The sequence below is a fragment of the Frankia tisae genome, from assembly GCF_025403405.1.
GTDB classification, from domain to species: domain Bacteria; phylum Actinomycetota; class Actinomycetes; order Frankiales; family Frankiaceae; genus Frankia; species Frankia tisai.
This window is the reverse complement of record NZ_JANEZT010000010.1, coordinates 1-40,726: the sequence shown is the minus strand read 5'-3', so window position 1 is coordinate 40,726 and position 40,726 is coordinate 1. Positions and strand designations below refer to the sequence as shown.

Genomic DNA, 40,726 nt, shown 5'->3' with positions numbered 1-40,726 from the left:
GCGCGGGCGTGCGCAACGAGGCGTCCGGTCGGACGGGTGGGCACCTCGTGCAGGCCCGGGACATCGGCGAGATCCACATCCACGGGGCGGCACCGCTCGTGCCGGTTGTGCCGGGGCAGCTGCCCGCCGTCAGAGAGGTGTTCGTCGACCGGACGGCCGAACGGGCTGCGTTCCACGACATCGTCAGCCGGATCGGGGACGTGCCCAGTCCCCGGGTCGTCCTGCTCAGCGGGCTGCGCGGGGTGGGCAAGTCCGCGGCGGCGGCTCGGTGGGCGCACGAGATCCGGGACAGGTTCGACGGCGGCCAGCTCTACCTCGATCTCGGCCGGCAGTCGGGGCGCGGCGCCGTCGCCGCCAGCGAGGTGCTCGAGCAGTTCATCGAGGCGCTCGGCGGTGACCCGCACGACCCACCCGGGCCACGGCGGCGGACGGACGAGGACGGGCCAGACGCGAGCGCGGGCTCCAGCGCGAGCGCGGGCTCCAGCGCGGGGGCGGGACAGGACGCGAGGGAGGCTGCCAGGCTGCGCCGGTTGCAGGCCACCTTTCTGCACCGCGCCGCCGGCCGCCGCCTGCTGATTCTGCTCGACGGCGTGGCGACGGCGTCGCAGGTGACGGCGGTCCTGCCCGCGTCGGCGGAGAGCGTGGTGGTCGTGACGAGTCACCTGCGGCTGGAGGGGCTGCTCGACGACGGTGCCGAGCTGGTGACGCTGGGGCCGCTGGACGCCCGCTACGGCGCGGAGCTGATCGGCGAGATGGTGGGCGTCGACCGGGCGCGCCGCGAACCCGAGGCGGTCGCCGAGGTGGTGCGGCTGTGCGGTGGGCTGCCGATCGCGCTGCGGGCGGTCTGCGGGCAGCTCAAGGGCCAGCCGCGGCGGCGCATCGCCACCGTGGCCGAGCGGCTGCGCGACGAGCGGCGGCGACTCGATCGTTTCTCCAGGGACGGGGATCGGGTGGTCGAAGCCGCCTTCGAGGTGGGGTACCTGGACCTCCCCGAGCGGGCCCAGGCGTTGTACCGGGTGCTGGGCGTGCATCCGGGGCTGGAGTTCGACGTCGCCGTCCCCGCGGCGGCCCTGGGGCAGCCGGCCGCCGAGGTGGCGGAGACGCTCGACCTGCTCGTGCTCGCCAACCTGGTCGACGTGGACGAGGCGGGCGGCCGCCTCCGCCTGCACGAGCTGGTCCGGGTGCATGCGCTGCGCCGCGCCGAGACCGACGATCCGGTCGAGGACCGTGACCGCCGGCTGCACCGGATGATCGAGGTGTATCTGCGCCGCGCGGTGCTCGCCGACCAGGCCGTGCTCGGGCCGCGGCTGCGGCTGGCGGACGAGATCTGGGCGCGCCAGGCGGCGGCCGAGTTCCCGCCGTTCGACTCCCCGGCGGACGCGCTGCGCTGGTTCGAGACCGAGCGGCTGAACCTGCTGGGCTGTGTGCGGGCGGCGTCGAGGCGCGGCTGGGACACGATGGTCTGGGTCCTGTGCGAGGCGTTGTGGGCCTTCTACTACAACCGCAAGCACTACGCGGACTGGCGTGAGACACACCAGCTGGCGGTCGAGGCCGCCCATCGCCTCGGCCACCCCGCCGCCGAGGCGAGGATGCGCAGCCAGCTCGGCCGGGCCCTCGTCGAGCTCGAACTCTACGACGCCGCGCATGCCGAGCTCGACGCCGCGCTGGCTCTGGCCCGCGCCGCGGCGGACCGCCGGCTGGCGGCGTCCGTCGTCGAGTTCGCGGGGCGGGCCCGGTTCGAGCAGGGTGAGTACCCCGCGGCGATTGCGGCGTTCGAGCAGTCCAGGGCGGTCAACGTCGAGATCGGTAACCCGCGCGGGGTCGCGTTGCAGACGCACCACCTGGGCCGTGCGCTCAGCCGGTCGGGCCGCCGGGACGAGGCGGTCGACGTCCTCGCTGACGCGGTCGCCGGATTCGTTGCCGTGGGCGACGAGCGCAACCGCGCGCGGGTGCTGATCAGTCTTGGTGAGACCTACCGCGACCTCGGGCGGTACCAGCAGGCCGAGCAGGTACTCACCGAGGCATCGTCGATCATGCGCCGGCGGGACATCCCCTTCCAGGTCGCTCTCGCGCTGGAGTTGCTCGCCGACGTCGCGCATCGCGCTGGCGACGAGGCTCGGTGGCGCGCGCACCTCGAGGCGGCTCTTGCGATCTTTACCGAGGCCGCGAGTCCGCGTGCGGAACAGGTGCGGCGGCTGCTGCAGGGAGAGCGACCCGCATCCTGACCTCTGGCCGTGCCACGGCCCGCGGCCATGGCGGGTCCGCGACCACGGCGGCCGGCCCCCGTCACCAGGGTGGCGCGGTGGCCCGGACCCGGGTGTGCCGGACGCCGAGGCGGACGTCCACTCCGCGGGCCAGGGCGGCGAGCGGTCGACCGCCGACGACCCAGGCGTAGATGACGGATGCGAGCACCTCCATCGCCACCGGGTCCTCCCGCCCGGACGGCCCGTCGTCCTGGTGGACCTCAATGGCCGGGCCGCCGCGTAGGCGCAGCACGCAGCGGCCCGCCGTGGTGACGTCAGCGGCGATGCGGCAGCCCGGATAGTCCGCCAGCGCGCTCGCCGTCCACTCACGTGCGGGGAATCCCACGGCCTGGCGGCACCTGAGCAGCACGTCGGCGCTTTCCAGCAGGCCGAGGTCGGAGTCGGCGACGTCGACGGCAAGGTGCACGTCCGCACCGGGTGGTTCGGCTGGCCACGGCCTGTCGGCGGCGGCCGGAAACCGGGCTATCTCGACGATCACATCGCCGCCGGCCGCCTGTGCCCGCACCTGCGTCGACACCAGCATGGCGGTCGGGGCGCGCCCCTCCGGTTCGGGTGGGTCGACACTGGCGACCCGAGCCGGTCCAGGCGGCTCGGGCAACCGCATCACCCCGTACAGCAGGGAACGCAGCGTCGTCAGGGATTCGCCTGGAAGAGCGAACGTCCCCGCGGCGAGTTCGGCGTAGCGGCCCGGGACGTGCCCACCAATCGCCTCGTCGATCTGACGCCGCAACGGGTAGGCAGGTTCGAGCGCGGGTGCGAGGCGAAGCAGCCGCGCCGTCGATCCGGCCGGGTCCAGCTCGGTGGGCTCCCCTGCCGCGAGCAGCACCGGCCGGTCGAGCGCCGCGCCGTACACGCCGACCGACCCGTGGTCGCCGACGACCAGGTCGGCGGCGATGAGCGCGGCGCGCCAGCCCTCCCGCGGCGGCAGCAGAAGCAGCCCGGCCTGGCTCGCCTCGGCGAGCCAGCGCCGCACCTCGAGCGCGCCATGATGGGCCCAGACGTTGGGATGGATCGCCGCGACCACCCGGTACTCGTCCATCGGCAGGTCGGCGACGAGGCGCGCCGGCAGCTCGAGCGCCCGCTCCAGCAGCGATCCCGGGCCCCAGGTGGACGTCAGGACGATCAGCTTCTGGTCGGGACGGACGCCCAGCGCGCCACGGTACTCACGCCGGCGGTGCCGGCTCGCCTGCATCCGGTCGTAGCAGGGATCGCCGGCGACGACCGCCGCGGGAAGGGCCTGCGGGCAGGCGCGACCGAGCCGGTCGAGCTGCTCGGCGTGGGAGAGCACGATCGCGGTCGGTACCACCCGCCCGTCATGGACAAGCTGATCGTAGGCGAACCCGTAAACCTGTTTCCTGTTTCCTGTTTCCTGTTTCCTGTTTCCTGTTTCCTGTTTCCTGTACTTATTGTATCCCGCGCCATGCGGAAAAACGACCAGTGGTGCGGAGAGCCGGTGCAGGCCGCCACTCCGACCCGCGGCCACCGCCAGGTCGAATCGGCTGGCCACCGCGCTCTCCCAGGGAATCGCCCGGGCCCCGATATCGTCGAGAAAATCCGCCGCGCCCGGACCGAACGGCGATCCGTCGATGACGGTGAACAGCAGCCGCACCCGCGTGTCGCCGGCAAAGGCCGGGAGAACGTCCAGCAGTCGGGTGAGCGCGGTGACGTTGTGCACGACGATCAGAACCGCGCGGGATGCGGTCCGCGTCGACCGGGAGATCACTTCCGGCCCGAGCAGGACTTGAAGCCACCGCTTATCGATGGAGATCACCTCTCGTCGTCCCGCATCCCGGCCGTCCCGGTCGCCGAACCGATTCCGCCCGAGTCCGTGCCCCCCAAGTCCGCGCCCCCTGAATCTATGCCGGCCGAATCGGGCGTGACGGATCGGTTCGGGCGCCCACGGACCCATCCGAGATCATCCCCACTTCACCCCTGTGTGCGTGAGCGTGGCGGATGGGATGCGTAGAGCATCGATCGTGGGGCGGGGCCCGGCGGGACATGGGCGCAGACCATACGGGCCGGACAGCGCGTCGGGTGGGGGCACGGATGGCGGACCTGTCCGGGAACGGCGTCGGCAGCGATCCGTCCGCGGAGCGCGGACGGATTCACAATGAGTTGACGGGGAGCGTCGCCGGGCCGGGCGGTATTCTTCGTCAACCGCCACCGCCTGATGACAGCGATTGATCCTTCGGTAAAACGAGCCGACGTTACCCTCGGTGGCCGAAGGTGATGGGCCCGGAGATGTCGCGGGCCTGGATGACGTCGCCCTCGATGACCGCGTCACCACCGATCTGGTTGGTCACGCTGTCGTTCCTTCCGGCCAGCGCGGTCGCCTGAACCGACCAGCGCCGCAACGCCGCCGCGAACGCGGGGTCGGAATCCGCCCGGTCGGCCAACGCCTGCGCCAGGAAAGCGACGTCGGTGGAATCAAGATCATCGCGAACGATCCGTTCCTGGAGCGGACCTGCACCGAACGAACGGCGGACCAGGCCGACGAGAGCACGCCAGGCCGCGCCGCCCGCCTCACTCGTCGTCCCCGCCAGCACTGCGGAGATCAGCGCAGCGATGGCAGGCACACTCACCGGATCGAAACCCATCGCCTGACCATATAGCCGGCGACTTGGCGTGGTGGAGTCATTGCGGGAATGCGCGGCCGTGGGCGGTGAGTACCTCGTCCATCACCCGTTCCTCGTGCACGATCGCCCGCGTGTCATCGAACGCCGCCGCGAGATCGGGATCCCAGGGGGTGTCCGGGGCCGGGGCCGGGTCGCGGGGAAGGTCCACGTCCGCGGCGAGGGCCGCGGCGAGGGCCGCGGTGTAGTCGGCGGCCGACATGTGGAACGGGGTGCAGCCGGCCGCCAGGGCCCGCGCCGTCATCGCCAGGCCGGCGGCGTCGAAGTCGCCGTGGTAGCGCAGCTCCGCGCCGCTCGCCCGCAGCCGGGCGATCGCCTCCGACGGGGCGGTCGCCGGGTTGCCGCCCGTGCACAGCACCGCCGCGGGCAGCCGGCGACGGGCCGCGGCCTCGACCAGCCGGGGGTTCTCGACGACGAGTACGGGCGTGCCCGCGACGACGGCGATCGGCGCCGCGCGCAGCGCCAGCAGGGTCAGGTGCACGGGCAGCCCGGCGGCGGTCATCGCCCGCGCGGCCGAGGCGGCGGCCGAGTCGCCGAGTAGCGGCAGTGCCCAGGTCAGGACCGGCGCGGAGACGAGGTCGAGCGGGATGCCGGCGCGTTCCCAGGCGGCCCGCTCGCCGGCTGGGCCATCTCGGGCCACCAGGGCCCGAGTGACCAGGGCGGCCAGCCGGGCGGAGCTGTCCAGCGCGTGGGCGTCGCCGCATTCCCTGGCGGCGATCTCCCCACGGCTCAGCCCCGAGCCGGTGTGCGCGAGCACCGCCGCCACCGTGCGGACCAGATGGGTGACCTCGTCCGGCACGCGGCCGGCGAACAGCCCGTCGGACCAGGCCGCGTCCCGCCAGTCGGCCGCCCAGCCAGCCGCTGAACCGGTCGTCTGGCCGGTCGTCCAGCCGGGATCCCGGTCCGGCCCCGGGATGGTCGCAAGATGGGTCTCGACCGCCGTGTCCAGGGCGGCCCGGCGTCGCCGGGACTCCTCGCGCCGCACCAGCGCCGCCTCGTGGCGCCCGCGCGGCGCGCATCCGAGGGCGGTGAGCGTCTCGACGAGCCCGGTCCCGGTCAGCCGTTCGACCGCGGCGGCCACGTCGGCGAGCGGCAGCGCCCGGCGCCCCGCGGGCACGGGCCGTTCCACCATGACCCCGAGGCGGCGGCGTCCCTCGGCCGGCAGGGCGGGCAGCGCGAGCCGGCCGCGCCAGTCCAGGCCGTTGCGGTCCAGCGCCGCCGCGACGGCCTGCCACAGCGGGCGCAGCGCCGGATCGGCCAGGAACGGGTGCGCCTCGGTGGGCTGGGCCTCGGTGGGCTGGGCGTCGGCCTCGGCATCGCTCGGAGCCGTCGGTGGCCTCACAGCAGCATTGTCTGCTCGGGCTCGCCTGCCGGCGGTTCGCTTCGAGGCTCGCTGACGGTGACGTGCGCGGCGAACCGCGCGGCGGCGGGACGGGGGCACAACCGGCCGTCGGGCTCCCACCGGACCAGCCCCATCGAGGCGAGCAGCGCCACGGCCTCGTCGCGCAGCCGCGCCGGGTCGGCCACGGCGTCCTTGCGCCAGTACCGGCCGTACCGGTCGAGTAGATCGTCGAGCTCGTCGTCGACGGCGTCCACGGTGGCGCCGCCGCGATGGCGGGCCACGAGCGCCTCGAGGAGCAGCAGCGCCGCGTGCGCCGTCGTCCCGCCCGCGGGGAACGCCACGTCGCTGCATCCCCCGTCGACGTCGATGGCGGCGACCCCTTCGGCGCGGGCCTCGACGAGCAGGCCGAACATCTCCTCGCAGTAGCGGGCCTCCTCGCCGAAGCGCCGGCGCAGCTCCGCCCAGTCCTCGGGCGCCACGTCGTCGGCGTACACCACCGGGTCCTCCACCAGCCGCCGGCGCAGCGCCGACCGGCCGCGCCCCTCGCCCCCGGCCCGTTCCAGCAGGTCCGCGGCCGAGCGTGCCCCCACCAGCGCGGGCGCGGGCAGCATCGCCAACCGGTCGTTGCGGATCTCCAGCAGGGCGTCCGCGCCCTCGTCCGTCTCGTAGCCGCTGACCGACCGGTCCAGTTCACGCACCACGCCGTGCTCGACGAGGAACCGTAACGCGGTGACGAGGGCCCGCCGTTCCCCCGCGGCACCGTCCAGGGCGATTTCCGCGTCGGCCGCCGCGGACCGCACCTGCAGCACGAGGTCGCGCAGGCTGATCCGGTCGGGGCCCGCCGCCGTCGCGGCCAGGACCAGGGCGAGCACGACATACTGGCCGGTGGTGAACGGATGGTCGGTGCGGGTGCGCAGCGGCCGGTCGGGCGGGACGTAGCCGGACTTGACCAGCCGGGCCGTGTCGGCGCCGACGACGAGCCGGTAGCCCAGCCGCTGGGTGAACCAGCGGTCGAGCACGTCGGCATGCCGGCGGATCAGGACGAACAGCGACCGGTCGGCCTCGGCCGGGCGCCAGGGCCGGGCGAGCAGCGCCCGTCCGGCGGCCGCCAGCTCGCCGGCCCGCTGCGGGTCGTCGCCCGCCATCACACCTCCCGGAGCGGGAGCAGGGTCAGGGCGAGGTCGTGCACCGTCAGAGTGCCCACCGGGGTGCGCAGCGTGGTCGGCTGCCCCGGGCGGCGTTCGACGACGCAGCGCAACCCATCGGCCTCGGCCTCGCCCTTCGACCGGCTCGGCCCCATCGCCGCGACGGCCGGCCCCAGCAGGCGTTGCAGGCGGGCCAGCGCCGCCTCGGACAGCGGGGTGCCGTCACCGAGCGCGCCGTCGGGGCCGGCGGCGGCCAGCAGCTCCTGGCGCGCCGCGGCCGCCCGCTCCTCCGCCGCCCGGCGCCGGGCCAGCAGGTGCGCCCGCTCCCGCGAACGGTCGAGCATCTGTCCGGAGCGGCCCCGGTTGGTGGTGTCGCCGCGCTGGCGCAGGCTGACGGGCACCTGCGCCACGGGTGCGTTCCACCACGACGTGGCGGATGGGACGGGGTCGGTCTCGTCGCCGGCCGCCGCGGCGAGGTGCCGGGCGCCGAACAGGCCGAAGGCGGCCGCCGCGAGCCGGTGCGACTCCTGCGGGTTGTCGCGGCCGGCCTGGGAGAACCAGGCGGCGAGGCGCAGGTAGTCGGCCCGCCGGGAGGTGCCGCCGACGCCGGAGCGGGACAGCCGGGTGAGGTTCTGGGTCAGGGTGCGCACCGCGTTCACCGCGTCGTGGCCGAGGGTCGCGACCCGGCTCGGGGTGCCCGGCCGCCCGAGGAACCAGGCGGTGAGATTCTCCCAGTCCGCCGCGCTGCTGCCGTGCTCGGCTCGGACCCGCACCCCGGCCAGGCCCGCCTCGGCGACCCGCGCGGCCAGGCCGTCGCGGGCCCGGGCCACCAGCACGCCCACGTTCGGGGCCAGCACGGCGAGCAGCGCGGCGATCGGTCGGGCCCGGCGTTCCAGCGCCTCCAGCCGCTCGCCGACGTAGCCGACGAGGACCTCGGAGAAGAACGCGAACTCGGTCTCGTCGAGGTCGAACCGCGACTGCCACTGGTTGATCGCGGCGAAGAACTGGGTGATCTCGGCGGAGAAGGCGCGGTGCGGATCGAAGACGGCCCGGACGTGGTCGGCGAGCACCGCCGGGTCGGCACGGTCGAGGTCGAGCCGCAGCAACGCCTCCAGCGCGGCGGCGAGCGCGTCGAGCCGGCCGAGGGAGACGTCGCGGACGTCGTCGACCTGGGCGAGTACGCCTTCGACGAGTTCGTGTACCTCCTGCCCGATCCGAGTGATGAGATAACGGTTTCGGCGCCGGTAGTAGTCGGCGACGGTGCTGACCGTGCCCACCGACGCCGACACGTCGAGGTTGCCCCACTCCCGCAGCTTCTCCAGCCGACCGGCGACCGTCTCGATCGGGAGGATCACGCCTGCCTCGGCGAGCCGGGCGGTGACGTCGTCCGGGGTGAGCTCGGCGAAGAAGGTTCCCGCAAAGATCCCAAGGATCACCCGGTAGTCCGGGCTCTCGGTGACGTAGGCGAACACCGAGGCGTGCACCTCGCCCCGGCCCACGCCGGTGGCACCACTCGACCCGGCGGATTCGGCGTCGCTCATCGGGACGCGACCGCCAGCTCGGTGCGCGCCCGGCCGTCCCAGTGGTAGTGGACCAGCGCGATCGTGCGCAGGTCCGGGTCGCGCAGCACCTCGATGATCGACAGTTCGGGCACGTCCGCGTGGGTGCCGAACAATCGCTCGCTCGTCACGACGAAGTCGAGATCCAGGCTCACCAGCAGGCCGAACAGCCGGGCGTGATTGTCCTCCGACACCTTCGCGAAGGCGTCGTCGAGCAGGATCAACCGGGGTGCGCCGACGCCGTGGGGATCGTGGGCGGCCGCCGAGGCGGAAGCCGCCGCCGCCATCGGCAGGTAGGTGACGAGCTTCTTCTCCCCCTCCGACAGCCGGGTCCGCCGGCCGAGCAGCTCGTCGGCGCGCCCCGGCCGGCACAGGTAGATCCGCAGCTCGTGCCAGCTCCGGTAGTCCAGCACGTCGCCGATGACATCCCGGTAGGACGCCTCGGGCCGACCGCGGCGCTCCTCGTCGACGAGGCCGGCGACCGCGGCGCGCACGGCGGCGTCCTCCTCGGCGGTGCGCGCGTCCGGGTCCTTGGCCAGCAGCCGCAGCGCGGTGGCGGTGGCCGGGTCGAGGTTGCCGCGGGTCCGCCAGTCGAGCCGGACGCCGATGCCCTGGCTGGTCGTCACCGCTGTGAGGACCGCGTTCATCCGCTCGATCAGCTCCCGGGCGTCGAACAGCGCGCGGGCGACCTCCTGGGCGACCCGGCCGTGCAGCAGGTTGCGCAGCGCCTGGTCCTGCTGGACGGTGAGCAGCCCCCGGGCGCGGCGCAGGTCGGCCGCGACCTGAATGGTGGCGTCGGGCAGCACGCGGCGGCCGTACGGGCCGGAGACCTCCACAGCCAGCGGCGCGCCGTCCGAGCCGCGGCGGGACTCGGCGTCCCAGCCGGCGCCCAGGCCGTCCCGGATGGCGCGCAGCGAGCGGTGCAGGGCGTCCTCGCTGACGTCGCGTTCAGGCTCCGGCACGCGTTCGCGCAGCCAGGAGACCAGCCGAGACGTCCCGTCGATGGTGTCCGGGGTCGCCGGAGGTTGTACCTGCCCGCTCTGGGCCGCCGGGCCTTCCTGCGCCGCCTGCCCGTCCTGGTTCTCGGCCTCGGTGCCGCTCGGACGTTGCCGGGCGGACGCCGTGAGCAGGCCGTCGACCGTGGCCACGGCGAGCAGCTCCGCCCGCTGGTCCCGGCAGGCCCGCTCGGCCCGCTCGGCGGCATCCGCGGCGCTGTCCGCCCTCTCCCGCGCCGACACCGACATGCCGAACGCCTCGGTGTGGGCACGGCGGGCGGCAGCCAGCTCGCCGTCGATCTGGGTCCGCCGGGCGTCAAGCTGGATGATCTGCTCGGCAACCCGGCGCGGTTCCTCACCGAGCGCCGCGCGGGCCGCGGCCAGCTCCTCAGTGGCCGTCTCGGCGGCCAGCCCCGTCTCGGCGGCCTCCTCGGCGGCCCTGGTCAGCGTGTCGGACTCCGCGACGAAGGCCGCGACGGCCGCCGCCCAGTCGTCGAGGGAACGCCGGGCGGCCTCCACGCGCCCCGGCATCCGGTCCAGCTCCGCCTGGGCGTCGGTGACCGCGGCCGCAGCGCCGGCCAGCGCGTCGCCGTCGAGGGGGAGCCGGGCGGCCGCGGCGCCGGTCTGGGCTCGTGCCCAGGTCTGCTCGGCGGCGCGTTCGGCGCGCACCGCCGCCTCGCGCGCTTCGGTGGCCCGGTCGGCGGTGCGCCGGGCGTCGCCGGTGGCGCCGAAGGCGGCCGCCGCCGCGTCGTCGACTGGCGCGGTGGACGGCACGGTGCGGGCGTGGGCGCGCAGCAGGTCGGCGTGCCGGCGCAGCGTGTCGTGCGTCTTCCGCTGGACGTCGCGGCCCCGTTCGGCGACGTCCAGCGCCGCGGCGAGCTCGGCGATCCGGCGCTGCCGGGCCGCGGCCCGCGCACCCGCGCCGACATGCTCGGCACCAGTCTTGACGTGCCTGCCGCGCAGCGGTCCCGCGGCGAAGGCGCCGTCGACGTCCACCCACAGCGCGGTTCCGGCCAGGGCGCCCAGCCCGACATGTTCCAGGACCCGTCGCACGGCGTCCGCGCCGACCGCCGCCCCGACCGGCAACGCCGGGACGAGCGCGGCGGCGAGATTCGGCGCCACCGCGGGTCCCGGGACGACGAGCAGCTCGCCGGTCGCCGCCAGCACGCTGCCGTCGTCGAGCACCCGTGCCGTCAGCAGCCCGACCGCCTCGCACGCCGCCTCCAGACCGGCGCGAGCGGCGTCGTCGAGACCGGGAGCGAAGTCGACGAGCGAGGCGAACAGGGCGGCGTCCGCCGGTTGCGCGGCGCGCCAACCACCTCGCGGCAGCGGAAGCTCGGCGGCGGCCCGCACCGTGGCCAGCTCGGCAGCCAGCCGGGTGGCCTCGGCGGTGGCCGCCTCGACGCGGACCCCCGCCGCTGCCACGGCCGCGGCCAGCGCCTCCGCGGCATCGGCCGCCTGGGTGGCCGCGGCGTCGACGCGGGCGCGTGCAACGGCCCGCAGCTCGTCACCGCCGGGGTCGGGCGCGGGTGGCACGGGCAGCCAACCCGCGGGGCCAGCCGGCTCGGCCGGCGGCACCGCCCGCAGCAGCTCGCCGAATCGCCCGGCCCAGTCCAGCACCGCGGCGCGGTGGCGCTCCCCGGCCGCCTCGGCCTCGGTACGGGCCTTCGCCGCGCTCTCGCGCGCCCGGTCGGCCTCGCCGCCGGTCGTCTCGGCGACACCGTTCGCCGTCGCGGCCGCGCTGTCGGCACTGTGCGCGCCCCGCAGCAGGTCGTCCACATCGCGCACCTCCTGGCGGCGCCGACGCAGTGCGTCCGCGGCGGGCCGCAGGGAGAGATCGGCCAGCGGGTCGACGCCCGGCCGCGGTCCCTCCACCCCGCCGGCGTGGGGCTCGACCAGCAGTACCGGTGGGTCCGGCAGGCGCAGTGGGACGGCCGCGGGCAGAGCCTGCCGGGTGAGCTCGGCCAAGCCGAGTCGGATCCGGTCCAGATCGCCGTCGACGCGGGCCCGCCGGGCGGTCACCGTCGTCGCGGCCACGCCGACCCGACGCTGGGCGTTCGTCCGCTGCGCCGCCATCCGCGTCGCCTGCGTCCGCAGGTCCGCCACATGCTGCTCGCGGGCGAGCAGAGCCTGGTGGTCGCGGTAGGCGGCGGAGTTGCGCAGCCCGGTCAGCCGCGCCTGCGCCGTGGACTGCTCCTTCGCCAGCGCGTCGACCTGGGCGTCGAGCCTGCGTTCGGTCTCGGCCGCAGTCTCGGCCGCGGTGCGTAACCGCCCCCGCTGCTGGGCCGCCGAGCGGGCCGTGCTGACCGCGGTCGCCGCCTGCGCCACCGTGGCCAGCAGCACCCGTCGACCGTAGTGCCGGTAGGTGTCGAACAGGCTGCCCAGGGCGCGGTCGGTCTGTTCCAGCGCGGTGACGTTGCGCCGGTGGTCTTCGAGATCCTCCAGCGGCTGGGCGGCATCGGCGATGGCGTCCTGGGGCACCGGCGGGAGCGCCTCCCGCAGGCGTTGTGGCAGGTCGGCGTCGATGCGGTCGCCGACCCGTGGGTTGCGAATCTGATGGAGCAGCGCGAGGTAGCCGGCCGGGTTCGCACCACCGAACAGCCGCCGGGACACCTCGTCCTGGTAGTCCGCGGCCCTGGCGAACACGGCGTCCGCGCCGAGTTCCGCGCGCAGCGCATCGATGGTGAGCGGGGTCCGGTCGGCGGTGAGGGAGAAGTCGATCCGGGCCCGTCGGGGGGTGGAGAACCACCAGGAGGTGACCCGATCGGTGCTGCGGTTCGCCCGGATGCCGCAGCCGAAGCAGTGGTAACGCACCCCGCCGGGGACCTCGTCGTCCGGCCGGGCGAACTCGATCCACAGGTAACCGGTGCGCTGCGTCTCCTCGGTGTCGGCGAGCATCCACGAACGCAGGACGCCGGTCTGCTCGCCGGCGGCATCGATCCGGCGGGTGTCGGCCTCCAGTAGGAACGGCAGCAGCATGTTCATCGCCGTCGACTTGCCCGACCCGTTGACCCCGCGCAGCAGCAGGCGGCCGCCGGCGAAGTGCAGCGTCTCATCGCCGTACTGGTAGACGTTGAGGATGCCCGCCCGCGACGGCCGCCACCGCGCGGCGACCGGTGCCTGAGCCGGGTCCGGGGCCAGGGTCAACAGGCTCCTCCCCCAAACGGGTCCGTGTCCGGCGTGTCCTACCTACCGATTGTTACACGTTGCGGACCGTGACCATCTTCCCTGGCCGAGCCGTCACCCGCTGCGCCGCCATTGTCCGCGGGCCGCCAGTGGTTCTTACCGATGCGGCCGGGGTGCCCAGGCGAAGGCGGGTCGGGGCGGCGGCCGACGCGGTGGCGGTGCTCTCAGTCGAGACAAAGGCGGCAATCTCCCCTCCTCTCCCCGCTGGACGTGCCGACCAGGGCCGTGACCACGAGGAACAGCTATCGGGCACGCATGGTCAACGTCGTGCCTCGCGGCACCAGGCATTCTCATGGCACCGATCTGGTCATGTTTCGAAGCTGTAATACTCCAGCGGGTGACCCAAGTCATAGCGATTACGGAATGTCATCGTTGGTGCGACGTTGATCCAGTCCTGCTCACTCTAGGTGTCGACGGTCCGTATATGCCTGCACTAGCTTCCATGGAGACTTGCGAAAAGTAGTCGGTGAGGCAGTCGGAGCCGCGTTGTGTCACAAAAAGTGACACTACACAAAGACAACGAAGTGGGCTGATGCTGTACCACAGCTGGTCGCTACTGCCATTCTCGGAGGCGTACGCGGCCGTCGTTCCTCTCGGTGGCCGCGCCCACAACGCGTGCGGACCCCTTCGTTCTACGCGTTGGCGGGCAGATTGCTCGAGAGCGGGCCGACGTTGGACCTGTCGTCGGTGCGGGTCGCCCTGTGCGGCGGGGAGCCTATCGATCCGGAGGCCATCGAGAGGTTTCTTGCCGCAGCGGCGCGGCATGGCCTGGACAGAGACGCGTTCCTGCCTGCCTATGGATTGGCGGAGGCGACTCTTGCCGTCACCATGCCCACGACGCGTGGACTGCGGATTGACGAGGCGGACGCCGGCATTCTTGCTGGCGAGCATATTGCCGTACCAGCTACGGACCGTGCCCGGGCGCGCGGGCTGGTCCGGCTTGGTCCGGCGGTCCCCGGGCTGGAAGTATGTGTCGCCGATCCGCCGACGGGCCGTGCGCTTTCGGAACGGTCCGTCGGCGAGGTGCGCGTCCGCGGTACCTCCGTCACCGCCGGATGCCTTGACAGAGGCGATGAAGAATCGGGCGGGGTGAGGCTTACCGCGGACGGTTGGTTGGCAACCGGGGATCTAGGCTGACAGATCATAATTCGACACGCGGACTAGGCTGGGTGGCCCCAGCCGTCGTGGTAGGTGATCTCCTCGACCGGGGGCCAGTCGGCGGGGTGGAAGGTGTCGGTGGTCGTGTAGGCGACGGCCAGCATCGAGATCTGGGTGACGTCGTCGGGGATGTCGAGAATGTCGGCGACTTCCCGCTCGCGGCCGATCAGGTGGTAGCCGACCATGGTGCTGCCGAGGCCGCGGGCGCGCAGGGCGAGCTGGAAGCTCCAGATCGCCGGGTAGGCCGAGCCGTAGAAGGCGGACAGCTCCCCGTTGCCGCCGGCGGGGCGGCCCTGCATGCACGGCACGACCAGCACCGGGACGCGGTGCAGCGCGTCGAGCAGGTACTTCCCCGAGGCGAGTGTCCGGGCGTCGACCAGGTGCCCGTATGTCGCCTGGGACTCGCGGCCCACCTCGCGGATCGGCGCCGCGATCTTCTCCCGCAGGGCCTGGTCGCGCACCACGATCCAGCGCAGGTTCGAGCGCAGCATGCCGGCGGCCGGGGCCTGCTGGGCGATGCGCAGGCAGTCCGTCAGGACCTCGGGTTCCACCGGCCGGTCCAGATCGAGCTTGCGGCGGACCGAACGGGTGGTGGTGAGCAGGGTTTCGGCGTCCACGGAATCCTCCACTGATACCTGTACTTATCCCGTAAGCTTACAAGGTAAGTAAGGTAATATCACGCCCGCCGACCAATGCCACCCACTGGCCAGTGCCAGCCGCCGATCCCAGGCTCCGCTCACCTCGTCTCGGAGGGATCCGTGCCGCGTCAGACGCTGAGCCGGCGGACGGTTCTCGACGCCGCGCTACGGCTTGCCGACGAGCGCGGCCTGGCCGATCTGACGATGCGCCGGCTCGCGGCCGAGCTCGGGGTGGAGGCGATGTCGCTGTACAACCACGTCGCGAACAAGCGTGACCTGCTCGACGGCCTCGCGGCGCGCATCTACGAGTCCGTCCCGTTGCCCGATCCCGCGCTCGCCTGGGACGAGCGGCTGCGGTTGCTGGGTAATGGCATGTTCGCGGCGTTCGCGGCCCATCCGGTCGTGGCCCGGGCGGTGGTCGCCAACCAGGCCGACCCGCGCTCGGTCCTGGCGCTGCGTGTCTTCGACGCGTTCTTCGGCGCGCTTCTCGACGCCGGGCTCGACGAGCCGACCGCCGTGCGCCGTTTCCGGTCGCTGACCGGGCTGCTGTTCGGCGCCGTCCTGGTCCAGACGGCGAGCCCGGCCGGCGCGCAGACGCACCAGGCCGACCTGATCGACGACTGGTTGCGCATCGCGGCGCGCAGCGAGGAACTACCGCACCTGCGGGTCATCCTGCCCGTCATGGCCGCCGACGAGTGCCGGCCGGACTTCGGCCCCGAGCTCGACCTGTTCATCGACAGCCTGCGCCCGGCACGCCCGGTCGCCTCCGCCCCCGACTCCCCCTCCGCGCTCTGAGACGGCGTGCCGCCGTCGATCGATCCCCTGGACGCCGTCTAGCGTAAGGCTTACGCTAAGCGCCTCCACTCCCCGGACGACGATGGGATGACGCCATGGACGGATCGGTAACGACGGGGGCCGCGGGCTGTTGGCCGCCCCGCGATCGGGTCGCGGCATGACGGGCCTGGTGCAGGGCGTGCGACACGCCTCGGTTGCGAGGACCGTCGCCGAGCTCGCCGCGCTGCTGGGCAGCGAGGGCGGCACGCTCGCGCTCAGCGCGGTCGACGAGCGCACCGGCACGGTGGACCTGTCGTTCAGCCTCGACGACGCGGACTGCGGGGACAACTGCGCCCTGCCGCCCGACCAGTTACGGCAGGTGGTCGAGACCCGGCTGCGCAGCGCCCTGCCCGGCCTCACGGCGGTGCGCATCGACGACTCCCGCCAGCCGGTCCCTGCCGGTGACGGTGGCGCCGCCGGTGACGGTGGCGCCGCGCCCGCCGGTCCGGCGCCTTCGTCGATCACCGTGCTGGACCCCACCGGCGGCGTCGTTCCCGGTGACCCCGACCCGGGGCCGGATCTCGGCCCGCTGCGGGGCCGGCGTGTCGGGGTGCGGGTCGACGTGCTGTGGCAGGCGTGGGACCAGACCGTCGACGAGTGGATCGCCGAGCTGGAGCGGGCCGGTGCGATCGTCACGACGTGGCGGCGGGCCCAGGGGCTCAAGGGCGCCGAGGGCGAGCGCAGGCAGGCGGAGTACGACGCCTTCGTCGGCGGGGTCGACGCCGTCATCTCGGGCCTGGCGAACTGCGGCTCGTGCACCTCGTGGAGTGTCAAGGACGGCCTGAACGCCCTCAACCGCGGGCTGCCCACCGTCGTCGCGGCCACCGAGCACTTCGTCGGCCTCGCGCGCACCCTCGCCGCCGACAACGGCCGGCCGGGCCTGCGCCTGGTCGAGCTGCCTTCGTCGCTGAACACCCTGCCCGAGGAGCAGGTGCGCGAGTACGCCCGCTCCTCGTTCCCGGCGCTGCTCGACGCCATCGGGGCGGTCGTCCGATGACCACGGCGACCACGGCGACCGTGGGCACCCCGAGGTCCGCGCCCCCGGCGCTGTCGAGCGTGGTCCACGAGGTGCCCGCCGACCAGGAGGCCTTCGACGCCCTCGCGCGCGAGCGCGGCTGGAGCGACGGGCTGCCGCTGGTGCCGCCCACGCCCGAGCGGGTGGCGCGTTACCTCGCCGAGTGGGGGACGCCGCCGGACGAGGTGATCGGCGTGCTGCCGCCGTCCCAGGCTGCCGTCACCGCGGAGAAGCTCGCCGTCAACGCGGTGATGGCCGGCGCGCCGCCCGCCGCGCTGCCGTTGCTGCGCGCCGCGGTGGAGGCCGTCGCCGATCCCGGCTACGAGCTGCACGCCCTGAACGCCACGACCGGGTCGGTGACCACCGCCCTGATCGTCAACGGTGCGCAGCGGCACGCGCTGGGCATCCCGTTCGGCGCCGGTTGCCTCGGTGGGGCGGACGGGCGGGCGGCGTCGATCGGGCGCGCGCTGCAGCTGGTCATGCGCAACGTCGCCGGCCAGCGGGTCGGCGTCACCTCGCAGAGCACGTTCGGCCAGCCCGGCCGGGTCAGCGGCATCGTCTTCGGGGAATGGGAGGAACGCTCGCCGTGGGCGCCGCTCGCCGAGCGCCGCGGCGCGGCGGGCGACGCGGTGACGGCGTTCGGCACGATGGGGACGGCCAACATCTGCGAGGTGGTGGCCACCGACGCCGACGTGCTGCTCGAGTTCGTCGGGCGCGCGCTGGCCCATCCCGGGGCCAACGGCTACCTTGTCCAGCTTTCGTTCGCCGAGGTCGTCATCGCGCTCAACCCGGTCTGGGCCGCGCTCGTCGGCAGGGCGTACCCGGACGTCGACGACGTGCGCCGCATCCTGTGGGAGCACGCCTCCATCCCGCTGTCGGAGTTCCCCCGCCAGCATCAGCGCCAGTATGAGGACATCGGGTGGGTGGACGCGCGCGGGCGGGTCCCGCTCACCCGCCGGCCCGAGGACGTCCTCGTGATGGTCGCGGGCGGGCTCGGCGGTCTGCACGGGGCCGCGCTGCACAGCTGGGGCACGACGATCACCCAGACCCGGCCCGTCCGCCCGTGACTTCCGGCCCCGCCCGGGGCGCGCCCGCCAGACCTGGCGGTCCGGCGCGGCGCAGCCTTCGGGCGGGGCCGTGACAGCGCACCCTTCGGGCGGAGCCCCGACAATGGCGGGCGTGCGTGAATCCGCCGAAGGCATCCAGCCGCCGACCGCCGGGCGACGCCGGCGGGAGCGCGGCTCGCTGAGCAGCGGCGAGATCGTCGCGGCCGCGCGGGACCTCGCCGCGCACGACGGCCTAGCCCGGCTGAGCATGCCGGCGCTGGCCAGGCGGCTCGGCTGCGGCGTGATGAGCGTCTACCGGTACTTCGACACCAAGGACGACCTGCTCGCTGCCCTGGCGGACCAGGTGATGTCCGACCTGCACCGCCAGCTGCCGCCCGCGGGGGACGGCCCCTGGCGCGACGAACTCATCACCTACTTCACCGCCTACCGGGACCTGATGGAGAGCTTCCCGGTCTACCGCGAGGTGGTGCTGTACGCCCCCACCTTCGTGATCCGAGCGGCCCTCACCCCCGCCCAGCTCCGCCGGCTCGACACCGGTATCGGGCTGCTGATGCGCGCCGGCCTGCCCCTGGTCGATGCCGCTGAGGTCTACAACGTCTGCTTCAACTACACCCGCTCCTTCGTCGCCTTCGAGCACGCGGCGCGATCCGCTATCGCGGCCAGCGCGGCCAGCGGGGCCAGCGGGGTCAGCGGCGCCCCGGCCGCGGCGCCGACCCACGACAGGCGGCTTCCCGCCGACGAGTACCCCCAGCTCAGCCGGCTGGCCGACATCGAGAGCGTGCTGGGAGCCGACGAGCGGGGATTCCGCCTGGGCCTGGAACTGCTCGCCACCGGGATCGCCGGCCGCTACGACGTGGCCGAGCGGTGATCCAGATTCGCGGACCCGTCACGGTCGGAGAATGGTAGATTTATGGCATGCGAACTGCCATCGATGCTGCCGGGCGGGTCGTGATTCCGAAGGCGTTGCGCGACGCGCTCGGCCTCACGGCCGGCCAGCCGCTGGAGATCGCCGAACGGGACGGACGGCTGGAGATCGTGCCGGCACCCACGCCGATGACGCTCGTCGACGAAGGCGACGGCGTGGTCGCCGTGGCGGACGTCGACATGCCGGTCCTGACCGCCGACCAGGTGCGCGAGACGCTGGAACGGACCCGGCGGTGAACGCGGTCGACTCGAGCGTCGTGGTGGCCGCCTTCGCGAGCTGGCACGAGCACCACACCCTCGCCCGCAAGGCCCTGGCCACGCGGCCGCGGCTGATCGCGCACGCGGCGGTCGAGTCCTACTCCGTCCTGACCCGTCTGCCTCCACCGCACCGGGCCCAGCCATCGCTCGTGCACACGTTCCTCGCCGAGCGGTTCCCCGATCCGTTCCTGCCCCTGTCGGACGCCGGCTACCGGGACCTCCTCGCCAGGTTGGCAACCAGTCAGATCCTCGGCGGGCCCGCCTATGACGCCCTGATCGCCTTCACCGCCGCCGAGCACCGGGCGACCCTGCTGAGCCTGGACCAGCGGGCCGCCGTGACGTACAAGGCCGTCGGGGCCAGCGTGGAACAGCTCGCGCCCTGACGCCGGTGCATCGGCGGGTCCGCGGTGTGGCGGGCTCCTTGCTCGGGGACGACGCGCCGAACTACGGTGCCTGTGGGAGCAAGTGCCGGCAACGCTGTCGTCGGTCATGATCGGCGTGGGCTGTCTTCGGCGCGCTGACGGGGCGGTTGCTGCCATGGTCTTCTGGTCCCAGGCCGAGCCGCCCCCGGCGCCCGAGGCGAGAGGACGAAGCTGACATGACGCAGCAGGCAGATTTAGTGAGGCCCGCGCCCCCCGAGATGGTGATCGACGCGTTGAGCGCGCCGTTCTGGGCCGCGGCGCGGGAGCGCAGGCTGGAGCTCCAGCGCTGCCAGGACTGCGGTCTGTTCATCCACCTCCCGCGGCCGGTCTGCCGGCGCTGCGGCTCCTTCCGCCTGGCGTTCGAGCCGGTGTCCGGGCGGGGTTCGGTGTACAGCTTCACCGAGACGCGCCGGGCGTTCCATCCGTTCTTCGCCGACCGGGTTCCCTACCTGCTCGCGTCGATCGAGCTCGCCGAGCAGGCCGACCTGCGGATGCTGTCCAACCTGGTGGGGATCGCCGAGCCCGACGTGCGGTTCGGGATGCCGGTCGAGGTCACCTTCGAGGACCTCTCCCCGGACCTCACGATCCCGGTGTTCGCGCCCGCGGGGAGCCTCGCGTGATGGCCGGGCGCCGGGTCGCGATCGTCGGCGTCGGCTACTCCGACGCCGGGCGTCGCACGGGGTTGAGCGAACGCCACCATGCCGCCCAGGCTGCGCGGGCCGCCCTCGCGGACGCCGGTCTCGAATCCGCCGACATCGACGGGCTGACCACCTGGGGCGGCAACCCGATCGACTTCGCGCACATGCTCGGCTTCTCGCCGCTGCGCTGGCATCTCGACGTCGGCATCTCGCCGGCGTTCATCAGCCCGGCCATCCATGCCGCCCACGCGGTCGCCAGCGGCCAGGCCGACACGGTGGTGGCCATGCGGGTGATCCTGCAGCAGCCGAGCCGGGCCAACCTGTGGGCCGGCGGGACCGGGATGGCCTTCGACGCGCAGTTCCAGCACCCGTTCGGCGACCTGATGCCGGCACAGTGGGCGGGTCTGCTGACCAACCGCTACCTGCACGAGTCCGACGCGACCGAGGAGGACTTCGCGAACTTCGCCGTCACCCAGCGCGGCTACGCCGCGAAGAACCCCGAGGCGCTGATGCGGGAGCCGCTGACGGCCGAGGACTACCTCGCCGCGCCCTACATCAGCAAGCCGCTGCGGCTGCTCGACTGCGACTACCCCTGCGACTCGGGTGCGGCCGTCATCTTCACCACCGAGGAGCGGGCCCGTGACCTGCGCCAGAAGCCGGTGTTCGTCGAGGCGACCGCGCTCTCGGCCACCCACGACATGACCTTCGAGCTGCTGCCCGACATGGTCCGGACGTCCCCGGTGCACTGCCTGCAGGAGCTGTGGTCGCGCACCGAGCTGACCGCCGCCGACCTGGACTGCGCCCAGCTCTACGACGGCTTCAGCGTCATCACCCTGCAGTGGCTGGAGGCGCTGGGGGTCTGCGAGCCGGGGCAGGCCGGTCCCTTCGTCAGCAGCGGCGGGACGAGCCTCACCGGCGCGCTGCCCACGAACACCGACGGCGGCGCGTGCAACGTGGGCCGCCGCCACGGCGCGAACTTCTGCATCGAGGCCACCCGGCAACTGCGCGGCGGCCAGTCGGGCGAGCGCCAGGTCGCCGACGCCGAGGTCGCGCTGTGGGCCAACGCGGTCGGCCCCTTCACCGGCGCGATGCTGCTCACCGGCTCGTAAGAGCAGCGGGCCCGCCAGCCCCGGGCCCGCCAGCCCCGGGCTCGGCCCCGCCGCGGGCGCCGGCTACATCTCCTGGCGCTCGCGGCGGATGGCGACCCGACGACCCTTGATGGTGGTTCCCCGCAGCGACGCGATCACCTCGTCGGCTGCGCCGTCGGGAACCTCGACGAGCGAGAACCGCTGAGCGATCTCGATGGCGCCGATGTCGCGGCCCGATAGCTGGGTCTCCCCGGTGATCGCGCCGACGAGGTCCTGCGGCCGGACGCCGGCGCCGCGGCCCGCGCCGACGAACAACCGGGCCATGCCACCGCTCGTCGGCCGTGGCCGCCGGTCGCGGCGGCCGGCGCTGTCGCGGCCGGCGCTGTCGCGGCCGGCCCGTTCGCCGCGCCCACCGGTCGTGGGTGGCAGGTCGGGGATGTCGTCGTCGCCGTCCGGCACGTGGCTGGCGTCGTGGGCGAGCTTCACTGCGGCGAGCGCGATCTCCATGGGATCGAACTCGTCGGTGAGGGTCTCGACGACGACCCGGAATCGTTCCAGATCGTCCTCGAGCAGGCTCTCCTGCAGCGCCGCCCGGGTCATCTCCAGCCGTCGGGCGTGCAGATCGGCGACGGTGGGCACCTTCTCGACGGCGATCCGCTGCCGGGTGACCCGTTCGATCGTCTTGAGCATCCGGTGCTCGCGCGGCTCGGCCAGGGTGATGGCCACCCCCTCGCGGCCGGCCCGCCCGACCCGGCCGATCCGGTGGACATAGGAGTCGGGCGCCGACGGGACGCTGTAGTTCACCACGTGCGTGAGCTGCTCGAAGTCCAGGCCGCGGGCGGCGACGTCGGTCGCGACGAGTAGATCGGCCGTTCCTGTGCGCAGGCGCTCCATCACGCGCTCCCGCTGCTCCTGGCTCATCCCGCCGTGCAACGACTCGGCCCGGTAGCCGCGGCCGTTGAGCGAGTCGGCGAGCTGGTCGACCTCCTCCCGGGTGCGGCAGAACACGATTGCCGATCGGGGTGCCTCGACGTCGAGGATGCGGCCCAGCGCCGCCGTCTTGTACGCCCGCGGGACGACGTAGGAGACCTGCCGAACGAGCGGCGCCGCGCCCGGCTCCGGCGCCGCGCGGCCGATCTGGATGCGGACCGGATCGCGCAGGTGACGACGGGCGATCTCGTTCATGCGTGGCGGTAACGTCGCCGAGAACAGCACGGTCTGGCGGCCCGGCGGGGCCTGCTCCAGGATCGCCTCGATGTCCTCGGCGAAGCCCATGTCGAGCATCTCGTCGGCCTCGTCCAGGACGACGGTGTGGAGGTTGTCGAGGCGGAGCGTCCCGCGGCCCATGTGATCGAGCGCGCGCCCAGGTGTGGCGACCACCACGTCGATCCCCTGCACCAACGCGCGTACCTGCCGGCCGATCGGGGCCCCGCCATACACCGGCAGGACCCGGGCGCCAAGATCCCGACCATACCGGTGGATCGCCTCGGACACCTGGACGGCGAGTTCCCGGGTCGGGACGAGGACGAGGGCCTGCGGGCCGTTGTTGCCGTCGCGGTCGTCCGTCAGGCGGTGCAACAGGGGGAGCGCGAACGCGGCCGTCTTCCCGGTGCCGGTCGCAGCCTGGCCGAGCAGGTCACGACCCGCGAGCAGAGGTGGAACGGCCTCCCGCTGGATCGGCGTCGGCTCCTCGTAGCCGAGGGCGGCGAGGCTGCGCAACAGCGCGGGCCGTAGCGCCAGCTCGGCGAAGCCGGCCACGTCAGTGCCCGCCTCGGCGGCCACGACGGCGGCCTGGTCGGTGGCCTGGTCGGCGGTCACGTCGGCGGTCACGTCAGCCGTCACGACGGCGGCCTGGCCCGGGTCCGGGTTCCTCACCTCGGCGAGATTCCCGGCGTCGTCCGGGTTACCCACCTGGTCCGGGTTCCCGGCGTCGGCCAGCTCCGTCGCGTGGTCAGATCCAGTGGTCGAGTTCATCCGCATCCCCCTACAGCGCCCGGTCCGTCCGGGCATCGGCCCTGGTGCCAAGCGGGGGCCTGGGTCCGACGGTAGTCGCTCGCCGCAGGTGGCTGCGCTCCGATCGACCGTCGAGGTCACCTGGCCGCGCCACCGGGGCCCGATTCGCCACTGCGGCAGGCGCACGCTTCGTATATAACTCAGTCAGCTATCAACGTCGCGGATGGAGATCGCCTTCGGATCCCCGGGGCGTCGCGCCAGCGCGGGTCCGCGACGGGGCGGCACCCGCAACGGTTGGGAGGTCGGACGTGGAACGCACCCTGTACGGGGAAGATCACATATTGTTGCGGGAGGCGGGGCGCGCGGGCTTCCTCGGTCCTGGCGTCGCCATCGACGGGTCGAAGACCTTCATCACCAACGGCTACTGACCGAGTACCGCGCCGCTCAGGCCTGGATGGACGGACGGGTCACGAAGATCTGGGCCGGCACCAACGAGATCATGAAAGAGATCGTCGGGTGCAGCCTCGGCTTCTGAGCCCTGGACGGGCCCGGAGCGGACACGGCGTTGGCCGGTGACCCCTCCCCGCCCGTTTTCCCCAGGCTGGGAGGGGCATCGCACGTACGCGGCCGCCCGGGCCGTGTCAGCGGACCGCCTGTCCGTGGTGGGTAGACCGCGGACTCGGCCGCAGTGCTCGGCGGGGTGAATCCTCAGGCGTTCCGGTACACCAGGTAGACATACTTGCCGCCGGCGCCCTTGTTCAGGTCGACGTCGATGCGTCGCCACGGCGCCTGCGGCTGAATTCCGCTGTTGTCGCCGAGAATGACATCAAGATCCTCGATCGGGCTGCCCAGATGGGCCTCACGGCTGAAGGCGGTGTAGATGTAGGCACCGCCGGCGCCCTTGTTCAGGTCGACATCGATACGGTGATAGCTCGACGGGGCCGGCTCGTCCTTGCTCAACAGGAAGATAATGTCGGTGATAGGAGCGCCGGCACCCTTCTCGTACGCGAAATACAGGTAGGCGCCGCCAGCGCCCGCGTTGAGGTCCTTGCCGATCTTGGTCCAACCATTCGGTGCCGGCTCGTCGTCGACGAGTACGGTCAGATTCGTGACACCACTCATGTGAACGCCCCCTGGCTATCGGAAGATCCGGTACCGGCATCGTTGCACAGAGAATCGGGCCCCGTCCCCGGGAAAATGGATATCGAAGGCCATTGGCAGTGGTCCGGCCTCGGTATTTCACGGTTGGGTAACAAAGGTTCGTTGTACAGCCCGGGTCGGTGTTGATGCCCCGCGTCAGAAGAGGGTCGGTGGCTCGGCCGGCATCGGCTGCGGCAGGGGCTCCAGCTCGGGGAGGCGTGCCCGCACGTCGTCGTGGAAGCGGCGGGCGAGTTCCGGCGCGTCGGCGTTGTCCGGTGTGTGGATGAAGACGGTGGGGGAGCGGCCCTCGTGCAGCCACCCGACGGTGATGTCGATCCAGCGCTGCCAGCCTTCGACCGTCCGCGCACAGGCGTCGCGGCCGAGGTAACGGACGATGGGCCGGTCGGTCAACGCGACCGATCGCAGCGGCACGCGCGGCTTCTTGGCCCAGGCGTCTCGTTCGGCATCGCTGGTCGGCGGGCTCTGGAAGAAGGCGGTGGTGTCGAAGGGAATCCATTCGGCAGCCGCGACGGCGAGTGCCGCTTCAAGCATCCGCACGGCCCGAGGATCGTCGAAGAATGCGGGGTGGCGGACCTCGACGGCGTACCGGTGGGACCCGGGGAGCCGGCCCAGAAAACGGGCCAACGCGGGGACGTCGGCGGGGGCGAAGGCTCCGGGAAGCTGTATCCAGAGGGCATGGGCCCGCGGACCGAGCGGCTCGATCGCCGCCAGGAAGTCGTGCAGGGCCTCGTCGACGCCGGTCAGCCGGCGTTCGTGCGTGATGACCTTCGGCAGCTTGAGTACGAACCGGAAGTCGGAATCGGTCTGCTGCGCCCATGAGGCCACGGTGTCCCGAGCCGGAGTCGCGTAGAACGTCGTGTTCCCTTCGACCGCATTGCACCAGCCCGCATAGTGCCGCAACCGTTCGTGCGCCGGGAGCGGATGCGCGAGGAAACGCCCCTGCCACGACTTGTGCGTCCACATCGCGCATCCCACGTGCAGACGCATGATCCACTCCCTCCGTCGCCGACCACATCCGGGCAGCCGGGCCCGAGTTCGCCCACGAGGTCGCGACCGTCCGGGCTGCACTGTATTCGGAGCGTCGGCCCGCCTTGACCGCCAGCGCGGCCGGTCCACCGGACAGGCGGATCCGTGGGACATCCCGAGCCGGGCAGGTGGCCAGGCTCGGAGGGTGGGGGCGTCCGAGACTTGACAGGACGATCTCCCCACACCATAATCGAATGTATGTTCGATCTCCTCGGAGTCCGGCCACGCCATCGCACCACCCCTGAGGGTCACGTCACGCCGGGCGGCCAGATTCCGTCACAGGTGGCCGCTCGTACCGATTGTCGCCCGCAGTCACCCCAGGCATCGTCCCACCTGCCGCCGAGCGTGGCCCGCGTGGCAGTGCGGATGAGACTGTCCGCAGAGCTGCTTGCCGCCATCCTCGCGGTCGATGGACGCTCCCGGGCCACCCTCGACGACATGGAACGCGCGGACGCCCTCGCGGATGTTGTCCTCGCCCGCCACCGGCAGCGAGTCGACCGGCATCACCCCGAGCCCGCCCGAACCGGTCGTCGCGGCTGACGGGGTTCGCCGGGCTCACCGCGTTCGTCGGAGTACGTGGGCCGAAGAAGCGCGTGGGCCGAAGAAGCGCCGATCCTTTTCGTTGATCACCACATCGTTGATGCTGGCCTCACGGCGACGCATCAGACCCTGCTCGTCGAATTCCCAGAGCTCGTTGCCGTAGCTGCGGGACCAGGTCCCCGCCGATCTGGCCGCTTACCGCGCTTCCCAGGGGGCGCCGTCGCCCATCTTCCTGTAGTACTTGGCCAGGTGGTTCTTGGCCCGAGTGATGTCGGCCGCTGGTAGGTCCACGCCGCCACGCGAGCCCTGCATGACCGCTGCCGCGGCCATCACCCCGCGGGGAACGACCGTCAGCTCTCCGTCGATCACGTCGGCGATGAGCAGTTTGTAGCCGGTGAACTCGTCTTTCTTCTCCTGGTCGTACCAGACGTGTGCCTCGCGGTACTTGCCGTTGGGGGTGTCCTGAGCGTGAGCCCAGCGCCGGACCCGCTTCTCGGCCGCCGCGCCGTTCCACGGGCGCTTGCGGTCGGCCAGCGGAAAATCTTTGAAGGGCGTGACGGACATACAAGCCTCCTCGCGGCCCGTTCCGGATCGCTTCGATCTGGCCATTCCCCGGTTCGTCGTGACTACACCAGCCAGCACGCGGCACCGGTGTACCAGGGCCCGCGGCAGGTCACGGTCGCACAGGTTGCCGGACGCCCGGGGCGAGGCGCCGACGGACGTGCTCGTGCGGATCACGGCCCAGCCACGCGGCGGCGTGGGACCGGCGCTCGTGGCGACCTGGTCCAGCGTCCGCTGAACCGGAATTGTCCCCGACGCCTTGGACTTACCGGTTCGCTTGGCACGGTGGCATGCTGGGGCGCCATGACACAGGCTCCGATCCCCAAGCCCGGACCCGCCGCGGGCGACCCGCGGACGCCCGGTGCCGAAGCTCCCAGCGTCTCGCATGCGATCCCGCCGAGATGCCCGACCCGGACCCGGCTTTACCGGCAGGGGGCGCTGGAGGAGGAAGGTTTCCCCGCCGAGCAGATCAGCGAGAAGCTGGCCGCCGATCACTCGACCGTGGTGTGGCTGGATCTGCACAACCCGACGGAGGAAGATCTACAAATCGTGGTCGACGAATTCGGTCTGCACCCGCTGGCCGTCGAGGACGCCATCCACCCGCACCAGCGGCCGAAGGTCGACCGGTACCGGACGCACTTGTTCGCCAACATGTACGCCGTGTCTGTCAGCCACGACGATGCCACGCTGACAACCGGCGAGATCAGTGTCTTCATCACCGGCCGGGCGCTGATCACCGTCCGAAAAGACGAGTTCGATATCGATGCCCTGATCGCGAGCTGGGACTTCAACACGAATCTGGTGTCGGGCGGCAACGACGTGGCTGTCCTGACCTATGGTCTGCTCGACGCCGTGGTGGACGGCCATCACGCGTCGGTCCAGGAACTCGACGACGCCGTCGAGGATCTGCAGAGTTGTCTGTTCGACGCCCGACCCGGCATCGACATCCGCCGCCGCGCATACGAGCTGGGGGCGCAGCTCGCGCGCCTGCGCCGGGTCGTGGCTCCCATGCAGGACGTCGTCGCCCGCCTGGTGCGCAACGACAGCCGTCTCGTCAACGAGGAGTTGGCGCCGTACTTCCATGACGTCTCCGACCACGCGCTGAGGGCGGCCGAGACTATTGACGCCGCCCGCGATCGGATCAACAGCATTGTCGAGGCACAGCTGAACGAACAGGGCGCCCAGCTCAACGAAATCACCAAGAAACTCGCTGCCTGGGCCGCTATCATAGCCGTGCCGACCGCCGTCACCGGCTTTTACGGTCAGAATGTTCCCTACCCGGGATTTGGGCACCACGCGGGTTTCATTGCCAGCTGCATCGTCATGATCGTTCTGGCTGGAGGAGCCTGGTACATGCTGCGTCGCAACGAATGGCTTTGAGCTCCCGCGAGTCCTCGCTGAGAGTATTTTAGATGCACGGTGGAAATCGACTGAGGAGGCTGAGCGACGATCGCGGTCTACGTCGGCACTTCCGGATGGAGTTACGATCACTGGGAAGGCGTGCTCTACCCGCCGGGGACGCTGGCCGGTAGCCGCCTGGCCCTCTACGCGGCCGAGTACGACACGGTCGAGTTGAACGCCAGTTTTTACCGCTGGCCGAGGGATGCGACGTTCGCTTGTTGGCGCCACCGGTTGCCGCCGGGTTTCGTGATGTCGGTGAAGGCGTCCCGCGGATTGACCCACGCCAAGCGGCTCTACGCACCGGAGGCATGGACGAGTCGGATCGCGGGCGCCTGGCATGAACTGGCCGACCGGCGAGCAGCAGTCCTGGTGCAGCTCGACGGGCGCCAGAGCCGCGACGACGCCCGGTTGGAGTACTTCCTGGCCGGGACGCCGCCGTGGATGCGGGTGGCTGTCGAGTTCCGCCATCCAAGCTGGCACGACGAGGGGGTCTACCGGATCCTCGAACGATACGGCGCGGCCTACTGCGTCGTGAGAGGTGCCGGCCTGCCGTGTGTCCTGCGGGCCACCGCACCGTTCGTGTATGTGCGCCTCCATGGCCCTGACCCCGCGACCCTCTACGCCGGTTCCTACGGCGGCGACGCGCTGCGCTGGTGGGCTGGCCGCATTGCCGAATGGGCCGGCGGTGGCCTGGATGTCTACGCCTACTTCAACAACGACGGCCACGGTTACGCCGTCGACAACTCCCGCCGACTGCGCCGAATCCTCGGCGATCTGCCGGCGTCGCGGTAGGGCGTGGGCTTCGGGGCAGGTTCCGCGCGCGGGAGCGGCAGTGAACGGGGACTCCCAGACGCCCAGGGCCACATAGTGAGTGGTTGCCGAAGCTGGGACGAGGGAGCCTGCGGCGATCAGGTACTGATCCGCGGCGCACGCACCGGGAAAAGAGAACTCGCTGTTCTGGGTCAGGTGGCGACGGTGATCGATCCGGCGCCGGCGCCCGGGGTGAGGGTGCCGATCACCGTCTGTGTCATCCCGCCCCGTCGGCATGGGAGAACAGAGCGGAGATGTTGGCGATGAGCCGGCGGTCCTGTCCTTCGTCGACGACGTCGACATCGACGCCGTACCACCTGCCATCGCGGCTCGGTCGCACGGTCGCCCTGGCGCGGAACGGGCCAACCGAGCCGGGCTTGATGAACTGGATTGTCCAGTGGTTGACCTGGAAGTCGGCGGTGCCCGTCGTGCGTTGCAGGCCCGCCATCGCAGCCGCCTCGGCGATGACGTTGATCGGAGCCTGGTGCAGGGATCGGTTCGGCGCGCCCAACGCGGGCGAGAGCTCGGTGATCACAACGGAACCGTCGACGTCGAGGTGCCCGCCGAAGGCCTCGTGTAGCGGGGGCAACACCATGTCAAGGAAAGAGGGCTTGTGGACCACGTGTACCGGCATCCGAACCAACTGATCTTGGTCCGCGACCCCAAGATCACCGTCCGCCCGGTCGCCACACGTGCCCTCAGCAGGGGCGATGCCCAGTGACCATGCGGGCAGGAACATCATCTGTCGAATCGAACTAATGTTCTGTACACCTGGCAGTCCCGGACACCTCGACCCGTCTGGCCGCGATGATCCGATGGCGGAGCGACGTCATAGTCCTACTCGGGCCGCTGTCCGCACTTGGCGCCGGGGGACCAGTGCAGACGCGGCACCGCGAGCAGCTCAGCGGGCGTCGAGTTCGGTGACGGCCTCGCCTGCGCCGAAGTCGGGTGGCGTGCCGAGTGGGCTGTCGAGGATGTAGTGGCCGGCGGGGATGCGGGCGATGGTGTAGCCGGGTTCGTCGCCGACGGGCTGGCTGACGGTGACAACGTCGGCGACCTGCTGGATGTCGACGCGGCCGTTGGCGACGTCGGCGGCGGTCGCGGTGGCACCGGCTTTGGTCTTGCCGATGATCAGGATGAAGCCCGCGCGGTTCGGGTCCCCGGTGTTGGTGAACCGGATGGCCATCGGGCCAGCAGCGACCGAGGCGGGCACGCCGGTGAGCGCGCCCGCGTTGTTGGTGACGTCGAGTGTCGGGTAGCCGCAGTGGTCGTACATCCAGGCTTCGATGGCGTGGCCGGCCTCGGTCAGGCCGCTGCTGTCGAGGTCGAACCGCTTGCCCTGCTTGGCCCCGTTGACCACGGCGATCAGCTTGTCCGCCTGGCCGGTCAGTTCGGCGGGCAGGTTGGTGCGTAGGGCGGTGGCCGCCGGCTCGATCGTCGTGGCGAACGCGCGTAGCTCGCCGGCGGTGGGGGCGGGGGCGTCCGGGTCGATGCCGGGGATGTCGGTGGCGTTGACGGTGAGTTCGGCCTCGCAAGCTGCCTGCACCGAGCCGGCACCGGCACCGGTCGCACCGGTCGCACCGGTCGCACCGGTCGCGGCCGGCGTGGTGGCCGCCGAGCCGGACGAGTCCGACGAGCAGCCGGCGACGGCGATAAGGGCCGCCGACGCGAGCGCAGCGGCCGTGGCAACCGCACACCGGCTGTGGAGGGATCGCACGATCATGATGTCACTCCCGGGAAGAGATGCCCAGACGGACGGGATAAACAGGGCAAAAAGGGCATGGCAAAGCCGACGGCTGGGCGAGGAAGGGCTACGAACGGAAGAGGAAGGGCTACGAACGGAAAATGGGACGTCAGTACCTCGGCGGCCCGGCTACCGGCCCGGCTACCGGCCCGGCCACACCGACCGGACCAACCGGGCGAGCACCGGCGGGGCGCCCCTTTCCGCCAAGGCCGGGGCGAGAACGACGAGCGACGCCCCGAACACCGTGGTCCAGATGACAGTGCTGCGGGCCCAGTCCTCGCCCGGCCAGACCGGGAACAGGGGCAGCCGACGCGCCGCGGGGCGGATCAGGGCCAGCGCGGCTGAGGTGGGGATGATGATGGACGCGAATGTCCGCCCGGGTTCGGCGCTGCCCGCGGCCCGCCGCCCGACGGTGATGGCGAGCGCCACGGCCGCGGCGGCCGCACCCTGGAGGGCGAACAGCGGCAGGTGCGGCGGCAGACGGTGCCGCTGCGCGAGCAGGCAGGCGATCCAGACGGCCAGCATGAGCGCGGGGACGACCGACCGGGCGAGCGTCCGCCAACGCAGCGACCGAGGCAGCGTGTCCACGATCGCCGCGCAGCGTTCGTCGTTCGCCCAGGCGACGACCCCGGCGAGCAGGCCGAGGGCGGTACCTTCCAGCGGCCACATCACCTGTGGCCACCCGGCAACCAGCGCCATCAGGCCGACGATCATGGCGCAGCCGGTGCCCGCGAGGAGCCAGGGGATGGCACGGGTCGCGTACCACACCAGCGGGCCGGCGGACGCGCTCGGACGGGGACGGCCGGTGAGGTCCATCAGCTCGGCAGTGGATTGGTCAGGACGTCCCCGACGCCGGTGAACATCGCCAGCAGGCAGGTCGCGACGGCGGCGACCAGCAGGGCCAGGCCGGCCACCCGCAGCAGGCGCCCGCGGGCACCCGGGTCGTGCCACAGTGCCCCGACCACAGCCAGCCCGCACAGGCAAGCGAGGTAGCCGACCCACCACTGCGGCGAGCCGGTGAGGATCCGCCAGTGCTCCGGGTTGCCATCGGGCCCGCCCCAGTAGGTGAATGGCATGACGACCCGGACGCGGATCAGCGGGTCGAACAGCCCCTGCATGACGATGACGACGGCGACGAGCAGGACAGCGAGCATCGGCGCGACGCCACGGCGCGGCCACCACCGGCCGATCACGACGCCGAGTAACGGGCCACCCAGGGTGGCCATCGTGCCCTCGCCGAACAGCAGCGCCCACTTCCAACTGGTCGACATGTCGCCGAACGGGTATCCCTCCGGAGCTGGCGGGTGCCGGTGGTAGCCCCATACCGAGACGGCGAACCAGGCGATCCCCACGGCGAACGGCAGCAGGCAGCCCAGCGCCAGTGCGGCGGTCTGGGTACGTTCGGGAACCGGGGCCACGCCCGCCGACTCGCGTAGGACGTGCGCCGAGCGGGTCAACGACGCCATCGCGACGAGGCCGAGGATCCCCAGCGCCGCCGCCGGGACGATCGAGTTGAAGAACGTCGACGTGTCGTGGTCGGGCGGGATCGCGGCGCTGACCGCCGTCAGCACAACCCCGATGAGGAACAACGGGCGGCGGGCATAGCGGCGCAGCTCCAGTCCGGCCAGCCGGCGAAGCGCGGAACCGGCGGCGGCCGACGCGGACGCGGGAGTGGACGCGGAACCGGCGGCGGCCGGAGTGGGAGTAGAAGCGGTAACGTCGGTGGCACTCACGCGGCCACCTCCGCACCCGCGTGCGCGGCCGGGCCCAGCATCAGCAGGTAGGCATCCTCGACGGTCGGCTCAGCGGCGCTCACCGTCGGGTCGGGCGCCGTCGGCGCGACGCCGCCGATCGAGCGGATCCGTCCGGTACCGGTGCGCCAGGTCTGCAGGGCGCCGGGCAGCGGGGCGTCGCCGAGCCAGACCCGCCCGGCCGCCGTCGCCACAAACTCGGCCACTGTCCCGTCGAACCGGATCCGGCCGGCGTCGACGACGATGATCCGCTCGCACAGCGCCGCGACGTCCTCGGTCTGGTGAGTGGCGAGCAGCACGGCCCCGGTCCGACCGTGCTCGGAGAGCAGGGTGCGCAGGGAGGCCCGCTGTTCCGGATCGAGGCCGGCGGTCGGCTCGTCGAGCACCAGCAGGCGTGGGCGGCCGAGGAAGGCCTGGGAGAGCGCGAGCCGGCGGCGCTGGCCGCCGGACAGGGCGCGGATCTTCCTGGTGGCCCGGTCGCCCAGGCCGACGAGGTCGAGCACTCGGCGGACCTCGGTGTGCCGGCGCGCGGTGTCGGTCCACTCCTTGAGGACCGCGATGTAGTCGACGAACGCGAAGCAGGTCAGCCCACGCGGGAACCGGACCTCCTGCGGCACGTACCCGAGCTGGCGGCGCACCTCGGTGCGGTCCACGAGCGACCCGGTCGCGTCATGGCCGAACACGGTGATCCGGCCGCTACTCGGCGCCGTCGCGGTCGTGAGGATGCGGATCAGCGTGGTCTTGCCAGCCCCGTTCGGGCCGAGCAGGCCGGTCAGGCCCGACCGCAGCGTCAGGCTCATCGCGTCCAGCGCCACGGTGTCCCCGTAGCGTTTGGTCACGGCCTCGACCGCGACCAGCGTTTCGTTCATGGGAGGGCTCCCGGGAAGTTGGTTGATCGGATGCGGAGGGACAGCACGGCGGCCGTGACGACCGTCAGGACGAGGTAGCCGAGCTGCGCCGGCGCCGCGACGGTGGTGGCGACGGTGTCGTGGCCGTAGGCGCCGGCCACGACCGCGGCCCAGCCGGCCAGCACCGCCGGGCCGATCACCTCGGCGGACAGCCAGGTCAGGCCGACGAGCGCGGTGAGGGTGAGCCCGAACGCGGGCCCGAGCCAGGTCACCGCCATCCAGCCGATCCCGGGGATGAGGGCGCCCATCGCCACGACCAGCGGGACGGTGGTCACGATGACAGCCAGGGTGCGCAGCAGCGTCAGCCTGGCCTTCGAGTACGGCGTCGTGACGGCAAGCTCCGCGGTCTGGTCGACGGAGACGAACGCGGCGACCACGCCCAGGACCGGGACCAGCGGGGCGACCAGCAGGTAGGCGGCCTTCCCGCGCGGGTCGTCCGGGAACGACGCCCACACGGCGCAGACGAGGACGACGACCGTGGCCAGCGTCCACGGGCCGCGCAGCGAGCGCGACACACTGAGCAGAACGGCATCCTCGTCGTTCAGCCCGCACCGGCGCAGCAGCCGGACCGGCCACGGCAGCACCGGCCGGGCGATCGCCTCCCGCACCCCGGCCCAGATCCGGTCCGACTCGTCCGGGTCGGTGTGCGCCGCCATCGCCGTCTGGCACTGCGTGCAGTGGACCAGGTGTGCCTCTACAGACGCGGCCAGCACTGCGTCGAGGGCGCCAGCACTGTACCGAGCCAGCAGATGCGGGTCGCAGTGCCAGCTCATCGTCGACATCACGACCACCCCGACTGGTAGGAGATCAGATCCTGGCGCAGCTGCGCCTTCGCCTTGCGAACGCGACCCTTCACCGTGCCCTGGGCGAGTCCGAGCAACTGGGCGGCCTCCCGGGTCGTCAGGCCGTCCAGGACGGTGGCCTCGATGACGGCCCGCAGCTGCGGAGACAGCCGACGCAGCGCGGCGGCCAGGTCACCGTGTTCGACCCCGAGCAGCACCAGCTCCTCGGCGCTCGACAGGGTGCGTTCGTCGGCCGCCTCGACCTCGGCTGTCGGCAGGGTCACAGGTGCCGATCGACCGCGCAGCCGGCTCACCAGCCGGCGCACCGCGATGCCCCACAGCCAGGCGGCGACCTCGCCGTCCCCGCGCCAGCGCCGAGCACCCTTCCAGGCCGCCACAAAGGTGTCCTGCAGGACGTCCGCAACAATCTCGGGATCACTGCAGCGGCGCGCCAGCCGGGACCGCAGCCACGGCAGATGGCGGGTGAACAGCACCCGTAACGCGGCTTCGTCGCCGGCGGCCATCGCGCGCACCAACGCCGCGTCCTCGGCGTCGGGGTGACTCCTCATGCCCATACAGTCGCGCGTGGGCCGCCCAGCGGATCAAGATCAATAAAAGATCTCCGGATTCCGCCGCGACGCCGATGGCCTCTGGCGGCGAATCGCCGGCTCCAGGAGCTCCCGGCGGGTCGTGCGGAAGCGGTCGCGGCGAGTCTCATGGGGCCGGACGGTTAACGTGTCCTGGCGGTCAGGGAGCCCTCGACTGGCTCTACGGGCGCCCTACCAGCCACGTTGTTTCCCAACGGAAGCGACTTGCATGATCACAAATTGGTCGTCCAGGTGGGGCTTGAACCAGCCACCGCGACCCTGACCAGTACCGATTCCCCTGTAGGGGTTCAAAGCGATAGATCGTGAATCCCATTTACGCAGGTCGGAAGCATGACCAGAAAATGGGTGGGCCGTCAGGGACTCGAACCCTGAACCCGCCGGTTAAAAGCCGGCTGCTCTGCCAATTGAGCTAACGGCCCCGCGGGGCGATCGTACCTGGGCGGGCGTGGTCCTTGAAACCTCCTGCCGGTCGTGGTGCGGACCGCAGCGTAGCCCGGTATGACGAGGGTCACAGTGCGCCGGTCGGCTGCGTCCATCGATGATGGCGATCTACGGCTGCACCTCGAGTTTCCTTGCGTGGCAGGCAATCGCGCGTCGGGCCGGGGACGACCAGCCCCGAGTGTCGAGGAGCCCACGTGAGTGACGTCAGCCCGGCCGCCCCGTCCGACCAGAGCGCCGCGGGTGCGGGGCGCACGATCGTCTTCATTCACGGGTTGTGGCTGACGTCGGCGAGCTGGCAGCCGTGGATCGACCGGTTCGCCGCGCTGGGGCATACCGGTCTCGCCCCGGAGTGGCCGGGGATGGACCGTGACCTCGACGCCCTGCGGGCGGAGCCGACCGCTGACAACCGGGTCGGCGTGGTCGAGGTGACGGACAGCTATGCGAAGATCGTTGCAGCTCTACCGGAGGCGCCGATCCTCGTCGGGCACTCGTTCGGCGGCCTGATCGTCCAGCTGCTGCTCGACCGTGGCCTCGGTGCGGCCGGGGTGGCGATCTCGCCGGCGCCGGTGAAGGGCGTGCTGCGGCTGCCGATCGCCACCCTGCGCTCGTCGGCGCCGGTGCTGACGAAGCCGGCGACCCGCCATCGGGTGGTGGGGCTGACCGCGGACCAGTGGTTCTACGCGTTCGCGAACACCGTCAGCCGGGGCGAGTCGGACGAGCTGTACGCGCGCCTGCAGGTGCCCACCCCGGGCCGGCCGCTGTGGCAGGCTGCCTTCGCGAACGCCAATCCCAAGGCGCCGAGCAAGGTCGATTTCGGGAAGGCGGACCGGGCGCCGCTGCTGATTCTCGGCAACGACGCCGACCACACCGTCCCAGCGTCGGTGAGCCGGGAGGCGTTCACCCGCCAGCGCAGGTCGGGCGCGATCACGGCCTACCACGAGTTCCCGGGCCGCCCGCACCTGACGGCCAGCGTGCCGGGCTGGGAAGAAGTTGCCGACCTCGCCCTCGGCTGGGCGCTGGCGCCCCGATCCGGCGAGGTCTGAGGGCGGCGAGGTCTGAGGGCGGCAGTCAGCGGCTCGGCAGGTCAGCGGCTCGGTGGGTCAGGACGGCGAGAAGTGCACCGGCAGTGCGGACAGGCCGCGCAGCCACGGTGACGGACGCCAGACCAGCGCGTCGGGGGAGACCTCGAGGTCGGTGTCGGGTAGCCGGTCGAGCAGCACCTCGACGGCGGCCCGCACGATCGTCTCGGCGATCTCCTGAGCGGGATACGGGCAGCGGTGCTCGCCGTGGCCGAACGACATGTGGGCGTGGTTACCGCCGGGGCCCTCGAAGGAGTCCGGCCGCACCTGCGGGTCGCCGTTCGCCGCCGCGCAGCTCAGCACGAGCATGTCGCCGGTCTGGATGTGCTGGCCAGCGAGCTGGGTGCTGCGGATCGCCCAGCGGCCGGACATGTTCTGTAGCGGAGTGTCCTCCCACAGCACCTCGTTGAGCGCCTGCCCGACGCTGCGCCGGCCCCCGGAAAGGGTGACGGCGAAGCGGCTGTCGGTGAGCATCAACCGTAGCGTGTTGCCGATCCAGTCGGTGATCGGCTGCTGGCCGATCCCGACGATCAGCAGCAGGTCCCACGACGCCTCCTCGTCGGTCAGCTTCCCGGGATGGCCGAGCATCGCGGAGGGGATGTCCGCCCGCGGGTGCGTCCGCCGGTCGGCGAGCAGCGCGTTGACGATGGCGACGAAGCGGGAGTGGCCGGCGATCGCCTCCGGGCCGGAGCCGTCCGTCGCCGCGTTCATCGCCGCGAGCAGCTCGGGCAGGCCGGCCTCGGGCACGCCGATCATGCGGCCGATCAGCAGCATCGGCATCGACTGGGCGTACTCGGCGATGAGGTCCGCCTCGCCTCGCCCGGCGAAACCGTCGATCAGCTCGTCGCAGGTCCGTTCGCACAGCGCCCGCAGCTCGAACAGGTCCACGCCGCCGAGCACGTCATTCATGATCGTCGAGCGGCGCTCGAATTCGGCGCCCTCCAGGTGCATCGTGTACGGCTGGTAGCCGACGACGGGGAGCAGCGGCCAGTCCGGCGGGATGCGGTCCCAGGCGTTCCAGCGCCGCGGGTCGCGTCCGAACAGCTCCGGATTGCTCGTCACGTAGTGCAGCTCGCGGTAGCCGAGGACCAGCCAGGCGGGGATGTCGCCGTCGAGCAGGATCGGCGCGACCGGACCGTGGACGCGGCGCATCTCCCGGTACAACTGCGCCGGGTTGTGCTGGAAGCGCGGGCCGTAAAGCCGGAACGCCTCCGGCTGGTCGGGGAAGGCCGGCGCCGGTGCCGCGAGCTCCGTCGCGGCCGGCTCCCAGCCGTCGACGCGGTCGTGGTGGGGATGTGTCACGGCGAGGTCTCCTGGGCGGTGGACAGGGCGTACAGGTGGTTGACCAGCGCGATCAGCACCGACTTGCTCGACGCGCGGTGCCGGGCGTCGCAGTCGACGAGCGGTACGTCGTCGGACAGCGACAGCGCCTCGCGTAGCTGCGGCAGCGTGTGCTCCGGTTCGTCGAAGTTGTTGCGCGCGACGACGAACGGCATCCCGTGGTGCTCCAGCCGGTCGATCGCGTACCAGGAGTCCGCCACCCGACGGGTGTCGACGAGGACGACCGCACCGAGCGTTCCCGCGAACAGCCGATCCCACAGGAACCAGAACCGCTGCTGCCCGGGGGCGCCGAACAGGTAGAGCACCTTCTGCTCGTTGAGGCTGATCCGGCCGAAGTCGAACGCCACGGTGGTCGTGGACTTCTCCCGCACGCCGCCGGTGTCGTCGATGCCGATGCCGGCGCCGGTCATCGTCTCCTCGGTGCTCAGCGGGCGGATCTCGCTCACCGCGCGGACCATCGTCGTCTTGCCGACACCGAACCCGCCGACAATCACGATCTTCAATGCGTCGTTGACCGTGCTCGCCAACGGGGTGCGGGAGCGCGGCGGGGCCTGGCCGGCGACCTCAGAGATTCTTGAGTCCAACGAGCACCTGCTTCAGGATCTCGGGATGGGGCAACGGCGTTCTGCCGACGGAGGCCGAGGGATGGCGCGCCGCGATCCGGCCGGTGTCGAGCAGATCGCAGAGCAGGATCTTCACCACGCTCACCGGCAGCTTCAGCTCGGCGGCGACCTCCACGACGGCGACCGGCGACCGGCACATCCGCAGGATCGCGGCGTGCTCGGACTGCATGCCCGGCGTCGGATCGCTCTCGCTGACGATCAGTGTGACGAGATCGAAGGCGTTCTCGTCGGCGCGGCTGCGCCCGCCGGTGACGGTGTAGAGCCGGTCGGGGTTCTCCCCATCGATGGCCTCCCGGATCACGAGGCCGCGAATCCGGGTGCGGCTGCGCGCGGCGGGGCGCTGAGATAGTCGCCGATCTGCTCGACCAGCTCGTTCATGTTGTGCCCGATGATGCCGGCGTCGGCGTCGTCGGTTGCCACGACGGCGAGGTGCGAGCCCTGGCCGGCCTCGATGATGAACAGCAGCCCCCCGTGGAACTCGGTCATGGACTGCCGCACCCCGCCGCTGCCATCGCCGAACTCCATCGACGCACCATGCGAGAGGCTCTGAATACCGGAGGCGATGGCGGCGAGCTGATCCGCCTGATCCACGCTGAGCCCGGAACTGCGGCAGAGCTTGAGCCCGTCCTTGGAGAGCACCAGGGCATGTCGGGTCCCCGGCGTCCGCTCCAGCAGGTTCTCCAGCAGCCAGTCGAGGTCACGGGTTCTCGTGTTCATGCGTATCTCCGGCCGTGCGTAGGAGCGATCAGGAGTTGCCGTCTCGCCTGATGGGGTGGCCGCCGGCGTTGGTCCCGGCGGAGTCCGTCCTGCCGGCGTCCGTCCCACCTCGGGTCTGGAACCACATGCCCTGGTCCGGGCCGCTGGCGGTGTCCACGCTGATGGGGTCCGGCGGGTCCGGCGGGTCCGGCGAACCCGGCAGCTTGGTCGGCCCCGTGAGTGACGGTGGCAACGGTGGCAGGGGTGGCAGCGGCCGGGAACCCGCGTCGGCCTGGCCGGTTGCGCCGACGGGTGCGTCGGGCCGCTCGCCGCGGGTCGCACGACGGAAGGCGCCGAAACGCGCGCCGGCGTCGGCGGGCGGGGAAGAAGGCGTCGACGCCGGCGGGGTGGGCAACCGACCCGCCGCGTTCGCCATAGTCTCCCCACGACGCCGCTTCGGCAGTGTCTCGCGGGCCGCCGGCGGCGATGCCGCGGCCGGCTCGCCGGGCACGTCGGCGAGTGGAATCGGCCCGGTCGGGTTGTCCGGAACAGGGGTGCTGGGCGCGTCGGATCGGCCGGCGGCGGCATCGCCATCCAGTCCGGGGCGGCCCAGTCCGGGGCGGCCCAGTCCGGGGCGGCTCAGCCCGGGGCGGCCCAGGCCGGGGCGGCTCAGCTCGGTGCCGTTCAGCCGGGTGCCGTCCGGGGCGAGGCGGTCGACGAGCGTGCGGATCGTGCCCCCGACCGGCGCGCCGGCTGCGCCGGCCCGCGCCGCTGTGCCCAGGGCACCCGCGGTCGCCCCGAGGATCTCGCCCATGGGTACCCCGGGCGTGGCGGGGTTCGGCCGTGGTTGGGCGATGAGCCGGCGGGGGATCATCACGATGACACCGGTGCCGCCGCGCGAGGACGGCCGGAACGACACTGTCAGACCGTGCTTGCGGGCGAGCACGCCGACGACGGCCAGGCCCAGGCGGGTACCGGACAGCGTGGTGAGATCCAGCGGCTCCGCCGAGACCGCGGCCTCGGCGCGGCGCAGGGCGGCGGGCCCCATGACCAGGCCGCCATCCTCGATCGTCACCACGATGCCGGCCTGGACCTCCTCCACATACACGTGCACCTCCTCGGAGGGAGGCGAGAAGCTGGTCGCGTTGTCCATCAGCTCGGCGAGGGCGTGCATGACACCCTCCGCGGCATAGCCGGCGACCGCGACCGTGCTCGTCGAATGCAGGCGGACCCGCTGGTAGGCGCTGATCCGGCCGACCGCGCCGCGCAGGATGCTCTCCACCACGATCGGCTTGGTCCACCGACGTCCGGTGCGGGCGCCGGTCAGTACCGCGATGCTGTCCGCCAACCGGCCCGCCTGGGCAGTCGCGTGGTCGAGGCGGAGCAGGTCGCCGAAGACCTCCTCGTCGTGGCGCTGCTCCATCTCGCGCAGGTCCGCGAGCATGCTCGTCGCCAGCGCCTGGACCCGGCCGGCCGCATTCGCGCACGCGGACATCGCCGCGGCCCGCATCCGCTCGCCGCGGCCGATCTCCGTCGCGAGCGTCCACAGGATGCGCCGATGTGTCTCCCGTGCCTCGCGGTCCCCATCGCCGATCCCCGAACCCGCCGCGACGTCCCCGTGCCCGGCGACGCCCGGCTCTCGGACGGTGCCCGTTGCGCCGGTGGTGCCTGCGGGTGCGGCGATGCCCACGTCGGTGGCACCCGCGGTGCGCAGGCCGCCGGCCTCGATCAATCCCCCGGCCTCGATCAATCCCCCGGCCTCGATCAATCCCCCGGCCTCGGCCACATCTGCCAGCGCGGCGTCGGGTGAGGCGCCGTCACGCAGCCGCTTCACCACCGCGGGCAGGATCTGGTCGGCGAGCTGGGCGGCGCGGATGTTCTGCGTCTGGACCTGCATGTGCGCGCCGGCGAGCCGGTCCTCCAGGTCGGCGACCCTGCTGCGCAGCCGCCGCACGGCTCGACCGCGGCCGAGCGCGAGCGCGACGGTGAGCAGCACGACCGCGGTGGCCGCCGCCGCAGACACGATCACCGGCGGCCGGTCCGGGCCGGCGGTCGCGGCGCTCGCCCACGCGCCCACGCCGACGACGGCCAGCACGGCGATCAGCAGGACGAGGGGCCTCTGATCGGTCAGGGCG

Annotated in this window: 38 protein-coding genes, 1 tRNA gene and 1 pseudogene; 15 read left to right on the top strand and 25 right to left on the bottom strand. The window is 72.2% G+C overall.

The features are described 5' to 3' along the window. The coding region (locus NBZ85_RS02165) for a tetratricopeptide repeat protein (protein WP_261561436.1) at positions 1–2,225 on the top strand (2,225 nt) is incomplete at its 5' end. 61 nt (positions 2,226–2,286) lie between these two features. On the opposite strand, the gene NBZ85_RS02160 is transcribed toward NBZ85_RS02165, so the two are convergent. The 6 genes from NBZ85_RS02160 to NBZ85_RS02135 form a co-directional block, all read right to left on the bottom strand. After that, positions 2,287–4,035, bottom strand: coding sequence for a hypothetical protein (locus tag NBZ85_RS02160; RefSeq protein WP_261561435.1), 1,749 nt, complete (start codon positions 4,033–4,035; stop codon positions 2,287–2,289). Positions 4,036–4,471: 436 nt separating this feature from the next. Then, positions 4,472–4,846, bottom strand: coding sequence for a hypothetical protein (locus NBZ85_RS02155; protein WP_261553998.1), 375 nt, complete (start codon positions 4,844–4,846; stop codon positions 4,472–4,474). A gap of 52 nt (positions 4,847–4,898) precedes the next feature. Beyond that, the gene (locus NBZ85_RS02150; RefSeq protein ID WP_261561434.1) at positions 4,899–6,239 is read right to left on the bottom strand and encodes a DUF2399 domain-containing protein; all 1,341 of its coding nucleotides are present in this window, start codon (positions 6,237–6,239) and stop codon (positions 4,899–4,901) included. Next, entirely contained in the window at positions 6,236–7,384 is a 1,149-nt protein-coding gene (locus tag NBZ85_RS02145) for a TIGR02678 family protein (protein ID WP_261554000.1), read from the bottom strand. The genes NBZ85_RS02150 and NBZ85_RS02145 overlap by 4 nt, the downstream gene beginning before the upstream one ends. Next, a complete protein-coding gene (locus NBZ85_RS02140) occupies positions 7,384–8,925 on the bottom strand; it encodes a TIGR02677 family protein (protein WP_261554001.1) in 1,542 nt (513 codons plus the stop codon). Before NBZ85_RS02140 ends, NBZ85_RS02145 begins: the two co-directional genes overlap by 1 nt. After that, on the bottom strand, positions 8,922–13,085 hold the full coding sequence (locus tag NBZ85_RS02135; RefSeq protein WP_261554002.1) for a TIGR02680 family protein: 4,164 nt from the start codon (positions 13,083–13,085) through the stop codon (positions 8,922–8,924). The genes NBZ85_RS02140 and NBZ85_RS02135 overlap by 4 nt, the downstream gene beginning before the upstream one ends. Before the next feature lie 654 nt (positions 13,086–13,739). On the opposite strand from NBZ85_RS02135, the gene NBZ85_RS02130 reads away from it, so the two are divergent. Beyond that, on the top strand, positions 13,740–14,261 hold the full coding sequence (locus NBZ85_RS02130) for an AMP-binding protein (RefSeq protein ID WP_261554003.1): 522 nt from the start codon (positions 13,740–13,742) through the stop codon (positions 14,259–14,261). Between the two features lie 23 nt (positions 14,262–14,284). Here the strand turns inward: NBZ85_RS02130 and NBZ85_RS02125 are convergent, their stop codons facing one another. Beyond that, the gene (locus NBZ85_RS02125) at positions 14,285–14,899 is read right to left on the bottom strand and encodes a nitroreductase family protein (protein ID WP_261554004.1); all 615 of its coding nucleotides are present in this window, start codon (positions 14,897–14,899) and stop codon (positions 14,285–14,287) included. A gap of 141 nt (positions 14,900–15,040) precedes the next feature. On the opposite strand from NBZ85_RS02125, the gene NBZ85_RS02120 reads away from it, so the two are divergent. From NBZ85_RS02120 to NBZ85_RS02085, 8 genes are all read left to right on the top strand, one after another. Further along, a complete protein-coding gene (locus NBZ85_RS02120; RefSeq protein WP_261561433.1) occupies positions 15,041–15,715 on the top strand; it encodes a TetR family transcriptional regulator in 675 nt (224 codons plus the stop codon). A 157-nt stretch (positions 15,716–15,872) separates the two neighbouring features. Then, entirely contained in the window at positions 15,873–16,751 is an 879-nt protein-coding gene (locus tag NBZ85_RS02115; protein WP_261554006.1) for a UGSC family (seleno)protein, read from the top strand. Beyond that, positions 16,748–17,836: a leucine-rich single-pass membrane protein 2 gene (locus NBZ85_RS02110; RefSeq protein ID WP_261554007.1), complete on the top strand. Its 1,089-nt coding sequence runs from the start codon at positions 16,748–16,750 to the stop codon at positions 17,834–17,836. Before NBZ85_RS02115 ends, NBZ85_RS02110 begins: the two co-directional genes overlap by 4 nt. 103 nt (positions 17,837–17,939) lie before the next feature. Continuing rightward, a complete protein-coding gene (locus NBZ85_RS02105) occupies positions 17,940–18,704 on the top strand; it encodes a TetR/AcrR family transcriptional regulator (RefSeq protein WP_261561432.1) in 765 nt (254 codons plus the stop codon). A 47-nt stretch (positions 18,705–18,751) separates the two neighbouring features. Continuing rightward, on the top strand, positions 18,752–18,997 hold the full coding sequence (locus tag NBZ85_RS02100; RefSeq protein ID WP_163554560.1) for an AbrB/MazE/SpoVT family DNA-binding domain-containing protein: 246 nt from the start codon (positions 18,752–18,754) through the stop codon (positions 18,995–18,997). Further along, a complete protein-coding gene (locus tag NBZ85_RS02095; RefSeq protein WP_261554009.1) occupies positions 18,994–19,401 on the top strand; it encodes a type II toxin-antitoxin system VapC family toxin in 408 nt (135 codons plus the stop codon). The genes NBZ85_RS02100 and NBZ85_RS02095 overlap by 4 nt, the downstream gene beginning before the upstream one ends. A gap of 215 nt (positions 19,402–19,616) precedes the next feature. Next, positions 19,617–20,060 (top strand): Zn-ribbon domain-containing OB-fold protein, encoded by a 444-nt coding sequence (locus tag NBZ85_RS02090; protein ID WP_261554010.1) that lies wholly within the window; start codon positions 19,617–19,619, stop codon positions 20,058–20,060. Then, the gene (locus NBZ85_RS02085; protein ID WP_261554030.1) at positions 20,060–21,187 is read left to right on the top strand and encodes a thiolase family protein; all 1,128 of its coding nucleotides are present in this window, start codon (positions 20,060–20,062) and stop codon (positions 21,185–21,187) included. Before NBZ85_RS02090 ends, NBZ85_RS02085 begins: the two co-directional genes overlap by 1 nt. A 63-nt stretch (positions 21,188–21,250) precedes the next feature. Here the strand turns inward: NBZ85_RS02085 and NBZ85_RS02080 are convergent, their stop codons facing one another. After that, entirely contained in the window at positions 21,251–23,140 is a 1,890-nt protein-coding gene (locus NBZ85_RS02080; protein ID WP_261554011.1) for a DEAD/DEAH box helicase, read from the bottom strand. A 433-nt stretch (positions 23,141–23,573) separates the two neighbouring features. Here NBZ85_RS02080 and NBZ85_RS33930 point away from each other — a divergent pair, with 433 nt between their 5' ends. Further along, positions 23,574–23,654, top strand: coding sequence for a hypothetical protein (locus tag NBZ85_RS33930; RefSeq protein ID WP_261554031.1), 81 nt, complete (start codon positions 23,574–23,576; stop codon positions 23,652–23,654). 173 nt (positions 23,655–23,827) lie between these two features. Here NBZ85_RS33930 and NBZ85_RS02075 read toward each other — a convergent pair whose 3' ends face one another. Next, a complete protein-coding gene (locus NBZ85_RS02075; protein WP_261554012.1) occupies positions 23,828–24,241 on the bottom strand; it encodes a hypothetical protein in 414 nt (137 codons plus the stop codon). A gap of 174 nt (positions 24,242–24,415) precedes the next feature. After that, positions 24,416–25,267, bottom strand: a complete 852-nt coding sequence (locus NBZ85_RS02070; protein WP_261554013.1) for a DUF72 domain-containing protein — start codon at positions 25,265–25,267, stop codon at positions 24,416–24,418. A gap of 405 nt (positions 25,268–25,672) precedes the next feature. Between NBZ85_RS02070 and NBZ85_RS32495 the strand changes: the two genes are divergently transcribed. Next, the gene (locus NBZ85_RS32495) at positions 25,673–25,846 is read left to right on the top strand and encodes a hypothetical protein (protein ID WP_308204937.1); all 174 of its coding nucleotides are present in this window, start codon (positions 25,673–25,675) and stop codon (positions 25,844–25,846) included. 15 nt (positions 25,847–25,861) lie between these two features. Here the strand turns inward: NBZ85_RS32495 and NBZ85_RS02060 are convergent. Continuing rightward, positions 25,862–26,020 (bottom strand): annotated as a pseudogene (locus NBZ85_RS02060) (DUF1348 family protein); the annotation flags it as partial. Between the two features lie 21 nt (positions 26,021–26,041). Continuing rightward, positions 26,042–26,410, bottom strand: a complete 369-nt coding sequence (locus tag NBZ85_RS02055) for a hypothetical protein (RefSeq protein ID WP_261554015.1) — start codon at positions 26,408–26,410, stop codon at positions 26,042–26,044. Between the two features lie 300 nt (positions 26,411–26,710). On the opposite strand from NBZ85_RS02055, the gene NBZ85_RS02050 reads away from it, so the two are divergent. Both NBZ85_RS02050 and NBZ85_RS02045 read left to right on the top strand, forming a co-directional pair. Then, positions 26,711–27,787, top strand: coding sequence for a magnesium transporter CorA family protein (locus NBZ85_RS02050; RefSeq protein ID WP_261554016.1), 1,077 nt, complete (start codon positions 26,711–26,713; stop codon positions 27,785–27,787). A 69-nt stretch (positions 27,788–27,856) separates the two neighbouring features. After that, on the top strand, positions 27,857–28,600 hold the full coding sequence (locus NBZ85_RS02045; protein ID WP_498041226.1) for a DUF72 domain-containing protein: 744 nt from the start codon (positions 27,857–27,859) through the stop codon (positions 28,598–28,600). Between the two features lie 235 nt (positions 28,601–28,835). Here NBZ85_RS02045 and NBZ85_RS02040 read toward each other — a convergent pair whose 3' ends face one another. From NBZ85_RS02040 to NBZ85_RS02005, 8 genes are all read right to left on the bottom strand, one after another. Then, a complete protein-coding gene (locus NBZ85_RS02040; RefSeq protein WP_261554018.1) occupies positions 28,836–29,252 on the bottom strand; it encodes a hypothetical protein in 417 nt (138 codons plus the stop codon). A gap of 267 nt (positions 29,253–29,519) precedes the next feature. After that, on the bottom strand, positions 29,520–30,341 hold the full coding sequence (locus NBZ85_RS02035; protein ID WP_261554019.1) for a hypothetical protein: 822 nt from the start codon (positions 30,339–30,341) through the stop codon (positions 29,520–29,522). Between the two features lie 162 nt (positions 30,342–30,503). After that, a complete protein-coding gene (locus NBZ85_RS02030; protein WP_261554020.1) occupies positions 30,504–31,178 on the bottom strand; it encodes a hypothetical protein in 675 nt (224 codons plus the stop codon). Beyond that, the gene (locus tag NBZ85_RS02025; RefSeq protein ID WP_261554021.1) at positions 31,178–32,095 is read right to left on the bottom strand and encodes a hypothetical protein; all 918 of its coding nucleotides are present in this window, start codon (positions 32,093–32,095) and stop codon (positions 31,178–31,180) included. Before NBZ85_RS02025 ends, NBZ85_RS02030 begins: the two co-directional genes overlap by 1 nt. Continuing rightward, complete coding sequence (locus NBZ85_RS02020; protein ID WP_261554022.1) at positions 32,092–32,982, bottom strand: ATP-binding cassette domain-containing protein; 891 nt, start codon at positions 32,980–32,982, stop codon at positions 32,092–32,094. Before NBZ85_RS02020 ends, NBZ85_RS02025 begins: the two co-directional genes overlap by 4 nt. After that, positions 32,979–33,803 (bottom strand): cupin domain-containing protein, encoded by an 825-nt coding sequence (locus NBZ85_RS02015; protein ID WP_261554023.1) that lies wholly within the window; start codon positions 33,801–33,803, stop codon positions 32,979–32,981. Before NBZ85_RS02015 ends, NBZ85_RS02020 begins: the two co-directional genes overlap by 4 nt. Beyond that, positions 33,803–34,372 carry an RNA polymerase sigma factor gene (locus tag NBZ85_RS02010; RefSeq protein ID WP_261554024.1) on the bottom strand — a complete coding sequence of 190 codons (570 nt, stop codon included), beginning with the start codon at positions 34,370–34,372 and terminating at the stop codon, positions 33,803–33,805. The genes NBZ85_RS02015 and NBZ85_RS02010 overlap by 1 nt, the downstream gene beginning before the upstream one ends. A 385-nt stretch (positions 34,373–34,757) precedes the next feature. Beyond that, positions 34,758–34,830, bottom strand: a tRNA-Lys gene (locus NBZ85_RS02005). 216 nt (positions 34,831–35,046) lie between these two features. Between NBZ85_RS02005 and NBZ85_RS02000 the strand changes: the two genes are divergently transcribed. Next, complete coding sequence (locus tag NBZ85_RS02000; RefSeq protein WP_261554025.1) at positions 35,047–35,895, top strand: alpha/beta hydrolase; 849 nt, start codon at positions 35,047–35,049, stop codon at positions 35,893–35,895. Positions 35,896–35,952: 57 nt separating this feature from the next. Here NBZ85_RS02000 and NBZ85_RS01995 read toward each other — a convergent pair whose 3' ends face one another. From NBZ85_RS01995 to NBZ85_RS01975, 5 genes are all read right to left on the bottom strand, one after another. Then, complete coding sequence (locus tag NBZ85_RS01995; RefSeq protein ID WP_261554026.1) at positions 35,953–37,233, bottom strand: cytochrome P450; 1,281 nt, start codon at positions 37,231–37,233, stop codon at positions 35,953–35,955. Further along, positions 37,230–37,856 (bottom strand): GTP-binding protein, encoded by a 627-nt coding sequence (locus NBZ85_RS01990; RefSeq protein WP_261561430.1) that lies wholly within the window; start codon positions 37,854–37,856, stop codon positions 37,230–37,232. Before NBZ85_RS01990 ends, NBZ85_RS01995 begins: the two co-directional genes overlap by 4 nt. Then, positions 37,837–38,196 carry a DUF742 domain-containing protein gene (locus NBZ85_RS01985; protein ID WP_261554028.1) on the bottom strand — a complete coding sequence of 120 codons (360 nt, stop codon included), beginning with the start codon at positions 38,194–38,196 and terminating at the stop codon, positions 37,837–37,839. The genes NBZ85_RS01990 and NBZ85_RS01985 overlap by 20 nt, the downstream gene beginning before the upstream one ends. Continuing rightward, complete coding sequence (locus tag NBZ85_RS01980; RefSeq protein ID WP_261554029.1) at positions 38,193–38,612, bottom strand: roadblock/LC7 domain-containing protein; 420 nt, start codon at positions 38,610–38,612, stop codon at positions 38,193–38,195. Before NBZ85_RS01980 ends, NBZ85_RS01985 begins: the two co-directional genes overlap by 4 nt. A gap of 28 nt (positions 38,613–38,640) precedes the next feature. After that, positions 38,641–40,726 (bottom strand): ATP-binding protein (locus tag NBZ85_RS01975; RefSeq protein ID WP_261561429.1); only part of this gene is annotated, 2,086 nt, incomplete at its 5' end.

Coding starts and splice junctions, on each gene's coding strand:
- NBZ85_RS02090 (WP_261554010.1), top strand. CDS start 19,617: ATGACGCAGCAGGCAGATTTAGTGAGGCCCGCGCCCCCCGAGATGGTG.
- NBZ85_RS02070 (WP_261554013.1), bottom strand. CDS start 25,267: ATGCGTCTGCACGTGGGATGCGCGATGTGGACGCACAAGTCGTGGCAG.
- NBZ85_RS02055 (WP_261554015.1), bottom strand. CDS start 26,410: ATGTCCGTCACGCCCTTCAAAGATTTTCCGCTGGCCGACCGCAAGCGC.
- NBZ85_RS02010 (WP_261554024.1), bottom strand. CDS start 34,372: ATGAGGAGTCACCCCGACGCCGAGGACGCGGCGTTGGTGCGCGCGATG.
- NBZ85_RS02015 (WP_261554023.1), bottom strand. CDS start 33,803: ATGTCGACGATGAGCTGGCACTGCGACCCGCATCTGCTGGCTCGGTAC.
- NBZ85_RS02050 (WP_261554016.1), top strand. CDS start 26,711: ATGACACAGGCTCCGATCCCCAAGCCCGGACCCGCCGCGGGCGACCCG.
- NBZ85_RS02100 (WP_163554560.1), top strand. CDS start 18,752: ATGCGAACTGCCATCGATGCTGCCGGGCGGGTCGTGATTCCGAAGGCG.
- NBZ85_RS02145 (WP_261554000.1), bottom strand. CDS start 7,384: ATGGCGGGCGACGACCCGCAGCGGGCCGGCGAGCTGGCGGCCGCCGGA.
- NBZ85_RS02035 (WP_261554019.1), bottom strand. CDS start 30,341: ATGATCGTGCGATCCCTCCACAGCCGGTGTGCGGTTGCCACGGCCGCT.
- NBZ85_RS01980 (WP_261554029.1), bottom strand. CDS start 38,612: ATGAACACGAGAACCCGTGACCTCGACTGGCTGCTGGAGAACCTGCTG.
- NBZ85_RS02110 (WP_261554007.1), top strand. CDS start 16,748: ATGACCACGGCGACCACGGCGACCGTGGGCACCCCGAGGTCCGCGCCC.
- NBZ85_RS02105 (WP_261561432.1), top strand. CDS start 17,940: ATGGCGGGCGTGCGTGAATCCGCCGAAGGCATCCAGCCGCCGACCGCC.
- NBZ85_RS02040 (WP_261554018.1), bottom strand. CDS start 29,252: ATGCCGGTACACGTGGTCCACAAGCCCTCTTTCCTTGACATGGTGTTG.
- NBZ85_RS02140 (WP_261554001.1), bottom strand. CDS start 8,925: ATGAGCGACGCCGAATCCGCCGGGTCGAGTGGTGCCACCGGCGTGGGC.
- NBZ85_RS02080 (WP_261554011.1), bottom strand. CDS start 23,140: ATGAACTCGACCACTGGATCTGACCACGCGACGGAGCTGGCCGACGCC.
- NBZ85_RS02020 (WP_261554022.1), bottom strand. CDS start 32,982: ATGAACGAAACGCTGGTCGCGGTCGAGGCCGTGACCAAACGCTACGGG.
- NBZ85_RS32495 (WP_308204937.1), top strand. CDS start 25,673: ATGAGACTGTCCGCAGAGCTGCTTGCCGCCATCCTCGCGGTCGATGGA.
- NBZ85_RS02085 (WP_261554030.1), top strand. CDS start 20,060: ATGGCCGGGCGCCGGGTCGCGATCGTCGGCGTCGGCTACTCCGACGCC.
- NBZ85_RS02075 (WP_261554012.1), bottom strand. CDS start 24,241: ATGAGTGGTGTCACGAATCTGACCGTACTCGTCGACGACGAGCCGGCA.
- NBZ85_RS33930 (WP_261554031.1), top strand. CDS start 23,574: ATGGACGGACGGGTCACGAAGATCTGGGCCGGCACCAACGAGATCATG.
- NBZ85_RS02030 (WP_261554020.1), bottom strand. CDS start 31,178: ATGGACCTCACCGGCCGTCCCCGTCCGAGCGCGTCCGCCGGCCCGCTG.
- NBZ85_RS02115 (WP_261554006.1), top strand. CDS start 15,873: ATGACGGGCCTGGTGCAGGGCGTGCGACACGCCTCGGTTGCGAGGACC.